The sequence below is a fragment of the Streptomyces sp. AMJ-169 genome, assembly GCF_055597585.1.
The window spans coordinates 453,129-510,799 of record NZ_JBVLTJ010000003.1; the positions used below are offsets into that span (position 1 = coordinate 453,129).

Here is a 57,671-nt window from a genome sequence, read left to right on the forward strand (position 1 = left end):
CGTCATGTTCCCGACCCTAAAGCCCGCCGAGATCAGCGCAGCAGGGCTCCGAACCCGGTGAGCAGTGCGCGCAGGCCGAGGTCGAAGGCCAGGGACGCGCGGCTGTGGTCGGCGGGGGTCTGGTCCAGGGCGGCGCTGAGGTGCGGGGCGGTGTCGCGGGCGACGGTGGAGACCATCACGGGCGGGGCCACCAGGTCGAGGGCGGAGCCGAGGATGAAGCTCTCCAGCGCGGTGATCAGCGGCATGACGTCCGCCGCGGCGAACCCGGCGGCCAGGAGCAGCCTCGCGACCTCCTCGTAGATCGCGTGCAGGAAGGGTTCGGAGACGGGGGCGGCGGCGAGCAGGGGGACCGCGCCGGGGTGGGCGGCGAAGGCGGCGAGGTAGGTGCGGGCCCAGCTCTCCAGGGCCCGCTCCCAGGGCTGCGCCCAGTCATGGCCCTCGCGCAGGGGCAGGGTCAGCTCCTCGCGCATGAGGGAGATGATCTCGTCGCGGCCCGAGACGTGGTGGTAGAGCGCGGACGGGGCGACGCCCAGGGCTCTGGCCAGGGCCGGGATGGAGAGGGCGCCGTTCTCGTCGGCCAGGCGCAGGGCCGCCGCGCCGATGCGCCGGCGGTCCAGCAGGGGTGTGCGCGGCCGTCCCACGGTGGCTCCTCGTCGTCGTACGCCGTAACCCAGAAGTTACCGAAAGGCATTCGGTAAAACCTTCCCAGCCGTCCGGGCGGCGCCTACATTACCGGAAACCGAATGCCTTTCAGTTAGGTGTCCGGCCGAGCGAGAGGTGCTGCCAGCCGCCATGCACGCGGACATCGTCTTCACCGGAGGGACCGTACGGACCGGCGTCGCGGCCGACCCCGTCCACAGCGCCCTCGCCGTCACCGGCGGCCGTATCACCGCGCTGGGCGCACCGGCCGCGGCCGCCCGGGGACCTCGCACCACCGTCGTCGAGCTGGCCGGCGGCGCCCTGCTGCCGGCGTTCGGCGACGGGCACGCGCACCCCGTGATGGGCGGGCTGGGGCTGAACGGCGTCCCGGTCCGGGACCTCGGGGACGTCTGGGAGATCGTCGAGGCCGTACGGCGGTGGGCCGCCGGGCACCCGGACGCCGAGTGGATCACCGGGGACGGGTTCGACCCCTGGCTGGCGCCTGACGGGCGGTTCGACGCGCGGTGGCTGGACGACGTCGTACCCGACCGGCCCGTCGTGCTGCGCACCATGGACCACCACACGGGGTGGGTGAACAGCGAGGCGCTGCGGCGGGCCGGGTACACCGCCGCGACCGCCGATCCGGAGGGCGGGGAGATCCTGCGCCGGCCCGGGTCGGACGAACCGCTCGGCACGCTGCGGGAGTTCGGGGCGCTCGCGCCGGTCCTCGGCCTCGTCCCCCCGGCCTCGCACGACGCCCAGGTGGCGGCCCTGCGCGAAGCCGCCGCGCGGTTCGCGGCGGCCGGGGTGACGTGGGTGCAGGACGCCTGGGTCGAGCCGCACCAGGCCGACGTCTGGATCACCGCCGCGACCACCGCGCCGGGGCTTCCCGTCCGGGCCGACCTCGCCTTCGTGCTGCCGCCCGACGGCTGGCGCGAACGCGTACGCCGGTTCGCCGCCGACCGGGAGCGGGTGGAGCGCGCCGCGCCCGGGACGCTGACCGCGCGCAGCGTCAAGTTCTTCGCGGACGGCGTCATCGAGGCCGGCACCGCCGCCCTGCTGGAGCCCTACACCGACTGTCCGCACTCGCACGGCATCGCCACCTGGTCCCCCGCCGAACTCGCCCGCGCCGTCACCGCCGTCGACGCGCTCGGCTTCCGCCCGCACCTGCACGCCATCGGTGACGCCGGGGTCCGCGCCGCGCTGGACGCCGTCGAGACGGCCGCCCGTACGAACGGCGCCCGCGACCGGCGTCCGGTCATCGCGCACGCCCAGCTGATCGACCCCGCCGACCTCCCCCGCTTCGCCGCGCTCGGGGTCGTCGCCAACCTCCAGCCGCTGTGGGCCCAGCCCGACCGGCTGATGACCGAGCTGACGCTGCCGCGGATCGGGCCGGCGCGGGGCGCGCGCCAGTACCAGGTCGCCGCCCTGCTCGCCGCCGGCACGCGGCTGTCCTTCGGCAGCGACTGGCCGGTCACCTCCCATGAACCGCTGCACGGCATCGCCACCGCCGTCACCCGCCAGACCCCCGACGGGGTGCCCGAGGGCGGCTGGCTCCCCGAGGAACGCATCGACGTCACCGCCGCCCTCGCCGCCTACTCCGCCGGCTGCGCCCATCAGGCGTTCGAGGAGGGGGAATGGGGGGTGCTGCGCCCCGGGATGCGGGCCGACCTGGTGCACCTCGGGGCGGATCCGGTGGGGGTGGCGGCGGGGGAGCTGGCGGGGGTGGCGGTGCTGGGGACGTGGCTGGGGGGTCGGCGTACGCATTAGCGGCGGTACGGCTGGCGCCGCGCGGCCGGCGGGTGCGTGCGCGCGGGACGGCTCGGCCATTTCTCGCGTGGGAGGTACGCCCTGTCGGGGCGGGTCCGTGCGCGCGGGGCGGCTCGGCCGAGTGATCTGCCTCAGGGCGCCCGCCCTAGGGGACTCGGCCTGGGTGGCCCGGCTCGGAGCGCCCGCCCTGGAAGGTTCCTCGTCCGTCCTAGAAGGTTCCCTCGCCCGCCTTAGAAGGTTCCCCCGATCTCCCCACCCGTCTCCCTCCTCACGTCTCACATGGAGCACCCCATGCCTGAGTCCCTCCCCCTCGTCACCGATTCCTCCCCCTCCTCCCCCGACTCCCGTCTGCGGCGCGGCACTTTCGGGGTCGCCGACATCGTCTTCTTCGTCGTCGCCGCGGCGGCGCCCCTCACCGTGATGGCCGGGGTCGCCCCGCTCGCCATCCTCTTCGGCGGGATCGGCGCGCCGGTCGCGTATCTCGCGGTCGGGGTGGTGCTGGTGCTCTTCGCGGTGGGGTTCACGGCGATGACGCCGTACATCCGCAACGCCGGCGCCTTCTACTCGTACATCGCCCGGGGCCTCGGCCGGCCCGCCGGGCTCGGGGCCGCGTTTCTCGCGGTGTTCTCCTACAACGCCCTCCAGATCGGCATGTTCGGGGCGTTCGGGTTCTTCGCCGCCGGGACCGCGAACGATCTGCTCGGCGTCGATCTGCCGTGGCCGCTGTACGCCTTCGCGGGGATAGCCGCCGTCTGGTTCCTCGGCTTCCGCTCGCTGCATCTCGGTGCGAAAGTCCTGGCCGCGCTGCTGATCGCCGAGACCGCCGTCCTCGTACTGCTCGCCGGCGCGGTGCTGGTACAGGGCGGCGCGCACGGGCTCGACCTCGACTCCTTCGCGCCCTCGCACGTCTTCGTCTCCGGGATGAGCGGTCCGCTGGGGCTCGCCGTCGCCGCGTTCATCGGGTTCGAGGCGACCGCGATCTACCGCGAGGAGGCCCGCGACCCCGACCGCACCGTGCCCCGGGCGACCTATCTCGCGGTCGGTTTCCTCGGGCTCTTCTACGCGTTCGTCGCCTGGGTCGTCGTCCAGGCCTTCGGCAGCGACCAGGCCGTCGCGGTCGCGGCGCAGAACCCGGCGGAGATGTTCTTCACCGCCATGACGCGGTACGTCGGTCCCTGGGCGACCGACGTCCAACGCGTCCTGATCGTCACCAGCGTGCTGGCCGCGCTGCTCGCCTTCCACAACGCGATCACGCGGTACGTGTACGCGCTGTCCGCCGAGGGGGTCGCGCCCGCGGCTCTCGGGCGGGTGCATCCGCGGCACGGTTCGCCGTGGGCGGCGGGGGCTGCGCAGAGTGTCCTCGCCTGTGTGGTCGTCGGTGTCTTCGCGCTGGCCGGGGTGGATCCGTACACGCAGTTCTTCCTGTGGGTGAACACGCCCGGGGTGGTGGGGATTCTGGTCCTTCAGGCGCTCGCGGCGTTCGCGGTGGTGGCGTTCTTCTGGGGGCGGGGCGACTCCGGGGGCGGGGAGGGGCGTGCGGGGCGTGGGGTGGGGCGGTTTCGTACGCTGGTCGCTCCGGCTGCCGCCGGTGTGCTGCTGAGCGCCGCCACGCTGCTGGTGTGCCGGCGGCTGGATCTCTTCACCGGGGCGGGGGCGGGGGTCAATTGGACGCTGGTGGGGCTCACTCCGGTGGTGTTCCTGAGCGGGGTGCTGGTCGCGGTGCGGGTGCGGCGGACTCGGCCGGGGGTGTATGCGGGGCTGGCGACGACCGATGTCGACGGGGGGTGAGGCGGCTCGCCTGTCGACGGCGGCTGAAGCGGCTCGCCTGTCGACAGCGGCTGAGGCGGCCCGCCTGTCGACAGCGGCTGAGGCGGCTCGCCTGCCGACGGCGGCTGAGGCGGCCCACCTGTCGACGGCGGCTGAGACGGCCCGCCTCACCTCTTCACCAAAGGCCCCTCGACACCACCCCCTTCAGCCAGCGCCGCCGCCGACCGCCGCACCCGCCCGTACGCCATCGTCACGCGCGGCCCGTACGGCGACCCGGGCCGCGCGGCGGTCAGGACGCGGATCTCCCGGGCGCAGTCGTCGAGTTGGGCCAGCACCCGCCGGGCCCGCAGCTTGCGCCGGCGCATCGGGTTCAGCGGATGGACCAGCGGGGCGACGGAGTGGCGGACCCGGGCGAGCAGGTGGTTCAGTTCGCGGACCCGCGTCTCGGGGTCCGCGCGGAGGTCGCCCCGCAGCCGGGCCGTCGCCTCGGCGGTGCAGACCTGCACGGCGTGTGCCGCCTGGCGGATCCAGCTGTCGGAGACCGTACGGGTGGTGACCGGCAGGACGAGCAGCACCCCCAGCGCGGCCCCGAGCGCGCCGACCCCGGTCTCGGCGAGCCGCAGCGCGAGCAGGCCGGGGCTGAGGATGCCCAGCACACCGTAGAGGGAGCCGACGAGCAGTGTGACCCAGAGAACCGCCCAGGTGTAGGAGACGGCGAAGCTGTAGAAGACCCCGAAGACACAGACGGCGGCGAGAACGGCCGACGGAACCGGGGCGCCGTGCAGGGGGACGGCGACGAGCAGGCACAGCGCCGCGCCGAGCAGCGTGCCGAGAAGCCGGCGGAAGCCGCGTACGAGGGTCTCGCCCCGGGATGCGGTGTTGACGAAGATCCACCAGGTGGCGGCGACCGCCCAGTACCAGCGCTGTCCGGACACCACCCGCCCGGCGTGCAGCGCGAACGCCGCGCCCACGGTGGCCTGGAGCGCCTGCCGGGTGGTCGTACGGGCCAGACCGCTGCCGCCGGGCGGGGCCGGCACGCTGACCCGCGGCAGCCCGCGCTCGTAGCACCACACCCCGAACCGGACCGCCGCCGCCCCCGCGAGGGACAGCAGCACGGCGGCGCACAGGACCGGCAGCCGGCCGGGGACGGCGTGCAGGAACTGGGCGCCGAAGAACATCAGGAACGCCAGCACGCCGAGGCAGTGGCCGCGCGGACCCCACCGGCGGGCGTAGACGCCGGCTCCGACGACGGCGAGAAAGACCAGGTCACGCGGTCCGCTCCGGTCGTGCAGCAGAGCCGCCGCGGTGAGCGCGGGCAGCGCGGCGACGGGGACCAGCGCGGTGGTGACGGCCTGCTCGCGCACGCTCCCCTCGATGATCACGAGCAGCGAGATCAGCGCGGCGAGCCCGCCCAGGATCGTGGCGTCCAGGCCGTAGCCGGCGAGGCCGCACAGTCCCGTGGCCGCACCCATGCCGAGAACGGCCCGAGCGGCGAAACGCAGCCGCAGCCGCCCGGGGTCGGGCGCCATGAACATGCCTCTCAGCATCACTGCCTCTTTCCGAGTCCCCTGATTTCCGCCACCGCACACACCGAACGGCCGCGGTCATCACAGCACCCGGGACGGACACCACCTGGGGCGACACCGGAAGTCAGCCCGTTCGAGGCACCGGGGCTCACCGGTCCGGTCGAGCGATCAGGAAAAAAGGAAAATAATTCGGCGGTATTGCCGTCCATGGTTTCCGGACGCATATTCATCGCCGGGTCGGGAATATGCTCACCGAATTAATTTCTTCAAAGGGCTCCCAGGATGTACGGCCGGAACAGAACTGTCCCGGCCAACGGCCGTGGTGTTCACCCGCGCGAAACAGAAGGTGCTGGCGCGATAGGGGGTGGCTTTCACCGGCGAACACGTGGAGCTGACTGTCGGCAAGTCCTACCGGGACATCGCCGGCGTGCGGGCGCGAGCTGTGCGGGTATCTGGCCGAGCAGCACATCCCGACGGCCGTCGCGAGCAACGCGCCGAGCGGTGTCCTGCACGCCACGCTGGGCGGACTCGGGGGCGTCGGCCTGCTGTCCGCCGTCGTCAGCGGCGATGACGTCCCGCGCCCGAAACCGGCCCCCGACGTCTACCTGGAGGCGTGCCGGCGCCTGGGCGTCGTTCCTCGGGAGGCGGTCACTTTCGAGGACTCCGCGACCGCGCGTGATGTCACCACGGACGCCACCCTGTCGAGTGACCGTCAGGCCGACGAGGCGCCTTGCCTTCAACGAGTCGCTGTATCTCCGGCTCCGCGCGCGGCCCCGGCAGCCCGCCGGCGTCGACCCGCGCAGGGCGAACCGCTCCGGACAGTGCCCGCGCCAAGGCACGCACACCTCCGACGCCCGTCGCCGCGTCGGGGGCGTCGGCGAGACACCGGACGAACGCGGTCCCGACGATCACCCCGTCCGCGTACCTCGCGACCCGAGCCGCCTGGGCGGGCGTCGAGATGCCGATGCCCGCGCACGCCGGGAGGCCGGCGGCGGCGCGGACCCGGTGGACCAGTTGCTCCGCCCGGTCGTGCGCGATGCCGGGCACCCCCGTCGGCCCTTGCGCGGCTGTGACGTAGACGAACCCGTCGCCCTCCGCCCCGATCAGTGCCAGGTGTTCGTCGCTGACGCCATGGGGTGCCAGGAAGACGCTGCTCAAGCCGTGTTCCGCGGTGACGGCGGCCCAGCCGCGGGTGGCGTCGGCGGGCAGGTCCGGGGTGAGGAGCCCGCTCGCGCCGGCCGTGGCGAGCTCCTTGGCGAAGCGCTGCGGACCGTACCGGGCCACGGTCTCCCGGTACGCCATGCACACCGTCGGGACACCCGCGTACGCCAACTGCTCGATCGCGCCGAAGACATCGCCCGGCCGCACCCCGCCGGCCACGGCCGCGCGGCAGGCGCCGGCGATGACGGGGCCGTCCAGAGGGGTCTCGCGCGAGGGGAAGCCGACTTCGACGATGTCCACCCCGCTCTTGGCCATCGCGAGCAGGGCGGCGACCGAGGACGGTACGTCGGGAAAGCCGGCGGGCAGGTAGCCGATCAGTGCGGCACGTCCCTGGGTCCGGGCTTCGGCGAGCGCGGCGGTGAGGGAGGTCATGGCGTGGGGAAAACGTTCGCCGGTGCCGCCGTACCCGGATTCTCCTGGGCATGAGGAAAATCGGGGAAATGATGCGGGGGATCGTCGGTGCCGTATCTTTCCCCGAGAGGTCGCGTCGGACCGGCGCCGGACGGGAGTGTTTGCGTGGAAGGGAAGTCGAACGGGTCGATCATCTCGGTGCGGCCCTTTCGGCGGAGGGGTAATTCCGTTCACCGCAGATGCTGATCGATTTTTTCGCGCGGCCCCGCCGGAACTCGGTTCTGAGGGCACGGCATGGTGTTGAACATGTTGAGCGTTGGCCGGCGCAGGCCGAAAAGCGGACAGCGCCGAGCCGGTTTCCTGGAGGACTGAATGGCGCGGACGCGTGTTCCGAACACCCGGCTGCGAGCCCTGATCGACGAGACCGAGTGGACCCAGGACGGGCTTGCCCGCACGGTCAACGCGGTGGGCGGGGAGAGCGGCCTGTGGCTGCGCTACGACCGTACGTCGGTGGCGCACTGCCTCGCCGGGAGCCGCCCGGCGGAACGGGCCGTCCCGCTGGTGTGCGAAGCGCTGAGCCGGCGGCTGCGCCGGGTGATCACACCGGACCAGGCGGGCTTCGCCCCGCTCGCCCCGGCCCTCCCGCAGCCCCGGACGGGCGAGGCGGACCGGGGTCTGGGCGAACTGCTGCGCGGGCTGTCCTGCGCCATGCCGTACCACCCTTCCGCCACCTGGCCGGGCCTGCGGTCACTGGTCACCGCGGAGTTCGGGTCGCCCTCGCCGTCCGGAGCCCCGGACTCGGTGGCGTTCTTCACCCACACGCTGGTCACGCAGGGAGGGGGCTTCGCCCGGGAGACGCTGCGCGTGTATCTCACCGAAGCGGTGTGGGGGCGGCTGCGGGAGACGAGCGGGAAGGCCCGCCACCAGGTGTGCGCCGAAGCGGCCCAGCTGTCCCTGCTCCTGGGCCGGATGTACGCCGACGACGCGCGGCACGGCGCCGCGCAGCGCTGCTACCTGCTGGCGTGGGAACTGGCGGTGACGGCCGGCTGCCGGGAGTCGGCCGTGATCGCCGTACGCACCCTGAGCGCCCAGGCGTACGCCCTCGGCCACATGCGCGTCGCCGACGCCGCGGCCGGCGCCGCCATCCGGGCCGCGGCGTCCGCTGAGGGCGGCGTACGGGGCTTCGCACAGGCTCAGTTCGCGGTGACGGCGGCGAGCCGGGGGGACCGGACGGGGGCGCTGCGGGCGCTCGCCCTCGCGGAAGTGGCGGTCGGTGCCGGGGCGGGCCGTGGCTGCCTGGCCTTCGAGTCCTACGCGCGCGGCGACTTCGAGTACCAGCGCGCCGAAACCCTCCTCGCGCTGGGAGACACCCAGGAGGGAATCCGGGCGCTGGAGAGCGCCCTCGCGGCTCGTGCTCCCGAGGACCGGCGGGGCAGCGCCATGACCCGGGTGCGGCTGGCCGTCGTCCTGCTGTCGCAAGGGCGGGCGGAGGAGGCGCGGCATCACGAGCGGGTGGTGAGCGGGGATGCCCAAGGGGTGCGGTCGCTGACGCTGGCGCGCCAGTCGGAGATGTTGCGCAATTCCTTGGGCAGGCTGTCGGGGAAAGGAGCGCGGACGCCGCGCCCTACCCCCGTACGCCCCCCTCCTCCCCCCGCAACAACGCCATAAGCCACTTCTCCGTATGAGCCACATGCGCCGAAGCCGCCCCCGCCGCCGCCACCGGATCCCGGTTCGCCAGCGCCGTCGCGATCGCCCGGTGGTCCTCGTCGCTCGCCCGCTTGATCTGCGGGCCGTCGGGGAGCGTGAACACCTGATAGGCGCGGGACCGGGACCGGAACACGTCCAGCAGGGAACCCAGCGTCGGGTTTCCGCCCACGCGGGCGATCTCCGCGTGGAAGCTCTGGTCGAGCGCGGAGACCCGGTCCGGATCCTCGGTGGACTCCATCGCCTCGATGTGCTCGAAGAGCGAGGCGAGCGTCTCGGGGGTCATCCGGGCCGCCGCCTGTGCGGCGGCGTGGGACTCCAGGACGCGGCGGATCTCGTACATCTCCAGCAGCCCGGCGAGCGGCAGGAGGTCGACGGTGAGGGACAGGCTGCCGACGATGTCCTCGGGGCGCAGCTGGGAGACGTAGGTGCCCGAGCCGTGCCGCGGCTCTATGACCCCGAGGGCCGCGAGCATCCGTACGGCCTCGCGGAGCGAACCCCGGGAGACGCCCAGTTCCTCGCACAGCTCGCCCTCGGGCGGGATGCGCTGTCCGGCCCGGCATCATCGCCGCGTTCATCTTCAATTTCGTCAACTGCTGGAACGAGCTGTTCCTGTCGGTGACCCTCATGAACAGCGACGCCCACAAGACCGTACCGACCGCGCTGAACGGGTTCATCTCCAGTTTCAACATCGACTGGGGGTCGATGTCGGCGGCGGCGGTGCTGACGATCGCGCCGACGATGGTGTTGTTCGCCTTTGCCAGTCGGTACATCGTTCAGGGGCTTACTTCGGGGGCGGTGAAGGGGTGATGGGCTCGGGCTGAGAGTGGCTGGGGATCATGGCTACCGCTGATACCGCTCCGACCAAGCCACCGATCACTGTCCGCATGACAGACCGTCAGGTCACCGCCCTGGTGGTGCTGTTGGCGTCGCGGTTCATGATGGCCGCGGACTTCTCCGTACTGAACGTCGCGCTGCCCGAGGTCGGCACGTCCCTCGGGTTCGCGACGGGAAGCCTCCAGTGGATCACCACGACGTTCGCGCTGTGCGCCGCCGGGTGCACTCTGGTTCTTCGGCCGCGTCGGTGACCATGTGGGACGCCGGCGCATCTTCACCGCCGGGATGGCCGTCCTGGCGGTCTCCTCGCTGATCGGCGGCGTCGCCGACTCCCCCACGATGCTGCTGGTCGCGCGTACGCTCCAGGGGCTGGCCACCGCCGCCGTCACGCCCGCCGCGCTCGCACTGCTGACCACCGCCTTCACCGAACCCTCGCCGCGCACCCGGGCGCTGGGGCTGAACAGCGTGATGATGAGTTCCGGCTTCAGCGTCGGCGCGGTCCTCGGCGGTGTCCTCACCGATGTGTTCTCCTGGCGCTGGGCCTTCTTCATCAACATTCCCGTCGCCGTCGCGGCGATCGTCGTGGTACCGGCCGTCGTCGACGAGAGCCGGGCCGGGCGGCGCAGCCGTATCGATCTGCCCGGTGCGGTGCTGATCACCCTGGGTCTCTTCGCCGCTATCTACGGGGTCACGCGTGTCGGTGAGGAGGGCCTCGACCTGGTCTCGGGCGGCTCGCTCGGCGCCGCGGCCCTGCTGCTCGGCTCCTTCTGGGCCGTGGAGAGCCGTACGGCCGACGCGCTGGTGCCGGTCAGGATCCTCAAGAAGCCCGACATCGCCTTCGGCAACCTGGCCGCGCTGATCTTCTTCACCGGTCTGTACGTCCAGAACGTGCTCGGTCTGTCGTCGACGGTCGCCGGTCTGGTGCTGCTCGGTATCGGGGTGGGCCAGATCATCGCCGGTACGGTCGGTCCGCGCATCCTGCGGAAGGTCTCGCCGCGCACGATGCTCGGTGTCTCCCTGTTCCTCCAGGGTGCGTTCATGCTGCCGGCGCTGTGGGCGACCTCGGACTCGTACTGGCTGATCCCGCTGATCGCCACCCAGTTCGTGAACGCCTTCTTCTCCATGCTGGCCGCTCTGTGCTTCATGGTCATCGCGACTTCGTCCGTCGATTCCGATCTCCAGGGCATGGCCACCGGTATGGCCACGCAGAGCCAGCAGGTCGGTATCGCGGTGGGGATTCCGCTGGTGAGCGCGGTGTTCGCCGCTGTCGTCGGGCGGGGCGCGGTCACGGTCACCGGTGTCCATGTCGCGGTCGGGGTGGCCGGGTTCAGCCAGGTGGCCGTCGGGCTCCTGCTGTGGGCGGTGAGCCGGCGGGCGGCTTCCGGCGCCGCGTGACGGCGCGAACTTCATAATGAGGAGGGTGGAACAGATCGTGAACACGGATCTCGGCAGCTATCTGCGGCAGATGCGCGAGCGCGCCCGGCCGGAGCAGCGGGGGCTGCGCACCAGTAACTCCCGGCGGGTTCCCGGACTGCGCAGGGAGGAGGTGGCCGCTCTCGCGGGAGTGAGCCAGACCTACTGCACCCGGCTCGAACAGTCGCAGACCGCGCACGCCTCCCCGCAGGTCCTGCTCTCCATCTCCCGGGCGCTGGATCTGAGCCCCGATGAACAGGACTACCTGCTCAAGATCGGGACGCCGGTGCAGAATCCGCAGCAACAGGCGCCGCACGACGACCAGTTGAGCCCCAGCACCAAGATGCTGATGGCGTCGCTCGGCAATGTGGCGGTGGCCGTGCTGAACTATCGGTGCGACATCCTCGCCTGGAACTCGCTCTATCACCGGCTGTTCGCGCCGCATCTCGACTTCGGCATCACCGACGACGCTCAACTGCGCTCCAACGTCATCAAGTTGAACTTTCTCGACGACGACGTCCGGGCGTTGTACGCGGACTGGGCCACGGAGTCGGAGTCGAACATGACCTATCTGCGGTTCATCTCGGGAAACCATCGGCACGATCCTCGGCTGGCCGAGCTGATCGGTGAACTGACCATCCGGAGCGAGGAGTTCGCGGCACTCTGGTGCCGGCAACGGGTGGCGAACTGTGGTGAAGGCGGAATCTGCGGGCGCCGTGCTCCCGTGAGCGGCGCCGACCTTTTCACGGCCACGCCGACCCCAGTACCGCGGCGGAAGGCGCTCAGGCCGTGGCAGGCTCGACGACGCCGCTGCCGGACGGCCTCAGCAAACGAGCGCGCACCTCCGCCGTCAGCAGTGAGACCATCAGTCCGACTCGCGGAACAGGATTCCGCTCGGCCGAGTTGGTGCGTCACGGCACTGTACGACCTCCGGCTCCCCACGCCTACTTGCCGCCAGCACGCTGAAAACTTCCGCTGCGTATGTCCCGCCGAACGCTCCGGATTCCTCGGCGCCTTGGGTGATGTTCTGTGTACTCCGGCACCAACGGCCAAGGGCCGCGGCGGCGACCCGCTCGGACCGGAGTGGCACAGGCGATGACCGAGGCGACAGCAGGGCGGGAGGCCAGCCAGGAGAAAGCGACCTGGACCTCATTGAGGCCCCGCTTCTCGGCGAGCCTCATGGCAGACGCCGAAACGGTGGCCTGCACTGCGTTCTCCTCGCCATCTGCCACACCATCGACCTGCCGAAGGCGCGCTCCGAACGACCCCGAGTTCGCCCGCGCCGTCAGGGAGAATCCGCTCCCTCCCGCACCACCATGCGCAAGGCGATCGACAGTGCGGCGGGAAGGGGAGAACTCCGGCCCGAAGCACGTGACTTGACATACCTCGCGGCTCTCCCGCCCTCGATCGCCCTGCCGACGCTCCACTGGGCCTGACCGCCGCCCGGCGTTGCGGTTGCCTGGCGGGACTCAGGACGGGATGCCGGGCCGTGTCCGTTCAGCCATCTCCGCGATGCTGCGGGCCGCGCTCGCCAGTCGGTGCAGTGCGGCCGGAGGCCAGTTCTCCATATACGTCACTTGCGGCCCCAGGAGCAGACCTTCCAGCAGACTCGCCGATTCCTCCGCGGCTTGCGGGCTTGAGGCTGGTGCAGAGGAACGAGAACGGCGGGGACTGCGGCCGGGGCACGGTGACGCCCGCGTACCGCTTGCCGTTGACTCCGAGGATCGCCGGAGTGTTCATCTCCGGACACTTGCCGAGGTCTCCGGAGACGGTGCCCACGCCGGAGCCTGTCGCCACCGCGATGGCCCGTACGCTCAGACCGGCCTCCCTCAGCGACGCGACGACCTCCCGCCGCTTCTCGCGGGGCAGTCGCATACCGGACCGGGTGAACTCGGCCGCGCAGTACGCGTCCCACGACTCATGGCCGAGCGCCTGCCAGGCACGTGCCATGTAGGCTCGGCGGACCAGTTCCCAGACGTCGTCCAGTGTGCGGCGGATCCGGTCCGTCAGGGCACGCGCTTCCGTGACCGACAACAGAATCTCTTCCTCGGCAGCGAGATCACCCATGCAAGGGATTGTTCCTGGCGATGTCCTCGGGGCCGGGGGCGACAGGCCATCGGCCCACAAAACACATGAAGCCCATCCGACAACCGCCCTGAACCGTCCCGTCGCACTTCGTGACCTGCTGCGGCGCGGCCACCCCACGCCGTACCCCCCTGGGACACGGGTCCCTGCCTCGCTTCAGGACGGGCCACCACTCTGGTTACCGTGTATCCGTTCACGCCCAGCGAGACGGTCCCGATCGGAGAGGTGGAACTGCACCTTTATGTGTGATACGCAAACCTGGCCGCGAGCCGCGAGCCGCGAGCCGCGAGCCGCGAGCCGCGAGCCGCGAGCCGCGAGCCGCGAGCCGCGCGCCGCGAGCCGCGAGCCGCGAGCCGCGAGCCGCGAGCCGCGAGCCGCGAGCCGCGAGCCGCGAGCCGCGTTGAGTAGTGAAGCGGCCTGGGGTGGCTGCGGTGTTCGGTAGTTCACCCCTGCGCGCTCCCATAGGGCAGGACGCGGCACGCTGGAGCACGTTCCCCGGCGAGCGGACCCTGGTGGTCGCCGCGCGGACGGTCACGTCGACGGTCCGTGTCCTGGAGTCCCTGCCGCCGGTCGTGGGCGGCGACGCCCGGGTGTCGGTGGTGTTCGCGTACGACCCCAGCTCGGCGTTCAACGGCGGGGTCCTGGAACTCCTCCACGAGGCGGGCTGCCGGGTCATGCCCTGGGACCAGCTGCGGGAGATCTCCCCGGACCTGATCCTGACGGCGAGCGAGAACATCGACGTCCCCGAAGGGGACTGCCCGGTGCTGGTCCTGCCGCACGGCGTGGGATTCCAGAAGTACGTGCCGGACTCCCGCAGTTCACGCGAACGGCTCTCCGGCGCCGTACCCGACAGTCTCCTGGAGGCCGGACGCGCCTGGCTGGCGGTGTCGCACCCGGCGCAGGAGGAACAGCTGCTGGCCGCCCAGCCGAAGACGGCCGGCCGGACCGTCCTCATCGGTGACCCCTGCCTGGACGAACTGACGGCCGGCCGGCAGCATCGCGAGGCACACCGGACGGCCCTGGGCATCGCCTCGCACCAGCGCCTGGTCGTCGTCAGCTCGACCTGGGGCCCCACCTCCCTGCTCGGCCGCCACCCGCAGCTGCCCGCCCGGCTTCTGGCGGGGCTGCCCTGGGACGAGTACCGCGTCGCCGCCGTCGTCCACCCCAACGTCTGGGCCGCGCACGGCGCCTGGCAGCTGCGCGCGGTGCTCGGCGACGCCCTGGAGCGGGGCCTGATGCTGATGCCCGCGGTCCACGCCTGGCGCTCCGCCCTGGCCGCCGCCGATGCCGTGATCGGCGACCACGGCTCGGTGACCCTGTACGGCGCCGCGACGGGCGTACCGGTCCTGCTGGGGACCTTCGGCCAGGACTCGGTGTCCGGGACGGCGGCGGAGACGCTCGCGGCCCGCGCTCCCCGTTTCGAGGCGGACGGCGACCTCCCCGGCCAGCTCGACGAGGTGATGCGCACCCACGTACCGGGCCGGTACGACACCGTGGCGGCCGGTGCCTTCACCGCGCGCGGCGAGGCTCTGGCCCGGCTGCGGGAGGTGGTGTACCAGTTGCTGCGGCTCAGCGAACCGGCCTCGCCCTCCCCCGTCGCGCGGGCCGTCGAGGTGGCCGAGCGGCCGGGTTCCGAGCCCACTTCCTGGCAGGTGGTCACCGGGCAGGCCACCGCCGACCGGGACCCGGTGATCGAAGTACGCCGCTTCCCCACGATCACGGACGCCCCGGAGGAGTCACCGGCGCGCTTCACCCACCTGGCGTGCACGGACGACGAACGGGACAGCCGGCTGCTGGAAAGCGCCTCGGTGGTGGTCCGTTCCCTCCCGGCCTCCACCGCTGTCGAGGCGCTGCGCTGGATCAGGCGGACGCTCGACCGGTTGCCGGGATCGTTGCTGTCGGCGACGGCCGTGCGCGGGGGCGGTGTTCTCGTCGGGCTGCGGGACGGGCGGGTGGTGGAGGCCTCTATGACGGGGACCGCGGCGGACGCGGGACTTCCTGCGGCTGTCGTCTATACGTGTCTGCGCGGCGCGCTGCCCCTCGACGGCGCGGTGGTACGGATGAGGATCGGTGACCGGCGGGAGGAGGACGTCCGTCTACGTCTCCGTCCGGCCCTGCGGTCCGGGTGAACCGCAGGGCCGAAAGCCGCTTCAGGCTTCGTCGTCCAGGGCGTCCAGCCGCTCCCGCAAGGCTTCCGCCTCGGGGCTGCCGTTGGCCGTGTGGATGGCGAGGGCCCGGGTGAGCCACTGCCGTACCTGTGCGGAGTCACCGGTTTCCTGGGCGATGCCGACGAGTCGGGTGAGGGCCTGGGCCTCGTAATGGTGTGCGCCGAGCCGGTTCAGGGTGTCGGCGGCGGCGCTCAGTTCGGTGACGGCCGTCTCGGTGTCGCCGAGATGCGCGTGGGCGGTGCCCAGGGCGGCGGTGACCCGGGCGGCCATCCTCTCGTCGGGTTCGTCGCCGTCGAGCAGGTCGGTGCGGGCCTGGCTCAGGGTGGCCAGCGCCTGCGCGTGCTCGCCCTGGGTGTCCTGGGCGCAGCCGAGGAAGAAGCGCGCGATGGCCGCGCCCCGGCGCTGTCCGGCCCGGATGTTGAGCTGGAGGGAGCGCTGGTAGACCTCGGCCGCCCGCGCGGGGGCGGTCCGGTCCAGGTAGCGGCCGAGGAACTCCTGCACCGAGGCCTGGAGAACGAGAGCGCCGGTCACCTCGGCGCGGGCGACGGCCGCTTCGAGTTCGGCGCCCGCCCGGTCGTACTCCTTCAGGTCCATCAGCGGGCGCGACAGCATGCTGCGCATACGGGCCTCCGCGGCAGCCGCTTTCGCCACGTCCTCGGCGGTGACGGCCGACCGTCCCGCCGCCAGCGCCGCCGCCACGCCCAGTTCCGACGACTCCTTCCACGGCCCCAGGTGACGGCGGTGCAGGAACAGGATCGTGAACGCCTCGGCCAACGGCCATACCAGGTGGTGCAGTTCATGCCGCGCGGCCTCGTGGAGGACGGCGAGGATCATGACGCGTTCGGCGTCCAGCCACTCCAGCGGGTCGGGGCCGCCGGGCGCGGCGAACGGGTCGGCGGCGCGTTCCAGCAGTTCGGTGAGGTCGGCGATCCGCAGCCGGTCGCGTTGGACGGCCCGGTCGGCGAACGCGGTCAGGGCCAGGTAGTGCTCGGCCGTCCGGCGGATCACGGCGGTGTGCTCACCGGCGGCCTCCTCCTGCTCCGCCCGCTCGCGGGCGTGCAGCCGGACCAGGTCGGGCATCCGGAAGCGGTGGTCCGGCGTCTTCTCCACCAGGTGGGCGGTGGCGAGGACCCGCACCAGCAGCCGCTGGGCCTCGGCCGTGGCGATACCGGCGGCGGCAGCGGCCACAGCGGCATCGACCGGGCCGGCCGGCAGCCGGCCCAGCACCCGGTAGAGCCGGGCCGCGTCGGGTGCCAGCATCCGGTAGGACGGTCCGAGTACGGCGGACATGGACAGCTCTCCTTCTTCGAGGGACAGACCGGCGAGCCGGCCGTTCTCGTCCGCCAGCTCCGCCACCAGGTCCGCCGGCGTCATACCGTCCTCGGCGTGCAGGCGGGCGGCGGCGATCCGCAGCGCGACAGGCATCCCGGAGCAGAGGTGGACGAGGCGTCCGGCGGTGTCGGGGTCGGCTTCCACGGCGTGCGGGCCGCACAGGTCGGACAGCAGGGCCAGCCCGCCGTGCCGGTCCAGCGGCTTGACGTCGATCGGCCGGGCGCCGTCCAGAGCGAGTTCGCCCAGCCGGCGGTGGCTGGTGACCAGCAGAACGCTGCCGGGTCCCTTCGGGATGAACGGGCGTACCTGGGCCGGCTGGCTGACGCCGTCCAGTACGACGAGCAGGCGCCGGCCCGCTGTCCGGGAGCGGAGTAAGTTCATGCGCTCCGCCAGGGAGGCGGGCATGAACTCGTCGGCCACCTCCAGGCCCCGCAGCACCATGGCCAGCGCCTCGGAGACATCACCGCCCGCGGCCGGTGCCGTGCCGTGCAGGAGTCCGAAGTCGACGTAGAGCTGTCCGTCGGGAAAACGCGCCTGCTCCTTGTGGGCCCACCGGCGCACCAGCGCGGACTTGCCGATGCCGGGCATCCCCCGCACCACTCCGACCGCCACCACTCGCTCCGACGTGTCCAACGACTCGTCGATACGGGCGAGTTCCACCGAGCGGTTGATGAACCGGGAGGTCACCGCGGGGACTTGGTCGGGCCGCAGCCGTTCGTCGGCCCGGGCGGGGGCCGGGACCTGGAAGGTGATGTCGCCGTTGATGACCGAACCCTGGAAGGCCGGGCCGTAGTTGATCCCGCCGGAGACGAAGTTCAGCAGAACGGGGGCGTTGCCCGGGTCCAGCTCGGCCAGCAGCCGCAGGAGTTCCTCACCGCGGGCGGGGTCGGTGGTGAGGATGTCCAGGATGCGGTCCCGCCAGGTCCCCCTCAGGAGCGTCTCCGTCTCCTCGTCACCCGCCGAGCGCGCCACGGCCAGTTGCCGCAGGTCCTCTCCGGCGTCGTCGGCGCCGCGGCGGCGCAGCAGCCGGGGAAGCCGCGTCCTGCCCCACTCCCATGCCTCCGACACCGCCAGATTCACCAGAGACGTCGCCGCCGCTGCCGCGACCGCCACCAACTCGGTTTCCACCGCGCCCCTTTCACTCCACCGCTCGCCAACAGCCTGACCAGGCATCCACCGTAAAGAGATCTTCCGCTCTTGGACAGCCCGGCACGCAGGGGCACACCGACCCGTCCGCGGACACGGGCAACGCGCGGCCACCCCAACCGCACCCCACTTACCTTTGATATCCGTTTCTCACCATTGAGCCGATATCCCATAAAGCCTTAGTCAAAGTCACACCCGCGGCGAAGGTACGACCAATCCCGGCCACACACCGCAACTGGGCGAAACATCCCCCTTTTTCCACCCCACCAAAGGCCCAGCCCCCGAACCACCACAGGCCCCCACCGGTCACCTTTACCCCCACTTGACACCACGCACAGCCACCCCAAAGTCCCCATGTAGCCAGACCGAGCCTTTTCGGCCGGTCCGGCTCCCGGACACGTGCGATAGGCATGGTGACCGCGACCGTCCTCGTGGCCGAAACCGCCCTCACCCTCGCCGGCACCGGCACAGCGGTGGCTCTCCCGGACGACTCCACGACCGCCGGCGTATCGACGACCCCTCACTACGGCGCGGCGGAGGCAGCGGACCCCACCTCCGCCCTCCTGACGGCCCGTCTACAGAACCGCAGGATCGAGGTCCTCTCGGAGCGCACGACGGACTCCACGACCTACGCGCTGCCGGACGGCAGCCTGCAAACCGAGGCGTACGCGGGTCCGGTCCGCGTGAAGCAGGACGGCACCTGGCACGCCATCGACACCGATCTCTCCGACACCGGCGAGAGCCTGGAACCCCAGGCAGCGGCGGCGGACATCGCGGTGTCGAACGGCGGTGACACCGCTCTCGCCTCGGTCACCAAGGGCAAGGAGTCCTTCGGCCTCGGCTGGACGGACAAGCTGCCCACCCCGACGGTGAAGGACGCGACCGCCTCCTACGACCTCGGCGGCGGCCAGACCCTCTCGGCGACCGCGCTCGCGCAGGGCTTCTCGGAGAACATCACGCTGGACAGCCGCCCGGCGGACAAGGCCGTCAGCTACCGCATCCCGCTGCACCTCAAGGGACTTGTCCTCGCGCAGGCCGACTCCGGCCACCTCCTCCTCAAGGATTCCGGCGGCACCCTCGTCGCCGAGGCGCCCGCGCCGATGATGTGGGACGCGAGCAAGGACCCCGCCTCCGGCGAGTCCGCGCACCAGCAGCAGGTGACGACGAAGGTCGAGACCGCCGGCGACGGCTCCCAGACCCTCGTCCTCACCCCGGACGCCGGCTTCCTCGACACGGCCGTCTACCCGGTGACCGTCGACCCGACCTCCACCCTCGCGGTCACCACCGACACCTGGGTGCAGACCCCGGACTACCCCGACTCCCAGGTCTCCTCGCAGGAGCTGAAGTCGGGTACGTACGACAGCGGCGGCGACACCGCCCGCGCCTACCTGAAGTTCGACGTCTCGAAGTTCGCCGGCACCCACATCACCGCCGCGACGATGAAGCTGTACAACTACTACTCCGCGACCTGCGCCACCACCGGCGCCGCGACCCAGGCCCGCCGGATCACCTCCACCTGGTCCTCCTCCTCGGTCACCTGGTCCGCCCAGCCGACGACGACCACGACCGGCATGGCCACCAACACCGGGCACTGGGGCTACTCCTCGTCCTGCCCGGCCGCCTGGTCGAACTGGAACATGCAGTCGATCGTGCAGGCCTGGGCCGACGGTTCCGCCAACTACGGCATCCAGCTGCGCGCGGCCACCGAGACCGACTCCACGACCTGGCGCCGTTTCCGCTCCGCGAACTACACGACCTCCGGGTACGCCCCGCAGCTGGTCGTCACCTACAACTCCTACCCGACGACGCCGGCTTCGGCCGCCGTGTCCCCGTCGGCCGTCAACACCTACAACGGCAAGCGGTACGTGACGTCGTACACCCCGACCCTGTCCGCGAAGGTCTCCGACCCCGACGGCTCGACCGTCCCTGCTGGAGGCGGCCCGGCTGGGGCCCCTCCCAGTTCGCCGCCGCGCTGCGGGACGTCGCGGCCGAACGGGGCGTGACCCTGGTCGTGCACCTCACCACGGTGCGCCGCTGGCTGGACGGCGCCCAGCCCCGGCCGCCCGTACCGGCCCTGATCCTGGAATGTCTCTCCCGTCGCCTGGGCAGGCGCATCACGACGCATGAGGCCGGCCTCACCCAAGCACCGGCCCCGCTCGTGGACCCTGCCTGGGAGGCCGATCCCCTGCGCAAACTCCTCCAGCTCGCCCGCGCCGAACTCGACCCGCACCGGCGGGCGTTGCTCGGTACGGGCGTCCTCACCGCGACCGCGCTCGCGCTGCCGCTCCAGGCCGCCGCCCCTGCGCCGCCCGCCGAGCCGGCGCGCCCCGGCCGCCGCGCCACGGAGAGCGACCTCGCCGAACTGCGGGCCATGACCTCGGTGTTCGCCGCTCTGGCCGACCAGCACGGCGGACTGCATGTGCGCAGCGCCCTCGCCGCCTACCTCGACCACGAGGTCGCGCCCCTCCTGCACCGCCCGGCCACCGCCCAGGTGCACCGCGACCTGCTGACCGCCACCGCCCAACTCGCCCTGCTGCTCGGCTCGATGTGCGCCGACAGCGCCCATCACGTCCTCGCCCAGCACTACCACCAGATCGCCGCCCGCCTCGCCGCCGACGCCGACGATCCCGCCACCCTCGCCATCGCGCTGCGCACCACCGCCGCCCATGCCCATGACCTCGGCCGGCACACCCCCGCGGCGCTGCACCTCGCCGAACAGGCCGACCAGTACGCGCTGAAGGCGCCGGCCGCCGTGCGCGCGTACACCCACATCCATCTCGCCGTGCAGCGCGCCCACGACGACCGGCACGCGGCCGTCGCCGCGCTCGTCCGCGCGGAACACCTCCATGCGGAGGGCGGTTCCGAGCCCGGCCCCTTCAGCAGCTATCCGGCGGGCGCCCTGCACTTCCAGCGGGCCCAGGCCCTCGCCACGCTGGGGGACCACGCCGGCGCCCTCAACGCGCTGACCGCTTCGTTACGTCTGCGCAGCCCCGCCGAACGGCTGCCCGCCGCACTCACCCGCGCGCGGCTCGCCGAGACCCACTTGCGCCTCGGCCACCTCGACGCCGCTGTCGCTCACTGGCAGACGCTGGTCGATGTCTACCCGGCGCTGCACTCCGCTCGGGCTGATCAGCGGCTGACGGCGGCGGTTCAGCATTTGCGGCCTTATCAGCGGCGGGGCGGGGTGGCGGATCTGCTTGGGCGGATCAGGGAGTTGGTGGGGGTGGGGCGGTGATTGGGGGTGTTGGGTGGGGGTGTCTGTGGGGTGGGGTGGTGGTGGGTTGTTCGTGGGGTGGGGTGGCGGTGGGTGGGGGGTGTTGGGCGGGGGGCGTCTGCGGCGTGGGGCGGTGGTGGGGCGTTCGTGGCGCGGGGCGGTGGTGGGTGGGTCGGTGGTGGGTCGTTCGTGGCGTGGGCCGGCGGCGGGTGGGGGGCGTCGGGCAGTGGGTCGTCTGCGGCGTGGGGCGACGGCTGGTCGTCCGTGGTGCAAGTCGGCGGCGGGTGGGTCGGTGGTGGGTGGGCCAGGGGGTGGTCGAACGGATCCTGCATGGCGGGATCGTCTCCGTCCGCGCGTGCGTGCCGGGGGCCGACACATCGGCCTCCGGCGCGCGCCACTCGACCAGCCCATGCGGGGTATGCCGTGGGCGTTTCGCGTTCCTTGCGCGGTGTCTGTCGGCGGGCGGCGGAGGATCTGGCGGGCTAGCGGGGCTGAGCCCGAAACCCAGCCCACGCGGCGTATGCCGTGGGCGTTTCGCGTCTTGCGCGGTGTCTGGCGACGGGGGCAGGCGGCAGGTAGTCGAGGATCTGCCGGGCGGCCCGGCTGGCGGGCTGAGCCGGGCGGCAGGCGGCAGGCGGCAGGCGGCAGGCGGCAGGCGGCCGAGGATCGCCGGGTTGCCCGGCTGGCGGGCTGAGCCCAGAGCCGGGCGGCGGACGGCGGACGGCGGACGGCGGACGGCGGACGGCGGACGGCGGAGGGTCTGCTGAGCTGGCGGGCTGAGCCGGGCAGCAGGCAGCAGGCAGCAGGCAGCAGGCAGCAGGCAGCAGGCAGCAGGCAGTCGAGGATCTGCCGGCTGGCGGGCTGAGCCCAGAGCCGGGCGGCGGGCGGCGGGCGGCGGGCGGCGGGCGGCGGGCGGCGGGCGGCGGGCGGCCGAGGATCGCCGGGCTGGCGGGCTGAGCCGGGCCGGCTTGCGGCTTGCGGCTTGCGGCTTGCGGCTTGCGGCTTGCGGCTTGCGGCTTGCGGCTTGCGGCTTGCGGCTTGCGGCTTGCGGCCGAGGATCTGCCGGGCGGGCAGGCCGAGTCCAAAGCCGGGCGGAGGCTGAGCCCGAAGGCCAGCCCCCGCCCGCCGAGGCAGAGCGTCAGCCGGCGGAGTTGAGCCCCGAGGTCAGCCCCCAGGGCTCCGGACCTCAGCCCCGCCCAGCCGTTTTACTCCCCTCGCAGCCCCGCGACCGTCCCTCTGATCGTCGGGTTGCGGTACAGCTCCCGCAGCCGTAGCGCCGGCAGCCCCTTCGCCCGCAGTGCCGCTCCCACCCGTACCGCGAAGAGGGAGTTGCCGCCAAGTTCGAAGAAGTCGTCGTCCACTCCGACGGGGACGCCGAGTATCTCGCTCCAGATGTGCTGGAGTTGGGTGGTGAGGTCGTCGTCCTCGGCGGCGGGCGGGGTTTCCGCCGGGCGGGGTGTTGTCGGTGCGGGGAGGCGGGTGGTGTCGAGTTTGCCGTTGACGGTCAGCGGGAGGGACTCCAGTGCGGTGACCGCGGCCGGAAGCATGTAGTCGGGCAGGATGCCGGCGGCCCGTTCCCGCACGGCGGTGGTGTCCCCGGCCGGTTCCAGGGTGACGTAGGCGTCGATGCGGGCGGTGGCCGCGTCGGCGGGGTCGTCTCGGCGGACGACGACCGCTGCCGCGCGGACCGCCGGATCCTCCAGGAGGACGTTGCGGATCTCGTCGAGTTCGATGCGGAAGCCTCGGATTTTGACCTGGCTGTCGATGCGGCCGAGGTGGTCGAGGCGGCCGTCGGGGCGCAGGCGGCCGAGGTCGCCGCTGCGGTAGAGGCGGCCGGGGGTGTGGGGGTCGGGGCGGAATTTCTGGGCGGTGAGGTCGGGGCGGCCGAGGTATTCGCGGGCGACTCCGGCGCCGCCGACGCAGATCTCGCCCGCGGCGCCGGGCGGGAGGAGGCGGCCCTGTTCGTCCATGACGTAGAGGTGCCAGCCGGGGAGAGCCGGGCCGACGGAGCGGGAGCCGGCGAGGGCCTGACCTCGGGTGAGGGTCTGCTCGGTGACGTGGACGGTCGTCTCCGTGATCCCGAACATGTTGACCATCCGGCAGGCGGGATGCCGGTCCAGCCAGGGCAGCAGCATCCGCGCGTCGAGGGGTTCGCCGCCGAAGAACACCGCCCGCACCCCCAGTCCGCGGTGGTCGGTGTCCAGGAGCTGGGCGAAGGCGGAGGGGGTCTGGCTGAGGACGGTCACCTTCTCGTTCGCGAGCAGGTCGCGGAAGGTCTCGGGTTCGCGGGAGACGAAGTAGGGGACGACGACGAGGCGTCCGCCGGTCAGGAGGCAGCCCCAGATCTCCCAGACGGAGAAGTCGAAGGCGGCGGAGTGGAACCAGGTCCACACGTCACTCCCGTCGAAGCCGTATTCGTCGCGGGTGGCGTCGATCAGGGCGAGGACGTTGCGGTGCGGGATCACGACGCCCTTGGGGCGGCCGGTGGAGCCGGAGGTGTAGATGACGTACGCGGGGTCGTCACCCGAAGGAGCTGGCAGAGTCAACTCGGCTGACTGCGCGCGGAGTTCGTCCGGGCTGACCGGTGTGCAGCGGGCGCCCTCCGGGAAGCGTGCCGTCCGGGTCACGACCACCGAGAGTCCCGCGTCCTGCCCGGTGTTCGAGATCCGCTCCGCCGGGTAGGCGGGGTCGATGGGGACGTAAGTGGCTCCGGCCTTCAGCACGGCCAGGAGTACGACGACCAGTTCCGTGGTCCGCTCCAGACAGACCCCCACCCGTTCCCCGGGCACGACCCCCCGCCGGACCAGACCACCGGCCAACTCCGAGGATCTGTCATCGAGTTGACGGTATGTCAGTCTCTCGCCGCTGTCGGTCAGCGCCTCCTGCTCCGGCGCCCGTTCGACGATCCGCGCGAAGGCGTCGACGATGCTGACGGCGCCGGAGCCGGACACGGTCCGTGCCGGCCGGCCGAGCGCGATCACCCGGTCCCGTTCCGCCGCGTCGAACAATTCGGCTTCGTCGAAGGCGAGTTGGGGCTGTCCGAGTATCTGCTCGTGCACGTGGGTGAGGTGCCGGACGAACTGGGCGGCGATCTCGGGGGCGACATGCCCGGCCAGGTGGTCGGCGCGCAGCTGCCGGCTCCCGTCCTGCGCGGGGAAGACGGAGAGGGTGAGCGGGAAGGGCGGGGCCAGGCAGGGGACGTACTCGGCGGCCCCGGGGTGCTCCTCGGCGGCGGTGAAGAGCAGGCCCGCCAGGACCGGACCCGTTGCCGGGGAGGGCTTCAACGCGCCCAGGGTGCCGGTGAGTTCGACCGTGTACGTGCCGTGGTCGGTGCCGATCAGGGGGGCGGTCGTGGGGTCGTAGCGGTGGAGGGTGACGGCCAGCGCGGCCAGCCAGCTCTGCTCGTCACCGGGACGGGCCAGGGTCTCGGTCACCGGGACGGGAGCGGCGGCCGGGTCGGCCAAACCCCAGGCGGGCGGCGGCTGGAACACGGGAGACACGGCCAACTCCCCCGGCACCCCCGGCTTCCCCGACCCCGGTACCCCAGCCGCCAGCTTCCCCGACCCCGGCTTTCCCGATCCAGGCTCCCCAGCCGCTGGCTTCCCCGACCCCGGCACCCCGGCCGCCAGCTCCCCAGCCCCCTCACCCACAGCACCCACAGCCAGCCCGGTCAGCGCCCCAAGATCCCACCCCCCACGCGGCCCGACCGCGATCAGATCAGCCTGGCCGTCGGCATAACGCAGAAGAACCCGCCGAACCCCCTCCCCCGGCCGGGCAAGCTCAGCGGCCCGCCGGCGGCCCGCCAGCGGATGCGTCGAAGGAACAGGCACCTCATCCACCCACACCCCCGACGGAAGCCCCCCGGACTCCACCCAGGGGACACGGACGGCATGGCAACGTGCGGCGAGCGACACGGTCAACTCCTAGAGAATCGTCAGGCGTTCAGCGGACGCTGAAGCCGCCGTCCACGGTCAGCGTCGACCCCGTCATCTGCCGGGACTCCTCCGACGCCAGGAACACCACCGCCTGCGCGATGTCCTCCGGCTCGATCAACGCGTTCATCGGCTGCGCCTCCACGAACGTCCTCTCGTGCTCATGCACCGGCACCTCCAACGCCCGCGCGATCTCCGCCAGCATCCGCCCCTCCACCGCCACGTCATCCCGCACCGAACCCGGACACACCGCGTTCACCCGCACCTTCGACGGCCCGTAATCCAGCGCGGCCGCCTTCGTCAGCCCCACCACCGCATGCTTCGCCGCCACATACCCCGCGAAATGCCGGTACCCCACCAGACCCGCCGTGGACGCCACATTCACGATGCTCCCCGACCGGCGCGCACACATCGCCTTCCCCACCTCACGGATCACCCGCCACGCCCCCGACAGATCCACATCGATCATCAGCTCCCACTCCTCCTCCCCGATCTCATGCACCGGCTTCCCCGAAGGCGCCGCGATCCCCGCGTTGTTGACCGCCACATCGATCCGCCCGAACCGCTCCACCGCCCGGACCACCGCCCCCCGCACAGCCGCCAGATCCCGGATGTCCGCCTCCACCACCAGCACCGCCGCCCCCGCCTCCCGGCACAGCACGGCCGTATGCTCCAACTGCCCCCGCGTACCCAGCGGATACGGCACCCCCGGCAGATCAGAACAGATGTCCAGCAACACCAGATCCGCCCCCTCCCGCGCACACGCCACCGCGATCGCCCGCCCCAACCCCCGCGCAGCACCCGTCACCAGCACCGACTTACCGTCAAGCCGCATCAGAAACCCCCCTGGAAGAAAAGGACTTCACCACTCGCTCCCCATCAACTCGCCGCTTCACCGCTCGCTCCCCGCCAACTCGGCGCTTCACCGCTCGCTCCCGCTCAACTCGCCCCTTCACAGCACAGTCGCCGAGATCAGCCGCACCAGCGCCGGTGCCGCGTCGGTCAGGTACATATGGCCGCCGGGCACCTCGACGTGCTCGAAGTCCCGTCCGGCGACCTTGCTCCAGCCCTCGGCGTCGTCGTAGCTGACGAGGTCGTCGTCCTCGCCGCGCACCACGGTCAGCGGGGCGTCCAGCGGGAGGTCGGTGCTCGGGGTGTACGCCTCGTGCATCTCGACGTCGGCGCGCAGGGCGGGGAGGATCATCTCGCGCATCTCGGGGTCGTCGAGGGCGGGGTGGTGGTAGCCCGCGAACTCGCCGACGCGAGACAGGAATTGATCGTCCGTCAGGCCGGTGGCGTGCTGTTCGCGGCCGCTGGCGGGTTCGGGGGAGCCGCTCACGAAGAGGTGGACGAGTTCGAACTCGGGGCGGGCCACGAGGCGGTGGGCGAGTTCGTAGGCGAGGACCGCGCCGAGGCTGTGCCCGAAGACGGCCACTTTGCCGCCGGTGCCGTCGAGTTGGGCGAGGAGTCCGTCGACGGCCTGCTGGGCGTCGGTGTAGGGGTCCTCGTCGATGAGGCGTTCGCGGCCCGGGAGCTGGAGCGGGACGATCTCCAGTCCGTCGCCGGCGAGGGCGGTCCAGGGGCGGTAGAAGGAGGCGCCGGCGCCCGCGTAGGGGAGGCAGATCAGGCGGGTGGGGGTGTCGTCGGTCATCGTGGGGGCTCCTTAAAGCGAGGGATCAGCGAGTACTCCGGCCGACTCGGCCGCCTCCCGCGCCGTGCGCAAGGCTTCGGCGGCGCGGTCGGGGCCGGGCAGGCCGGGGCCTACGGGCAGGACGTTGAGGGTGGTGACGCCCGCTTCGGCGTACGCGGCGATGCGGTCGGCGATGCGCTCGCGCGGGCCGAGCAGCGCGATGGCGTCGAGGAATTCGAGCGGGACGGCGGCCATGGCGCCCGCGAAGTCGCCGCCGAGGAAGCGGTCTTGGACGGCGCGGGCCTGTGCGCCGTAGCCCATGCGTTCGGCGAGCTGGGTGTAGTGGTTGTCGTCGCGTCCGCCCATGCCGCCGAGGTAGAGGGCGGCGTAGCCGCGGACGCGGCGGGCGCAGGTCTGCCAGTCGCGGCCGGTGACGAGGGGGACGGTCGGGGCGACGTCGAAGTCGTCGAGGGTGCGCCCCGATTTCGCCAACCCGGCGCGCAGGTGGGCGAGTTGCTTCTCGGCGTGGTCGGGGGTGAGGAACACCGGGAGCCAGCCGTCGGCGATCTCGCCGGCGAGTTCGAGGTTCTTGGGGCCGAGGGCGGCGAGGTAGACGGGGAGGTGTTCGCGCGGCGGGCGGATGGTGAGGGCGAGCGCTTTGCCGGGGCCGTCGGGGAGCGGGAGCGTGAAGTGTCTCCCCTGGTGTTCGAGGGGTTCGCGGCGCAGGGCCTGGCGGACGAGGCCGACGTACTCGCGGGTGCGGCCGAGGGGCGCGGTGAACCGTACGCCGTGCCAGCCTTCGGAGACCTGGGGTCCGGAGACGCCGAGGCCCAGGCGCAGGCGGCCGGCCGAGAGGGTGTCGAGGGTGGCGGCCGTCATGGCGGTCATGGCGGGGGTGCGGGCCGGGATCTGGAGGACGGCGCTGCCGACGTCGATGCGGGAGGTGCGGGCGGCGAGGTACGACAGGACGGTGACGGCGTCGGAGCCGTACGCCTCGGAGACCCAGACGCAGGCGTAGCCGAGTTCTTCGGCGAGGGTGGCCAGGGGGAGGTTGCTCGCGTCGTTGTTGCCGGCCCAGTAGGCGAGGTTGAGGCCGAGCCGCAGTTTGTTCATGGGGGTTCCTGTTTCTCAGCGGCTCGTGCGGGTGCGGTAGCGCCAGGTGGACAGGGCGGTGAAGACGGCGATCATCAGCAGGGAGGCGGCGACGGTGTAGAGGACGGGGTGGCTCGCGGGCCAGGCGTGCTGGAGGTGGAAGCCGGGCGGGGGCTGGTTGCCGAAGAGGTGGCGCAGGGCGTTGGCGACGGAGGTGATCGGGTTCCAGGCGGCGATGGTGGCGAGCGGTCCGGGGAGGGTGGCGCCGGAGACGAAGCCGGAGGAGATGAAGGTGGCCGGGAACAGCCAGATCAGGCCGAGTCCGGCGGCGACCTGCACGTTGGGGGCGATGAGGCTGACGAAGACGCCGACCCAGGACATGGCGAAGGAGAACAGCAGGACAAGGCCGTATCCGGCGGCGGCGCCGAGGACCCCGGTGTGCGGGCGCCAGCCCATCAGCAGTCCGCACAGGCTGGTGACGCCGATGCTGACGGCGGAGGTGGCGAGGTCGGAGACGGTCCGGCCGAGGAGCAGCGCGACGCGGGAGACCGGCAGGGCGCGGAACCGGTCGACCATGCCCTGTTCGAGGTCCCGGGCGAGGCCGACGGTGGTGTACGTGGTGGTGAACGCGCCGGTCTGGGCGATGAGTCCGGCGACCATGTACTCCCGGTAGGCGCCGCCGCCGAGGCTGTTGCCGAAGACGTAGCCGATGAGCAGGGCGTAGACGACGGGTTCGACGAGGGAGGAGACCAGCAGGCCGGGGCTGCGGCGCAGGTGGATGAGGTTGCGGGTGGCGAGGGCCGCGCTCTCTATGACGGCGCCGACGAGCGGGGGGCGGCGGACGGCGAACGGCTGCGGGCGGTCGGGGCGCCGCACGGTGTACGTGCTCAACTGGCCATCTCCTGGGGTGTCTTGCGGCGCCCTTTCGAGGTCAGCGCGAGGAACACGTCGTCGAGGGTGGAGCGGCTGAGTCCGATCTCCAGGACCTCGACGCCTTCGGTCTCCAGCGCGGTCAGGGCGCGGGCGAGGGCGGCCTGGCCGTCGGTGACGACGGCTTCGACGCGGCGGGCGCGGCGGTCGGCCTCGGCGGGGGTGCCGGTGGCGCGGGTCACGGCCGCTGCGGCGGCGTCGAGTTGGGTGTCGTCGGCGACGTGGAGGACGATGCGGCGTCCGGCGGCGGCCTTGAGTCCGTCGCTGGTGCCCTCGGCGATGACCTCGCCCCGGTCGATGACGGTGATGCGGTCGGCGAGCCGGTCGGCCTCTTCGAGGTACTGGGTGGTGAGCAGCACGGTGGTGCCGCCGGCGGCGAGTTCGGCGACCGCGTCCCAGGTGTCGAGGCGGCTCTCGGGGTCGAGTCCGGTGGTGGGTTCGTCGAGGACGACGAGGGGCGGGGCGCCGACGAGGGCGGCGGCGAGGTCGAGTCTGCGGCGCATCCCGCCGGAGTAGGTGCCGGCCGGGCGGGCGGCGGCGCTTTCCAGTCGGAAACGGGCCAGCAATTCATCGGCTGTTCGACGGGCCGTACGCCGGCTCGCGCCGCGCAGCCGGGCGACGAGAAACAGGTTTTCCTGACCGGTCAGCATTCCGTCGACCGTTGAATACTGGCCGGCCATCCCGATCGTGGAGCGGACCTTTTCGGGTTCCGCCACCAGATTGAACCCGTTTACCTGCGCGCCACCTGAATCTGGTCGGAGAAGTGTCGTGAGAATCCTCACCAGCGTGGTCTTACCTGCCCCATTTGGCCCCAATAGTCCTCTTACCTCACCCGCCTCGATCTCCAGATCCACCCCGTTCAGCGCCCGATTGCCGCGGAAGTTCTTGTATATGCCCTGCATAAGGACGGCCGACGCCGTAGGGGCAGGCATGACTCACCAACTCGCTGCTCACAGGGGGTTTTCTCTCGACGAAGATCGTTTATACGCCGCCTGGAACCCGTCCGCATCCCAATGATGTTTCAAGATCTTTTGACTTTACGTTGACCTCGCGATGGGCGCTTCTTGATAGTTAAGCTCTTTACCCGGCGTACGGTCGACGACGTGCGAGAACTGATGACGTCACTCCGGGAACGAGTAGCTCGCGACCCGAGCGAAACAGCCGCAATCTTTGTATCCGGTTCCACCGAACTCCGTTCTTCGAATATCAGCTACGCCGATCTGGACCTGCATTCCCGGCGTATCGCGTCGTGGCTCCAGGAGCGCTACACGCCCGGTGAGCGAGTACTCCTCGTCTACTCGCCGGGACTTGAGTTCGTGACCGCCTTTTTCGCCTGTGCGTACGCCGGGCTCATCGCGGTCCCCGCGCCGGTACCGGCCCGCTCCGGCCACCAGCACCGCCGGCTCGCCGCGATCGCCCGCGACGCCGGCGTACGCGTCCTGCTCACCCAGGAGGACGACCGGCAGACCATGGAGAAGTGGGCCGCCGAGGCCGGGGTCCCGGGGCTGCTGCTGCACTGCACCGACCGCACCGACAGCGCTGCGGGCGACCCCGCCGCCTGGACCGCGCCCGCGCTCACGCCGGACTCGATCGCGCTGCTCCAGTACACCTCCGGCTCGACCGGGGACCCCAAGGGCGTGATGGTCAGCCACGGCAACCTCACCCTCAACGGCGAGCGCATCGCCACCGCCCTACGCCTGGACTCCGCGTCCCGGTACGGCGGTTGGATCCCGCTCTACCACGACATGGGCCTCATCGGAGTGATGCTCCCCGGCATCCTCCTGGGCCGCGGCTACGCCCAGCTGGACTCCCTGACCTTCCTGCGCAACCCCTTCCAGTGGCTGCGCATGATGGACGACCTCGACATCCAGATGACGGCGTCGCCGGACTTCGGCTACGACATCTGCGTCCGCCGCGCCACCGACGAGCAGCTGGCCACGCTCGACCTCTCCCGGCTGCGCGCCGCCGTCAACGGCTCCGAACCGGTCCGCGCGGCCACCCTGGAACGCTTCCAGCAGCGCTTCGGCCCGGCCGGGTTCAAGCCTGAGGCGATGGTCCCCATGTACGGGCTCGCCGAGGCCACCCTGATGGCCTCCGGCACCGGCGGACGCGCCCCGCTGAACCTCTCCGTCGGCGTCGACGCCCTGGAGCGCGGCTTCCTCACCCCGGCCGCCGGCGACGAGGAGGCGCGGCTGCTCACCGGCTGCGGCACCGACAGCGGCGCCGAGGCGATCGTCGTCGACCCCGCGACCCACGAGGTGCTGCCCGACGGGCGGATCGGCGAGATCTGGCTCGGCGGCCCCTGTGTCGCGCACGGCTACTGGGGCAACGAGGCCGCCACCGAGGAGGCGTTCGGCGCCCTTACCGCCGACGGGCGCGGCCCGTTCCTGCGCAGCGGCGACCTCGGCGGCTGGTACGAGGGCGACCTGTTCGTCACCGGGCGCCGCAAGGACGTCCTGATCGTCCGGGGCCGCAACCTCTACCCGCACGACATCGAGGACGAACTGCGCGAGCGGCACGAGGAGTTGGACGGGCTGCTGGGCGCGGTGTTCACGGTCGGCGGCGACGACGTCGACACCGAGCCCGTCGTCATCGTCGTCCACGAGACCCGTGAACAGCCCGGCTCCGCGGGGGTGGTGGCGCTCGCGGCGGCCGTGAAGCAGTCCACGGCACGGGAGTTCGGGGTGGCCGTCGGCGCCGTCGCGCTGATCAGGCCGCGTTCGGTGCGCCGCACCACCAGCGGCAAGATCCAGCGCCGCGCGATGCGCGAGCTCTACCTCACCGAGCAGCTCGACCCGGTCCTGCTCAGCGAGGACCCGCAGCTCACCGAGGCCCTGACCCGGCACCGGGCCGCCCGCGCCGAGCAGCGGGAGGAGGAGAGCCGATGACCACCGCGACCGCGCCCGCCGCGTTCGACGCCCTGCTCACCGCCCACGAGGCCAACGCCTTCGCGCCTGCCCGACTCGCCGCGCACGACGAGCGCGAGGAGTTCCCGGGGCCCGCGGTCCACGCCCTCGACGCGGCCGGGCTGACCGATCACTACGTCCTGCCCGGCGCCGAACTCCCCACCACCGTAGGGATGTTGCGCGCGGTCGCCCGCCGCGACCTGACCGTGGCCATCGCGCACGGCAAGACCTTCCTCGGCTCGGTCCCGGTCTGGCTCGCCGGCACCCCCGAGCAGACGGCCGCCCTCGCGGAGCGGGTACACGCCGGGGACCCGGTGTGCTGGGGGCTCACCGAGCGGGGGCATGGGGCGGATCTGCTGGCGGGGGAGCTGAGCGCCGTGCCTGAGGGCAACGGGCTTGCGGGCGGCGGCAGTTCGGACGGGATCGCCGACGCGGACGGCGGCAGCGGCGGCCTTGACGGGATCGCGGACGGCGGCTGGCGGCTCAACGGGGAGAAGTGGCTCATCAACAACGCCACCCGCTCCGGCCTGGCCTGTGTCCTCGCCCGCACCGACCCGGCCGGCGGCGCCCGCGGCTTCAGCCTCTTCCTCGTCGACAAGAAGCAGTTGCAGCCCGGGAGTTGGCGGGATCTGCCGAAGGTCCGCACCCACGGCATCCGGGGCGCCGACATCAGCGGCTTCGCCCTCGACGGCGCCCGCGTCGGCGCCGGCGCGCTGATCGGCGAGGTGGGCGGCGGACTGCCCGTCGTCCTCAAGTCGCTCCAGCTCACCCGCACCGCGTGCGCGTCGCTCTCGCTGGGCGCCGCCGATCACGCGCTGCGCCTGGCAAGGGAGTTCGCGACCGGCCGCGAGCTGTACGGGCGCCGGCTGTCGGCCGTCCCGCACGTGCGGCGGGCGCTCGGCAGGGCAGCGGCGGCGGCGCTGGTCGCGGAGGCCGTCACCGTCCTCGCCACCCGCTCGGCGCACGCCCTGCCCGGCGAGCTGAGCGTCGTCTCCGCGCTGACCAAGGCGTACGTGCCCGCGCTCACCCAGCGCACGCTGGCCGGGATCGGTGAACTCCTCGGCGTACGGGGCTTTCTCACCTCCCCGCCCGGCGGCGGCTTCGCCAAGCTGGAGCGCGACCATCGCATCGTCGGCATCTTCGACGGCAGCACGGCCGTCAACCGGGCCGCGCTCCTCAATCAACTCCCGCGTCTGGGACGCCAGTTGAAGAAGCGCAAGGTGGACACGGAGGGGCTGCGGACCGCCGCCGACCTGAGCGCCGGCCTGCCGCCCTTCGACCGGGAGCGCCTCGCGCTGCTGTCCGTCGGCGGGTGCAGCGCGGTCCAGGCCCTGCCCGCGGCGGCCGAGGAGGCGGGCCCCGCGCTCACCGGCCGGCTGCGCGAACGCCTTGAGCAACTGGCCGTCGACGCCGCCGAGTTCGTCCCGGTGGCCGGCGGACTCCCCAGCTCCGCCTTCACGTTGGCGGAACGCTACGAACGGGCCTACGCGAACGCCGCCTGCCTCCTGCTCTGGCAGCACAACCCGGCCCTGCGCGAAGGCACCCTGGGCACCGACGCCCTGTGGCTGCGCGCCTGCCTGGCCCTGCTGGCCGAAGCCGAGCCCGACACCGGGCCCGACGCCGAACTCGACGCCGGGACCGCCGACTTCGAGGTCTACGACGCCCTCGCCACCGTCCTCCTCGACCGCACCGCACCCGAGTTCAGCCTCCTGGGGGGCCTCGCGTGACTCACGCACCGCACGACACCGCCGAACGGGACATCACCCGGCAGCACCCCGCCGGACCGGACGCGCCCCCTCAGGAGACCCCTGACGACCACGGCCTCTCCCCCGCCCGGGCCGACACCCTGGACCGGCTCCTCGGCGCCCTGGACAACGATGCCAACCCCACCGGCGCCGCCGCGATCCTCGCCGCCGACGAACGCGCGGAGATGCTGGCGGCCGGTGAGGACACGCTCCACGCGTACGGCCTGAACGCGGAGTTCGTGCCGCAGGCGCTCGGCGGCCGGCTCGCCCGCGCCGACCACCTGGTCGAGGTCATGCGCTCGGTGTACCGCCGCGACCCCGCGCTGGGCCTCGGCCACGGCGCCAGCTCGCTCATCGCGGGCGTCACCATCTGGACGGCAGGCGACAAGGGGCAGACCGCGCACGCGGCAAAGACGCTGCTGGCGGGACGGCGGATCGCGATCGCGTTCCACGAGCTGGCGCACGGCAACGACATGGCGGGGACGGAGTTCGCGGCCGAACCCGTCCGATTCCCCTGCCCCGACACCGACTTCCTCCTCACCGGCCGCAAAGAGGTCGTCACCAACATCTCCCGCGCCGACGCCCTCGTCGTCCTCGCCCGTAACGACCCCCGCCCCGGCCCCCGCAGCCACTCCCTGCTCCTCGTGGACCGCACCGACTCCGACCGGGCGAAGGTCACCGACCTCCCCCGGTTCGGCACCGTCGGTATGCGCGGCGTCCAGCTCGGCGGGCTCGTCTTCGATCGGCTGCCGGTGGCCGCGAGGGCGGTGCTCGGTCCCACCGGGTCGGGGCTGGAGAGCGCGCTCAAGGCGCTCCAGACCACGCGTACCGTCCTGCCCGCCATGATGACCGGCATCCTGGACACCGGACTGCGCATCGCCGTACGGCACTTGACGCGGCGTCAGCTGTACGAGGCGACGGCGATGGACATCCCGCACGTCCGCTCGACGCTGGCCGGTGTCTTCGCCGACCTGCTGCGCGCGGAGGCGCTGTCGGCGGTCGGGGCCCGCGCGCTGCACCTCGTCCCGCAGGCGGCGAGCGTGTACGCGTCGGCGGTGAAGTTCGAGGTGTCGAAGCTGCTGCTGGACGCGATGGACCGGCTGGCCGAGCTGCTGGGCGCGCACTTCTATCTCCGCGAGGGGCCGACGGGGCTGTTCCAGAAGCTGCTGCGCGACCTCGCGCCGGTCGGCTTCGGCCATATCGCGCGCGCCGCCTGCCAGATGAGCCTGCTGCCCCAACTCCCTTTGCTGGGCCGCAGATCGTGGGCCAAGCCGGGCGGTACGGCCGAGGCTCCGGCCGAACTGTTCGCGCTGGACGCCGGCTTGCCGCCGCTGCCGTTCGACCGGCTCGCCCTGCACGCCGTCGGCCGCGACCCCATCGGCGCCTCGCTGCACGCGCTGGCCGACGCGGACCTGGACGTGTCCGACCTGCGTGACGCGGCCCGCGCCGACTCCCTCCGGCTGGCCCGACTGGGCGCCCGCTGCGCCGAGTTGTCCCCGGTCGAGCTGGGCGTGGACGCCCGCCCCGGCCACTACGACCTCGTCGCCCGCTACACCCGCCTCCTCGGCCGCACCGCCTGTCTCCAGGTCTGGCGCCACGCCGTCCCCGGCACGTTCCTCGCCGACCCCGCCTGGGCCAGGGCCGCCCTGCACCGCACGTCCGGCGCCCACCCCGGCCCGCTGCCGGACCCGGTGGAGGAAGCGCTCCTCGCCGAACTGACGGCACGTCACATCGACGGCCGCTCCTACGGTCTGACCGGCAGGCCGCTCGCGCTGTGACCGCACGGCACCTTCGGGAGCCATGAGCCGGACCGCCTCAAAAACACCCGCCTTTCTTCCTCTCGCGCATCGCCACGCGCACCCCTTTTCTCCCACTTTCGTCCGTCCCCCGCATGAAAAGAGACCTCCCATGACCGCTGGCTCCCCCGACGTGCACGCCTGGCTCACCGACCGCGTGGCGACCTACCTGCGGCGTTCACCGGAGGGTCTCGACACGTCGGTGCCGCTGGCCGAGTACGGCCTGGACTCGCTGACGGCGCTGGCCATCACGGCGGACATCGAGGACGAGTTCGAGATCACCGTCGACGACGCGCTGACCTGGGACCACCCCACGATCGACGCGCTGGCGAAGGTCCTCACCGAGCTCGTCGCACAGGAGGCCTGAGCAGTCATGGACACCCTCGCGACGCACCGGGGCCTGCCGCTGACGGCGACCCAGCACGGGGTGTGGGTCGCCCAGCGCCTCGCCCCCGACAGCCCGCTGTACACCTGCGGCGTCTACTTCGACGTCCCGGGCCCTGTCGACCGCGCCCTGCTGGAGCGGGCGGTCCGGCGGTCCGTGACCGAGACGGAGGCCCTGCGGGTCCGCTTCCACGACGACGGCGAGACCCCCGCCCAGGAAGTGCACGACATCCAGGCCGAGTTGGGGTACCTGGACGTCAGCGGCGCCACCGACCCGCTCGCCGCCGCCCGCGCCTGGGCCGACGCCGAGCAGGCCCGCCCGATCCCGCTCGACGGGGCGCGCCTGTTCACCCACACCCTGGTCAGGCTCGCCCCCGACCGGCACTGGGTGCACTTCCGCTACCACCACATCCTCCTCGACGGCTACGGCCAAGTCCTGCACTGCGCCCGCCTGTTGGAGCTGTACACGGCGCTCGCCACGGGGACGGAGCCGGCCGCGACGGCGTTCGGCGCGCTGGGCGAGGTGCTGAACGAGGAGTCCGCCTACCGGAGTTCGCCGCGCGCCGCGCGCGACCGGGCCTACTGGAAGGGGGAGTTCGCGGATCTGCCGGACTCCACCGAACTGGGCGCCCGCTCCACCGGCTCCGGTTCCGGCCCGGCCGGACTCGCCCCCAGCCTCCCGAGCACCCCCGGCCGGCTCGACGCCGCCCTCTTCGAGCGGGTCCGCGAACTCGCCGGCCCCCGCTGGTCGGTGCCGGTCATCGCGGCCGTCGCCGCCTACACGCACCGCGTGACGGGCGCCCGCGATGTCGTCGTCCGCGTCTTCATGGCCGCCCGGCGCGGTCCGCACGCGCTGGCGACGCCCGCGATGCTGGTCAACGACGTGCCGCTGCGGGTGGCGGTCGACGGTTCGACGACGTTCGCGCAGCTGCTGGAGCGGGTCGGGGCGCGGCTGAGCGAGGCGACGCGGCATCAGCGGCATCCGCAGGAGGAGCTGCGCCGGGAGCTGTCGGCCGCCGCGCACCCGGGGACCATGTCCGGGCCTTCGGTGAACGTGCTGTCGTTCGCCGCCGCCCGCCTGCCCTGCGGCGAAGTCCTGGCCGAGGCCCACCAGTTGGCGTCGGGCCCGGTCCGCGACCTCGCGCTGCACGCGTACGGCGACCCGGAGGCCGGCGCCGGCATCGAGCTGATGCTGAACGCCCACCCGGGCCGCTTCACCCCGGAGACGGTCGTCGCCCACCGCGACCGCTACGTCCGCCTCCTGGAAGCCGTCACCGCCGACCCGGACCTGCCGCTGGGCGCCGTGCGCCTCACCGAACTCGATGAAGAGGTCGGCCAAAAAAGCGCCCCTGCCACCCAACCCCCTTCTCTCGTCAGCCTGTTGGAGTCGGCCGCCGCCGAACGCCCCGACTCCGAGGCCGTCTTCTTCGAGGGCGAGCGCCTCACGTACGGCGAGCTGAACGCCCGCGCCAACCGCATGGCCCACGCCCTGCGCGGCGAAGGCATCGGCCCCGAATCCCGTGTGGCCGTCCGACTTCCGCGCTCCATCGACCTGATCGTGGCCCTGTGGGCGGTCCTGAAGGCGGGCGCCGCCTACGTCCCGGTCGAGACCGGCTACCCCGCCGAGCGCATCGCGTACGTCCTGGCCGACTCGCGGGCCTCTTACGTCATCGACGAGGAGACCGTACGCGGTCTCGGCGCGGGCGAGTCCGACGCGGACCCCGGTGTGCGGACCGACGGCGACAGCGCGGCGTACGTGATCTACACCTCCGGCACGACCGGCCGGCCCAAGGGCACGGTCGTCACGCACGCCGGTGTCGGGAACATGCTGGCCTGGATGCAGGAGGAGTACCGACTCACCCCTACGGACAGGGTCGTTCACAAGACGCCGGTCGGGTTCGACGTGTCGGTGTGGGAGGTCTTCTGGACCCTCACCCGGGGCGCTGCGCTCGTGGTCGCGCGCCCCGACGGGCACCGGGACCCCGGCTATCTGGCCGAGCTGGTGCGGGACCAGAAGGTCACCGTCATCCACTTCGTGCCCTCGATGCTGGGCCCGTTCCTCGACGAGTACATCCCGACTGACGAGCTGCGTATGGTGAGTTGCGGCGGCGAGGCCCTGTCCGCCGGGCTCGCCGAGCGCTTCCACCAGGTGTGCGGCGCCCAACTGCACAACTCCTACGGGCCCACCGAGTTCTCGGTGACCGCCACTTCGCACGCCTGCGCGCCCGGCGTCCCCGTCACCATCGGCACGCCGACCGCCGACTCCCGCGCCTACGTGCTGGATCCGGCGCTGCACCCGGTCGCCGCCGGTACGACCGGCGAACTCTATCTGTCGGGCGTGCAGTTGGCGCGCGGCTACCTGGACCGGCCGGCCCTGACCGCCGAGCGGTTCGTCGCCGACCCGTACGGCCCGTCCGGCGCCCGCATGTACCGCACCGGCGACCTCGTGCGCCAACTCCCCTCCGGCGAGCTGGAGTTCGCGGGCCGCGCCGACGACCAGGTGAAGATCAACGGCCAGCGTGTCGAGCCCGCCGAGATCGAGGCCGTCCTCGCGGCCGTGCCCGGCGTCGAGCAGGCCGTGGTCGTCGTCCACGACAGTCCCCGCCGCCTCGTCGGCTATGTGACCGGCAGCCCGCAGGCCGAACCCCGTGCCCGGCTGGCCGAGTCGCTGCCCGCGCACATGGTGCCGGCGGCCGTGCTGGTCCTCCCGGCGATCCCGGTCACCCCGAACGGCAAGGTCGACCGCGCCGCTCTGCCCGCCCCCGAGGCCCCGGCCGCCGGCCGCGCGCCCGGCACGGCCGCCGAGCGGACCCTGCACGCGATCGCCGCCGGGCTGCTGAGCAAGCCTGAACTCGGCGTGGACGAGAACCTGTTCGTGCTCGGCGCCGACAGCATCCACGCCATCCAGATCGTCAGCCGGGCCCGCCGCGAGGGCTACACGCTCACCCCGCAGGACGTCTTCGACCACCCGACGATCGCGGAACTCGCCGAGGCCGTCGGCACGACGGCCGACCGGGCGCCGGTCGACGACGACCCGGTCGGCGAGCTGGCGGACACCCCGATGTCCCGGCGCCTCGCCCAACGCGGCGGCCCCACGGCCGGGTTCGCCCAGTCGGTGCTGCTGCACACCACGCCGGGACTCTCCTTCGAGAGCCTGCGCGACGCGCTCCAGGCGGTCCTGGACCGGCACGACGTGCTGCGGCTGCGCGGGCGTGAAGTCCGGCCCGTGGGCGCCCTGTCGGCAAGTGACGTGCTGACTCAGGCCGGCGGTCACGACGTCGAGGAGCACAAGGAGGCGGCCCGGCGGGCGCTGGACCCGGACTCCGGGGTGAACCTGCGCGCGGTCTGGCTGGCCGACGCCGGTCAACTCCTGCTCGTCGTCCACCACTTGGTGATCGACGGGGTCTCCTGGCGCATCCTGCTGCCCGACCTCGCCGAGGCGCTGGCCGCCGGTGCGGAGGGGCGGGAGGCGGTGCTGTCGCCGAAGGGGACCTCGGTGCGGCGCTGGGCCGCGCACCTGGCCGAGACGGACGCCGACGCCGAGTTCACGCTGTGGCGCGACATCCGCTCGACGCCCGAACTCCCGCTGGGCGAGCGCCCGTTGGACCCGGCCCGGGACACCCACGGCACCACCCGCACGCTGACCGTGACCGTCCCCGCCGACCTCACCGAAACCGTGCTCTCCACCCTCCCCGCCGCCTGGCGGGCCACCCCCGACGACATCCTGCTGGCCGCGCTCTCCGTGGCCGTCCAGCGCCACCGCGGCGAGGGCCCGGTCCTGGTCGACCGCGAGGGCCACGGCCGCGACCGGCTGCCCGACGGGTACGACGTCACGACCACCGTGGGCTGGTTCACCCGTGTCCACCCGGTCCGCCTCGGCGCCGGGACCGCCACCGGACCCGAGCTGATCAAGCGGACCAAGGAGGAGCTGAGGGCCGTACCGGACGGCGGGCGCGGGCACGACCTGCTCCACGCCGAACTGGCCGAACTCCCTTCCCCGCAGCTGACGTTCAACTACCTGGGCCGGCTCGACGCGCAGGACCTGGGCGGCTGGCGGCTGGCCGAGGTCGGTCTGCTCGCCGACGCCGAACTGGCCTGCGCGCACGCCCTCCAGGTCGACGCGCACGTCCGCGACGGCGAGCTGACCGCCGTGTGGACGTACGCCGGAGGTGTCCTGACCGAGGACGACGTGCGGGCGCTCGCCGGGGCGTGGACCGAGGCGCTGGGCGAACTCGCCTCGCACACCAAGGGAGTGCTGACCCCGTCGGACGTCCCGCTGGTGCGGATCACGCAGACCGAGCTGGACCGGCTGCGCGGCGCCGAGGACGTGCTGCCGCTGTCGCCGCTCCAGGAGGGGCTGCTGTTCCTCGCGCTGTACGAGGCGCAGGACCCGTACGTCGGGCAGCTCGTCCTGGAGATCGAGGGCGGCTTCGACCCGGAGCGGATGCGGGAGGCGGCGGCCTCGCTGCTGGGCCGGCATCCCAACCTGCGGGCCGCGTTCCGCTCCCGGTCCGAGGGCGCGCCCGTGCAGGTCGTGCCGGCCGAGGTCCGCGTGCCGTTCGAGGTGCGCGACGACACCGACCTGGACGCCTTCCTCGCCCGTGACCGGGCGCGCGGCTTCAGCGTCGTCCGGCCGCCGCTGGTGCGGTTCACGGCGCTCGGGGACCGGCTCGTCGTCACGCACCACCACCTGCTGCTCGACGGGTGGTCGCTGCCGGGTCTGGTGCGGGAGCTGTTCACGCTGTACGGCGGGGAGCCGTTGCCCGCCGCGCCCGCCTACCGGGACTTCCTGGCCTGGCTGGGCGGGCGGGACCGGGCGGCCGGGCTGCGGGCCTGGAACGCCGAGCTGGCCGGGCTCACCCCGACGCTGCTGGCGCCCGCCGGCGCGGCCGAGGACGGGCACGGGAGTGTCGAGACGGCCCTGTCCCCTGAGGCGACGGCGGCGCTCGGCGCGGCGGCCCGTGAGCACGGGCTGACCCTCAACTCCGTGGTGCAGGGCCTGTGGGCGCTGCTGCTCGCCGGGCTGACCGGCCGCGACGACGTCGTGTTCGGCGCCGCCCGCTCCGGCCGTCCGGCCGAGCTGCCCGGCGCGGAGACGATGACCGGGCTGTTCGTCAACACGCTCCCGGTGCGGGTGCGGATCGAGCGGGACGAGCCGCTGGCCGCGCTGCTGGCCCGGGTGCAGCGGGCCCAGCTCGCCCTGGACGCCCACCAGCACGCCTCGCTCGCCGAGATCACCCGGGCGACCGGCTTCGACGCGCTGTTCGACACGGTCGTCGCGTTCGAGAACTACCCGATGGACGACGGGCTTTCGGCGGGCGGGCTGCGGCTGGTCCACGCCGACCTCGTCGAACGCAGCCACTATCCGCTGTCCCTGTCGGTGTTCCCGGGCGGGCAACTGCGGCTGCGCCTGGCGCACTTGAGCGGGGCGGAGGTCGCCGGGCGGGTCATGGAGCTGTTCGCCGGACTGCTCGCCTCGGCCGAACTCGCCGCGCCCGTAAGCGAGTTGGCGGCGGTATCCGACCAGGACCGGCTGCTGGTCACCGGTACGACCGGGGAAGCGACACAGGCCACCACCGACACGAACACGCCGCTTCCCAACATCACCCGCACCCCCCGCTCCCCCGAAGAAGAAGCCCTCTGTGTGATCGTCGCCGACGTCCTCGGCGTCGAACAGGTGGGCGTGGACGACGAGTTCTTCTCCCTGGGCGGCACCTCGATCCTGATGATCCGTCTCGTGCACCGCGTGCGCGACGCGTTCGGTGTCGATCTGTCGCTGCGGGACGTGTTCGCGGCGCCGACGGTCGCCGGGGTCGCCGAGCGGCTGGCCGGGCTCTCCCCGGAGGCGAAGGGGATCACGGCGGAGGAGCGGCCCGAGCGGCTGCCGCTGTCGTTCGCGCAGGAGCGCATGTGGTTCCTCCAGCGGCTCCAGGGCGGTTCGGGCACCTACAACATCCCCCTCGCGATCCGTCTTTCGGGCCCGCTGGACGCGGACGCCCTCGGCGGGGCGCTGGCGGATCTGGTGCGCCGGCACGAGGCGCTGCGCACGGTGTACCCGGAGGACGAGCAGGGCCCGCACCAGGTGGTGCTGCCCGTGGACACGCCGTTCGCGATGGAGGTCGTGCCCGACGACCCCACGCCGGACCTCGCGGCGTCGGCGGCCCGCCCGTTCGATCTGACGCGGGACGTGCCGCTGCGCATGACCCTGTACACCGTGGGCCCGGACGAGCATCTGCTGCTGCTGGTCGTGCACCACATCGCGGCCGACGGCGCCTCGCTGCGGCCGATGGCGCAGGACATCACGGCCGGCTACCGCGCGCGGATCGCCGGGCGGCTGCCGGACTTCGCCGAACTGCCGGTGCAGTACCCGGACTTCGCGCTGTGGCAGCGCCAGACGCTGGCCGAGGACCTGCCCCGGCAGATCGAGCACTGGCGGCAGACGCTGGACGGGCTGCCGCCGGAGGTCACCTTCCCCGGCGACCGGCCGCGCCCCGCCGTGTCCACGCACCGGGGCGGGCACGTCGAGTTCCCGGTGCCGCCGGAGCTGTACCGGCGGATGCTGGACCTCGCGGGCCGGACCCGCACGACCCCGTTCATGATCCTCCAGGCGGCGGCGTCGCTGCTGCTGACGCGGCTCGGCGCGGGCGAGGACATCCCGCTCGGCGGTGTCATCGCGGACCGCCCGGACTCGGTCCTGGACGATGTCGTCGGCGTGTTCATCAACACGCTCGTCTACCGCTTCGACACCTCCGGCGACCCCCGCTTCGAGGAGCTGCTGGTCCGCGTCCGTGAGACGGGTCTTGCCGCCTACGCCCATCAAGGGGTGCCGTTCGAGCGGCTGGTGGAGGAGCTGAACCCGGAGCGCTCCCGCTCCCGGCACGCCTTCTTCCAGGTGATGCTGGCGTGGCTGGACCTCACCGAGGCGCGGTTCGACCTGCCGGACATCACGTCCGACCCGGGCCCGGTGACCAGCGGCACCGCCAAGTTCGACGTGCACTTCGACTGCCACGTCCACGAGGACGGCGGTCTGCTGTGCCGCCTGGAGTACGCGGCCGACCTGTACGACCGGCGCACGGCGGAGAGCTTCGCCGCCCGCTTCGTCCGCGTCCTGGAGTCGGTGACGGCCGATCCGGCGGTGCGGCTGTCCGAGGTGGACGTGCTGGGCGCCGAGGACCGCGCGAAGGTCCTGACGGGCTGGAACGCGACAGAGGTCGACTTCACCAACTCGCCTTCCCTGGCTGAGCAGTTGGAGTCCCAGGACCCGGCGGCGACGGCGGTCGTCTTCGAGGGCGAGGAGATCTCCTACGGCGAGTTCAACGCCCGCGTGAACCGGCTGGCGCACGCCCTGATCGGGCGGGGTGTCGGCCCGGAGTCGCGGGTCGCGGTGATGCTGCCGCGCTCGGTGGAGCTGATGGTCGCGCTGTGGGCGGTGGTGAAGGCGGGCGCGGCGTACGTGCCGATCGACACCGGCTACCCGGCCGACCGCATCGCGTACATCCTGTCCGACTCGGGCGCCCGGCTGCTGGTCTGCGACCGCGACGTCGAGGGCTTCGAGCGGATCGCGCCCGACGCTGAGGGCCCGGCGCGCAACCCGGGTGTGACGGCGTACGGGGACAGCGCGGCGTACGTCATCTACACCTCGGGCTCGACCGGCCGGCCCAAGGGCACGGTCAACACGTACGCGGGGATGGCGAACCGGCTGCTGTGGATGCAGCGCGACCATGAACTCGCCGCCGGTGAGCGGGTGTTGCAGTCGACGCCGGTGAGTTTCGACGTGTCGGTGTGGGAGGTGTTCTGGACCCTCGCCGAGGGCGGCACGCTGGTCGTGGCGCGTCCCGACGGGCACCGCGACCCGCGCTATCTGGAGGAGCTGATCCGCGCGCGGTCGGTGGCGGTCGTCCACCTGAGCGCGTCGATGCTGGCCGCCTACCTGGCCGAGACCCGGCTGCCGTCCTGCGTCCGCCTGGTCGTCTCCGGCGACGAGGCGCTGCCGGTGGAGCTGGTGCGCCGCTTCCACCAGGACACGTCGGACGCGGTCCTGCTGAACGCGTACGGCCCGACGGAGGCCGCCGTCGACGTCACCACCTGGGCCGCGGGCCCGAGCACGGAGACGGTGCTGATCGGCCCGCCGGTCGCGAACACCCGCGCCTACGTCCTGGACGACCACCTCGCGCCGGTCGCCCCGGGCGCGCCGGGTGAACTGTACGTCGAGGGCGTGCAGTTGGCGCGCGGCTACCTGGACCGCCCGGCCCTGAGCGCCGAGCGGTTCGTGGCGAGCCCCTTCGGTGCGCCGGGCGCGCGGATGTACCGCACGGGTGACGTGGCGCGCTGGACGGCGGACGGTGAGCTGGAGTATCTGGGCCGCGCCGACAACCAGGTCAAGCTGCGCGGTTTCCGCGTGGAGCTGGGCGAGGTCGAGGACGCGCTGGCCGACCACCCGGACGTGGCGCTGGCGGCGGCCGCCGTCCATGGCCAGCGGCTGGTCGGGTACGTCGTCCCCGTGCGCGCGGGCGTCGAGGTGGACGCGGACTCGGTGCGCGACCGGCTGTCCGGACGGCTGCCGGAGTACATGGTGCCGGCGCAGCTGGTGCGTCTGGAGGCGCTGCCGCTGACACCGAGCGGGAAGCTGGACCGCAAGGCGCTGCCGGTGCCGGAGGTCGTGGCGGCGGCCGGGCGCGCTCCGCGCACCCCGCAGGAGGAGATCCTGTGCGGTCTGTTCGCGGAGGTGCTGGGGGTGCCCGGGGTCTCGGTGGACGACGACTTCTTCGCGCTGGGCGGGCATTCGCTGCTGGTGGCACGGCTGGCGAGCCGGATCCGGGCGGCGCTGGACGTGGACGTCGAGCTGGCGGTGCTGTTCGAGGCGACGACCGTGGCGCGGCTCGCGTCCCGGCTGGCGGGCGCGGGTCCGCGCCGGGCCGGGGTGAGCGCGCGGGAGCGCGGCGGGCGGGTGCCGCTGTCGTACGCGCAGGAGCGGCTGTGGTTCCTGCACCGGTTCGAGGGGCCGTCGGCGACGTACAACCTGCCGGTGTCGCTGCGGCTGACCGGTGAGGTCGACCGGGCGGCGCTGGGCGCGGCGCTGGCGGATGTGGCGGGGCGGCACGAGGCGCTGCGGACGGTGTTCGCGGAGGACGCGGAGGGCGCGTACCAGGTGGTCCTGGACGCCGTGCCGCCGCTGCTGACCGTGGTCACGGACCGGGTCGGGGAGGCGGTGGCCGCCGAGGTGCGGGTGCCGTTCGACCTGACCCGGGACGTGCCGCTGCGCGCGACCCTGTTCGACGCGGGGGACGGCTCGTGCGTGCTGCTGCTGGTGCTGCACCACATCGCCGGTGACGGGGCGTCGATGGCGCCGCTCGCCGGGGACCTGGCGACCGCGTACGCGGCCCGCACGCAGGGCGAGGAGCCCAAGTGGGCGCCGCTGCCGGTGAGTTACGGGGACTACGCGCTGTGGCAGCGCCGGGAGCTGGACCAGGTCGAGCTGGAGCGGCAGGCGGCGCACTGGAAGGAGGTGCTCGCGGGGCTGCCCGAGCAGCTGGAGCTGCCCTTCGACCGGCCGCGTCCCGCTGTGCCGACGCACCGGGGCGAGACCGTGGAGTTCGCGGTGGCCCCTTCGGTGCACGGGACGCTCGTCAAGCTGGCGCGGGAGCATCACACGACCGTGTTCATGGTCGTGCACGCGGCGCTGGCGACCCTGCTGCACCGGCTCGGCGCCGGTGACGACATCGTGATCGGCTCGCCGGTCGCGAACCGGGGCGACGACGCGCTGGCCCCGCTGGTCGGGTTCTTCGCCAACAACCTGGTGCTGCGCACCGACTTGGGCGGCGACCCGGACTTCGCGGAGGTGCTGCGCCGGGCGCGGGCGGCCGACCTGGACGCGTACGCCCACCAGGACGTGCCGTTCGAGCGGGTCGTGGAGAGCGTCAACCCGACGCGCTCGACCGCCCGGCACCCGCTGTTCCAGACCAACCTGAACTGGAACAACGCCGATCAGCGGGTCGTCGTGGAGCTGCCCGGGGTCACGGCGGAGATCCGTCCGGTGGCCTCTCCGGCGGCCAAGTTCGACCTGTCGTTCTTCCTCACCGAGCGGCCCGAGGGCGGGGTGAGCGGTGTGCTGGAGTTCGCGACCGACCTGTTCGACCGCTCGTCGGCGGCCCGGATCGCGGACCGCTTCACGGCGCTGCTCGCGGCGGTCAGCGCCGAACCCGGCCTGCCCGTCGGCGAGTTCGACGTGGTCGGCGCGGACGAGCGGCGGCTGCTGGCGGAGTGGAACGCGACGGCGCACCCGGTGCCCGGCGGCACGGTCACCGACCTCGTCGAGGCCCAAGTCGCCCGCACTCCCGACGCGTTGGCCGTCGCGTACGGCGGGGTCGAGCTGACGTACGCCGAACTCGACGCGCGCGCTTCCCGGTTGGCGGCGCGGCTCATGGAGCTGGGGGCCGGTCCCGAGCGGCATGTGGCGGTGCTGCTGCCGGTGTCGCAGGACGTGCCGGTGACGCTGCTGGCGATCTGGAAGACGGGCGCGGCCTATCTGCCGATGGACCCGGGGCACCCGGCCGACCGGCTCGGGTTCATGCTCGCCGACATCGCCCCGGTGGCGGTCGTGACCAGCGGTGAACTCGCCGATCTGGTACGGCCGTTGACGGACGCGGTACTGGTCTCCCCGGACGCCGTGGGTGCTCTTGAGAAGCCGGCAGCTGTCGAACGGCGGCCCGAGCAGGCGGCGTTCGTCATCTTCACCTCCGGTTCGACCGGGCGGCCCAAGGCGGTCGTGGTCGAACACCGGTCGCTGGTCGCCTACTTGGCGTGGGCGACGCACGAGTACGCGAGCATCAGGGAGCGGGTGCTGGTGCACTCGCCGGTCGCCTTCGACCTGACGGCGACCGGTCTGTTCGGCCCGCTGATCTCGGGCGGCTGCCTGGAGCTGGTGCGGTGGGGCGCGAGCGGTCCCGACCCGGAGGCGGCCGTGGCCCGGCCCGCGTTCGTGAAGGCGACCCCGAGCCATCTGCATCTCCTGGGCGTGGTCCCGGAGGAGTACTCCCCCAGCGGCCAACTCGTCCTGGGCGGCGAGTCGTTGCTGGGCGACGTCCTGGACTCCTGGCGCACCAAGCACCCCGGGGTGACCGTCCTCAACGAGTACGGCCCGACCGAGACGACCGTCGGGTGCAGCCTGTTCCGCATCGAGCCCGGCGACCCGGTGCCGCCGGGGGTGATCACCATCGGCACCCCGGCCTGGAACACCCGCATGTACGTCCTGGACGCCCTGCTGCGCCCGGCGCCGCTGGGCACCGCCGGTGAGCTGTACGTCGCCGGCGACCTCGTGACCCGGGGTTACCACGGCCGCCCGGAGCTGACCGCGGGCCGCTTCGTCGCCGACCCGTTCGGTCCCGCGGGGTCGCGGATGTACCGCACCGGTGACCTCGGGCGGTGGACGGCGGCCGGCCGGCTGGAGTTCGTCAGCCGGGTCGACGACCAGGTCAAGATCCGCGGTTTCCGGATCGAACTCGGCGAGGTGGAGGCCGTGTTGACGGCCCAGCCCGGTATCGGCGCCGCCGCCGTGGTGGTCCGCGAGGACGTCCCCGGCGACAAGCGGCTGGTCGCCTACGTCGTCGGCCACTCGGGCTCGACGGAGAGCCTGCGGGAGGCGGCGGCCAAGGCGCTGCCCGACTACATGGTCCCGGCCGCGTTCGTCGTCATGGACGCCCTCCCGCTGACCGGCAACGGCAAGATCGCCCGCAAGGCGCTGCCCGCCCCGGCCGCCGACACCTCGGGACGTCCGCCGGCCGAGGGTCTGGAACGCCGGGTCGCGGACCTCTTCGCGGCTGTCCTCGGCGTGCCCGCCCCGGGCGCGGACGACGACTTCTTCCGCCTCGGCGGCCACTCCCTGCTCGTCGCCCGCCTGGTCAACCGCGTCCGCGCCGACCTCGGCGCCGAACTCTCCGTCCGGGAGGCCTTCGAGCACACGACGGTCGCGGCGCTCGCGCAGCTCCTGTCCGAGCGCACCACGATCACCGCGCGCCCCGCGCTGGTCCGGCGTGAACGCCCCGCCCACGTGCCGCTGTCGGCGGCGCAGCGGCGGATGTGGTTCCTCGACCGGCTCGACGGCCAGGCGCAGACGTACACCATCCCCGTCGTCCTGCGCATGACCGGCGCTCTCGACCGGGACGCGCTGCGGGAGGCGTTCGGGGACGTGGTGCGGCGGCACGAGGTGCTGCGGACGGTGATCGCCGAGGGGCCCGAGGGCCCGCACCAGGTGGTCCTCGACACCGAACCCCGGTTCGCGGTACGGGCGTACGCGCCCGGCGAGTTCGCCGCCGGGCTCGCCGAGGCCGCCGCGATGCCGTTCTCGCTCGACCACCATCTGCCCATCCGCGCGGTCCTGTTCACCGACGGGGAGCGCGAACACGCCCTGCTGCTCCTGCTGCACCACATCGCGGGCGACGGCGCCTCCATGCGCCCGCTCGCCGGCGACCTGTCCACCGCGTACGCCGCCCGGCTCGCCGGCCACGCGCCGAACTGGGCGCCGCTGCCGGTGCAGTACGCCGACTACGCGCTGTGGGAGCGTGAACTGCCCGCCGACCGGGTCGAGTTCTGGACGAAGGAGCTGGCCGGGATCCCCGACCAGATCGAGCTGCCCACCGACCGGCCCCGGCCCGCCGTCGCCTCCCAGCGCGGCGACACGGTGTCCTTCACGGTCCCGGCCGCCCTGCGCGCCCACGCCGAGACCCTGGGCCGCGACCGGGGCGCCAGCGCCTTCATGGTGGCGCACGCCACCCTCGTCACCCTGCTGAACCGGCTCGGCGCGGGCGACGACATCGTCGTCGGCACCCCCGTCGAGGGCCGCCCCGACACCGCGCTGGAGCATCTGGTCGGTCTCTTCGCGGGCACCCTGGTCCTGCGCGCCGATGCCTCCGGCGACCCCACCTTCGAGGAACTCCTCGACCGGGTCCGCACGGCGGACGTGGCCGCGTACGACCACACGGACGTGCCGTTCGAGCAGCTGGTCGAGGTCCTCAACCCGGCCCGCTCCCGGGACCGGCACCCGCTGTTCCAGGTCATGCTGACGGTCAATCAGGAAGCACTGGCCCCCGAACTGCCGGGACTTGAGGTCACCCTGGGTGAAGTGCCGGGCGAGCGGGCCAAGTTCGACCTGTCGCTGACGCTGTCCGAGAGCGCGGACGGCGGCTGGCACGGCTGGGTCGAGTACGCCACCGACCTCTTCGACCGGGCCACCGCCGAGAGCGTGGCCGCGCGCTGGCTGCGGCTCCTTCAGGAGGTGACGGCCGATCCGGCGCGCACGCTGCACGCGCTGCCGCTGCTGACCGGCGCCGAGCGCGCGGACGTGCTGGCCCGTGGGGTCGGGGTCCAACGGCCGTCGTCCGGTGGGTCGTTGCCGGAGATGTTCGCCGCGCAGGTGGCGCGTACGCCGGACGCCGTGGCTGTCGTGGGCGGCGGCTCGGCGCTGACGTACGCCGAGCTGGACCGGCGGGCGGGGCAACTCGCGCGGCATCTGGTCTCGCTCGGAGCCGGTCCGGAGGGTGTGGTGGCCGTGGTGCTGCCGCGCCGGCCGGAGGTGGTCGTGGCGCTGCTCGCGGTGCTGCGGACGGGGGCCGCCTATCTGCCGATCGACCCGGCGAACCCGCAGGCGCGGATCGACGCGCTCGTGGCGGACGCGGGGGCGGGGATCGTGCTGGACGAGGGGGTACTGGCGGGCCTGTCAAATTCAAACGGCCTCACAGGCGACTCCCCCGCCGACGCCTCCGCCGGCCTGCCCGGCATCCAGGTGCACCCCCGCCAGGCCGCCTACCTCATCTACACCTCCGGCTCGACCGGCCGCCCCAAGGGTGTCGTCGTCGAACACGCCTCCCTCGCCGCCTACTTGACCGAGGCCGCGGCGATGTACCCGGCCGCGGCGGGCGAATCCCTCGTCCACACCTCGCTCGCCTTCGACATGCCGGTGACGACCCTGTTCACCCCGCTGGTCACGGGCGGCCGGGTGCGGTTCGCGGACCTCGACGCCGACACGCCCACCCCGGATCTGCTCAAGGTCACCCCGAGCCACCTGAAGCTGCTGGAGTCGCTGCCCGACCGGGTGAGCGACGCCCGCGACCTGGTGATCGGCGGCGAGTCCCTCGACGGCACGGCCCTCCAGGCGTGGCGCGAGCGGCACCCCGGGGCCGTGGTGATCAACGAGTACGGTCCGACGGAGGCGACGGTCGGCTGCGTCGTGCACCGCCTGGAGCCGTCCGACCCCCTCGCCGCGGGGCCCGTACCGATCGGCCGGCCCATCGGGGGCGCGCGCGTGTACGTCCTCGACGGCCGGCTCCAGCCCGTCCCCGACGGCGTGTGGGGCGAGCTGTACCTCGCCGGCGCCGGGGTCGCGCGCGGCTACGCGGGCCGTCCGGGGCAGAGCGCGGAACGGTTCGTCGCCGATCCGTACGGCCCGGCGGGCGCCCGGATGTACCGGGTGGGCGACCGGGCGCGCTGGAACCGGGACGGGGTCCTGGAGTACGCGGGCCGCGTCGACGACCAGGTCAAGGTCCGGGGTTACCGGATCGAGCCGGGCGAGATCGAGGCGGCGCTGACGGCGCTGGAGGGGGTGGCGCGGGCGGCGGTGATCGCCCGCGAGGACCGGGTGGGGGATGTGCGGCTGGTGGCGTACGTCGTCCCCGAGACCTCGGCGCCCGAAGCGACGGCGACCGGCACCGTCGTATCCGTACCGCTCGACCTGGAAGCCCTCCGCTCCCGGCTCGCCGCCACCCTCCCCTCCCACCTCGTCCCCTCCGCGTTCGTGGAGGTCGGCGCGATCCCGCTGAACGCCAACGGCAAGCTCGACCGCCGTGCTCTCCCGGCCCCGCCGGACGCGGCGGCCGGGGCCGGGCGGGCTCCGCGTACGCCTCAAGAGGCCGCGCTGTGCGCCCTGTTCGCGGAGGTGCTCGGGGTCGCGGAGCTCTCGGCCGACGACGACTTCTTCCGGCTGGGCGGTCACTCGCTGCTCGGGACGAAGCTGATCGCGCGGATCCGGGAGGAGCTCGGCGCCCGCGCGTCGGTGCGGCTCCTCTTCGAGGCGTCGACGCCGGCCGCGCTCGCCGAACGCCTCGCCGCCCCGGTGACCGAGGGCGACGAGGACGCGCTGGCGCCGCTGCTGCCGCTGCGCGGCGCGAAGGCGTCCGGCACCCCGTTGTTCTGCCTGCACCATGTGGACGGCATCGGCTGGTGCTACGCGGTGCTCGGCCCGCACCTCGACGAGGACACCCCGCTGTACGCGGTGCAGGCCGCCGGACTCGACGGCGCCGGGCAACTCCCGGGCAGCCTCGCGGAGATGGCCCAGGACTATGTCCGACTGATCCGCGAGGCCTGGCCGTCGGGACCGTACCGGCTGCTGGGCTGCTCGTCGGGCGGGCTGCTCGCCCATGAGGTCGCCGTACTGCTCCAGGAAGCCGGGCAGACCGTCGAGTCGCTGATCCTGCTGGACACACACCTGCCGCACATCGACCACGACGGCGTGGAGCCGACCGAGCAGGAGCTGCGCGACCATGTGCCGATCCCGGAGGACGGGCCGGTGCTGCTCACCCAGGAGCTGCGCGCGGACCTGGTGCGGGTCGGCGCGCACATCCGGCGGGTGACGCTGCGGCACGTGCCGCGTGTCTACGACGGCGACGCCGTGCTCTTCCACGCCCTGCGCCCCAGCGCCCCCGGCGAGCCCCTGCTCGACCCGGCCGACTGGGCGCCCCATGTGACCGGGACGGTCGACGTCCATGACCTCGACGTCGCCCATCTCGACATGCTGCTCGGCCCGTCGGCGGAGACCGTCGGCCGCGCGGTGGCCGCGCTCCTGCGCAACCCGAACGACCCGAAAAGGAACTGATCAGCCATGACGAACCCCTTCGAGAACCCCGACGGCGTCTTCCGGGTGCTGGTCAACGAGGAGAACCAGCACTCCCTGTGGCCGGACTTCGCGCAGATCCCGGCCGGCTGGAACACCGCTTTCGGCCCCGGGAGCCGCGCCGCCTGCCTGGAGTACGTCGAGCGCGAGTGGACCGACCTGCGCCCGAGCAGCCTCGTCCGCGCCATGGGCGCCTGAGCCGGCGACGAGCAGGAGGAGAGAAGCGAGATGACGACGGTAGCCGTAGAGGCCGGCGACGCGCTGCGCGCCGCCGACCGGGCCGCGCTCGAACTGGTGGCGCGTGAGCTGCTGGACCGGGCGGGCGAGCGGGTCGACGACCCCGAGTGGATCGCGCGGGCCCGGCACGCCTGGGAGGACGCGCCGGCCGAACTGCGCCGGAGGACAAGGGAGTTCCGCCGGGACTCGGGTCCGGGCGGGGCGCTGGTCGTGCGCGGGCTGCCCCTGCCTGAGCTGTCCGCGACGCCGATGGTGAAGGGTTCGGTGCAGCGGGTTCCGGCGCTGCCGGCGGCGCTGCTGCTGATGTTCGCGGCCGGGCTCGGCGATCCGGCCGCGTTCGCCGCCGAGAAGTCGGGGGCGCTGGTCCAGGACGTGGTGCCGGTGCCGGGACAGGAGGAGGTGCAGGGCAACGTCGGCTCGGTGGAGCTGACGTTCCACACCGAGAACGCCTTCCACCCGCACCGGCCCGACTACGTGATGCTGCTGTGCCTGCGCCCCGACCACGAGGGCATCGCGGAGCTGCGCACCAGCTGCGCCCGCCGGGTCGTCCCCCGACTGACGCCCGCCACAAGGGAGTTGCTGGGCCGGCCGGAGTTCCTGACGCAGGCGCCGCCGTCGTTCGGGAGGTCCGGTGAGGGCACGGTGCACGCCGTCCTCACCGGTGACCCCGAGGACCCGGACCTGTGCTTCGACGAGGCGGCGACGCGGGGGACGAGCGACGCGGCGCGGGCGGCGCTGGCGGAGCTGTCGGAGGTGGTGCACGCGACGTTCGACGGGGTGCTGCTGCGCTCCGGGGACCTGGCGATCGTCGACAACCGCGTGACCATGCACGGCCGTTCGGCGTTCACCCCGCGTTACGACGGCCAGGACCGCTGGCTCCAGCGCACGTTCGCCTTCCGCGATCTGCGCCGCTCGCGCGACCACCGGCCGGGCGACGGCACGGTGCTGGTCAAGTGAGCGCGACCGAGAGGGGATACCGGACCATGACCTCGCGCGCGGTGTTCGAGCGGCACGAGTCCAACGTACGCAGCTACTGCCGGAGCTTCCCGGTGGTCTTCGAGCGGGCCCAGGGGCATCTCCTGTGGGACGAGGAGGGGCGCCGCTACATCGACCTGCTGTGCGGCGCGGGCGCGCTCAACTACGGCCACAATCCACCGGAGATGGTGGAGCGGGTGGTGTCGTACCTGACGTCCGGCGGGCCGGTCCACTCGCTGGACCTGCATACGACGGCCAAGGCGGAGTTCCTGGACCGGTTCGCCCGACTGGTCCTGGAACCTAGGGGGTTGGGCGACTACGTCGTGCAATTCCCGGGCCCGGCGGGCACGTTGGCGGTGGAGGCGGCGCTGAAGCTGGCCCGCAAGGTGACCGGGCGCACCCAAGTGATCGCCTTCACGGGCGGTTTCCACGGCGTCTCCCTGGGCGCGCTCGCCACCACGTCCGCGCCCCTGCTGCGCGGCGCGGCGGGGGTCGAGCTGCGGGACGTGACGATCGTGCCGTACGGCGACGCGGACGCGCTGGCCCAGGCGCTGGCGGCGCAGCCTGCGGCGGCGGTGCTGCTGGAGACGGTCCAGGGCGAGGGCGGACTGCACGCCGCGCCGCCCGCCTGGCTGACCCGGGTGCGTGAACTCGCCGACTCCGCGGGCGCGTTGGTGATCGTCGACGACATCCAGGCGGGCTGCGGGCGCACGGGCACCTTCTTCAGCTTCGAGGACACCCCGGCTCTGCGCCCCGACCTGGTCTGTCTGTCCAAGTCGCTCAGCGGGATGGGTCTTCCGCTGGCGGCGCTGCTGATCCGGCGGGAGCTGGACCAGTGGGCGCCGGGTGAGCACAACGGCACCTTCCGGGGCCACAACCTGGCGTTCGTCGCGGGTTCGGCGGCCCTGGACCACTGGACGGACCCCACGTTCACGGCCCAGGTCACGGAGCTGACGGCGGCGATCCGCACGACGGTCACGACCGTCTCGGCGGCCCTCCCGCCGGGCACCGCCCAGCCCGCCGGCAAGGGCGCGATGAGCGGTCTGCGCTTCGCGGACGCCGGGGTGGCGGAGGCGACCCAGAAGGCCCTGTTCGCCGAGGGCATCATCGCCGAGACCTCAGGCAACGGCCAAGTCCTCAAGTTCTTCCCCCCGTTGACGACTCCCCTGCCGGTGTGGAAGGAGGTCTCGGACGTCCTGGCGGACGCGGCGGGGGCGGCTGCGGGCTGAGCGTCCTGGACATCGGTTCCGGGCGGGCTCTGTGAGAAAAGAGGCCGTCCGGGAACCGCGGTGCCGGTGCCGGGCGATAGTGTCGTTCGCCCGGCAAGAAGCCGGTGAGTCCAGGGGGAGCACGACACCGCCATGCACGACACCGCCATGCACGACAACCACACCGGGTACCGCGTCTCCGTCATCGACGACGATCCGCTGCGCGCCCGCAAGGAAGCACGCGAACTCCTCGCCGCGCTCGCCGAGGCGGACCCCACGGCCAGGCTGGACCTGCCCGCACCCGGCAGGCCGGCGGGGTCCTGCGACAAGGGCGGGCCGTCCGCCGAGACCGTCGGACTGCTGCTGGGCGCCGGTTCGTTCGCCGTCGCGCTGGTGCAGACATGGCTGGCGCGGATCCCGCAGCGCACCATCGTGGTCAAGCGGCCCGACGGAGCCACCCTGCACCTCACCGGCAAGGAGGCCCGCGAGGACGACACGCTGATCGAGCGGTTCCTCGCGCAGGAGCCGGACGGCACGCAGAACGGCGACGACGGCACGACGGCGGGCTGAGCGGCGATGACCGACAACGACCGGCACGCCCTGCTCGTCGGCGTCTCCACGTACGACAGCGAGACGTACGCCGACCTCCCCGCCGTACGGGCCGATCTGCACTACATGCGGGCGGTCCTGGAGAACACCGAGATCGGCATGTACAACGAGTGCGCGCTGGCCCCCGAGCCGACGCGCGCCGAGATGCTGCACGCCGTCGAGACGTTCCTGGAGGCCCGGCAGCCCAGTGAGACCGCGCTGCTCTACTTCAGCGGGCACGGCGAGTTCTGCGAGCAGGACGGCCAGCTGTATTTCCTGACCCGGGACACCGACCCGGCCGACCTGCCGGGGACGGCCGTGCCGGCGGAGTTCCTGGAGCGGATGCTCCAGTCCTGCCGGGCCGCCTCCAAGGTGGTCCTGCTGGACTGCTGCTCCAGCGGTTCCGTCGTCCAGGGCTGGACCGCCAAAGGGCCGTCGGAGGAACCGGACCGGCCCGTGCCGAGCACCCTGCTGCGGCCGACCGGCGTGTACTTCATCACCGCGTCCGACGCGCTCCAGGCGGCCTCCGCGATGGCGCCGCCCGGGTCGGGTCTCGGCACCTCCCGGTTCACCGGTGAGATCGTCGAGGGGCTGCGCAACGGCCGGATCAAGGACGGCGGCTGGATCACCCCGGACGACCTCTTCGACTATCTGACCGCCCAGATGACCCGCGCCGGCGTGCCGGAGGAGCAGCGGCCCACCAAGTCCACGTTCCGGGCCACCCGGAGTCTTCCCTTCGCCCGGTCGGTGGCGCGGCCGGTGCGGCTCGCCCCGCTCCCCCACGACGCCACCGAGGCCGCCCGGCGCTCCCCCGCGCTGGCGAAGGCCCGGGAGCTGGCCGAGGCGGACGAACGGGACGGAGTCGACCGGCAGCGGCTGCTGCGGTACTACGCGGACTGCCTCACCGCGCAGGCGGCGGCCGGGATGCGGCCCGACCGGGACGGCGGCCGGGGCGAGAAGTACTTCCTGCTGGCCCAAGGGGAGGAGACCGTCCAGTCGGGCCGCGGCGCGCACATCGTCGCGCCCGGTGCGCTGCCCCGCCCGCAGGAGGGGCGGACCGGCGCGGGCGCCGAGGCGGGGACGCGGCAGGAGTACTGGTACGGGTATCCGGCGATCACCCTGCCCTCGCGGGACGGGGGCCGGGGGCGGCGCGCGGCGGTGGAGCTGGCGCCGCTGCTCATCCAGCAGATGGAGCTGGCGCCGGACGAGGACGGCCGGGACGTGCTGCGGCCCAGCGGTGTGCCGTCCCTGCACAGCGGTGTCGTCTCGGAGCTCCTGGACGCGGGGGACGCGGCCGACCTGGTCGCCCGCTGGCAGCCGGCCTGGCAGGAGGGCAACGACGCGCAGATGCTGCGCGCCGTGCGGGAGCTGCTGGAGGAGCTGGGGCTGCCGGAGCTGGAACCGCTGGACCCCTCCGCGCTCAGCGAGCGCACGGTCATGCGGGCGCTGCGGCCCGGCGCGCACAACGCGGCCGTGCTGCTGGTCCCTTCGGGCGCGGAGGCCATGGCCACCCAGGCGCTGGTGGACAACCTGCTCCAGATCTCGACGCGGACCGGGCAGATCGCGGACACCGCCCTGGACGCGCTGCTGAACGGCGGCGCCCGGCGGACCGCGGCCGCAGCGGCGGGCCCGGTGACCCTGGTCGCTCCGGGGCCGTGCAACGAGAGTCAGGAGCAGGTGATCTCCTCCGCGCTGACGCAGCCGCTGACGGTGGCGACCGGGCCGCCCGGCACGGGCAAGAGCGAGGTCGTCACGGCGGTCGTCACCACCTGCGTCGCGGCGGGGCAGTCGGTGCTGGTCGCCTCCACGAACAACGAGGCCGTGGACGTCGTCGCCCAGCGCTGCGACGCCATCGCGCCCGGTCTGCTGATGCGGACGGGCAACAACGACGCGCTGGAGCGGGAGGCGGCCAAACTGGAGCGGCTGCTCGCCGAGCCGGCCGGGGCGCCGCGCCGCGGATCGGCCACCGTGAGCGGTGAGCTGCGCAACGCGCGGAAGACGGCCGACCGGCTGCGGGCGCGGGCGGCGCACCGCGTCGGTGAGGAGGAGCGGCTGCTGGAACTGCTGCGCGAGCGCGCGGAGCGGGCCGGGGCCCTGGAACTCGGCCTGTCCCTGCTCGAAGCGGCCTGGGCCGCCGGCGCCGACGGCTCCGCCACGCTGGACCGGTGGGCGCGGCGGGCGCGCAGGACGGCCGTGGCCCGCTGGTGGCAGCTGGGGGCATGGCGGCGGGGGCGCGCGCTCACGGCGCTGGTCTCGGCGGGGGCGGAACTCTCCGAGGGGTCCGGACCGGCGTGGCCGGCGTGGGCGGCGGGGCGGCCTGTGCCGGCCGCGCTGCTGGAGTCCCTGGCCTCGGTCGTGTCCGTGGAGCGGGAGGTGCGCGAACTCGTGCGCCGGCACGGGGAATGGGACGAGGCGGACCTCGAGGAGTCCCGGCTGACGACGGCCCAGGCGCTGTCCGGCCTGTCGGCGGAACTGTCGCGCGCGCTGTCCGCCGAGGCCCTCGGCCGGGCCGGCGGGCTCATGAACCAGCGGCTCCAGGCGCTGCGCCGCCGCTCCGGCTACCGGCGCAGCCAGAAGAACCTGATGACGCACATCAAGGGCTGGGCCGTCAGCACCCACTCGGTGCGGCGGCTGGAGCTCACCCCGAAGCTGTTCGACCTCGTGGTCATCGACGAGGCGAGCCAGTGCTCCATCCCCTCGGTGCTGCCGCTGCTGTTCCGGGCCCGCCGGGCGCTGATCATCGGTGACCCCATGCAGCTCGGGCACATCCCCGGCGTGTCACCCCAGCAGGAGCGGCAGGCACGGGTACGGGCGGGGCTGAGCGCCGCGCAGCTGGAGCACCACCGCCTCACCTATCACGTGCACTCCTCGTACCACGCGGCCGAACAGCACGGCGACAGCGCGCTGCTCCTCGACGAGCACTACCGCTGCCATCCCCGGATCGCGGACGTCGTCAACGGCCACTGCTACGGCGGCCGGCTGCGGGTGCTGACCGACGTGCGGCGGCAGGTGCCGGCGCACGACCCGGTGGGGGCGGCCGATCCGGCGCCGGTGCTCGGCTGGGTCGACGTGCCGGCGGGGGAGTCGGCGCGCGGCGGCGACGGGCGGTCCTGGCGGAACACGGTGGAGGCCGAGGCGGTGCGGCGGGTGGTCGACGGGCTGCTGGCGGGGCTCGGTCCTGAGGCGTCGGTGGGG

33 protein-coding genes and 1 pseudogene (2 of these 34 cut by a window edge) are annotated in these 57,671 nt (G+C 73.0%); 21 read left to right on the top strand and 13 right to left on the bottom strand.

What is annotated here, in order from left to right; genetic code table 11:
* Both ACYUD3_RS10280 and ACYUD3_RS10285 read right to left on the bottom strand, forming a co-directional pair.
* Positions 1-6: the 5' end (the start) of an MSMEG_1061 family FMN-dependent PPOX-type flavoprotein gene (locus ACYUD3_RS10280; protein ID WP_470967037.1), read on the bottom strand. It extends 651 nt beyond the left edge of the window; 6 of the gene's 657 nt are visible here — the first part of the coding sequence; its start codon is at positions 4-6; its stop codon lies beyond the left edge, outside the window.
* A gap of 26 nt (positions 7-32) precedes the next feature.
* Positions 33-641, bottom strand: coding sequence for a TetR/AcrR family transcriptional regulator (locus ACYUD3_RS10285; protein ID WP_470967040.1), 609 nt, complete (start codon positions 639-641; stop codon positions 33-35).
* A gap of 151 nt (positions 642-792) precedes the next feature.
* Between ACYUD3_RS10285 and ACYUD3_RS10290 the strand changes: the two genes are divergently transcribed.
* Positions 793-2,409 (top strand): amidohydrolase, encoded by a 1,617-nt coding sequence (locus ACYUD3_RS10290; protein ID WP_470967042.1) that lies wholly within the window; start codon positions 793-795, stop codon positions 2,407-2,409.
* Between the two features lie 291 nt (positions 2,410-2,700).
* A complete protein-coding gene (locus ACYUD3_RS10295) occupies positions 2,701-4,197 on the top strand; it encodes an APC family permease (protein WP_470967043.1) in 1,497 nt (498 codons plus the stop codon).
* Positions 4,198-4,343: 146 nt separating this feature from the next.
* Here the strand turns inward: ACYUD3_RS10295 and ACYUD3_RS10300 are convergent, their stop codons facing one another.
* Positions 4,344-5,723, bottom strand: a complete 1,380-nt coding sequence (locus ACYUD3_RS10300; RefSeq protein WP_470967046.1) for an FUSC family protein — start codon at positions 5,721-5,723, stop codon at positions 4,344-4,346.
* A gap of 419 nt (positions 5,724-6,142) precedes the next feature.
* Between ACYUD3_RS10300 and ACYUD3_RS10305 the strand changes: the two are divergent.
* Positions 6,143-6,358: pseudogene (locus tag ACYUD3_RS10305) on the top strand (HAD family hydrolase); the annotation flags it as partial.
* 25 nt (positions 6,359-6,383) lie between these two features.
* On the opposite strand, the gene trpA reads toward ACYUD3_RS10305, so the two are convergent.
* Positions 6,384-7,295, bottom strand: a complete 912-nt coding sequence (gene trpA, locus ACYUD3_RS10310) for a tryptophan synthase subunit alpha (protein WP_470967048.1) — start codon at positions 7,293-7,295, stop codon at positions 6,384-6,386.
* Between the two features lie 351 nt (positions 7,296-7,646).
* Between trpA and ACYUD3_RS10315 the strand changes: the two genes are divergently transcribed.
* Positions 7,647-8,942, top strand: a complete 1,296-nt coding sequence (locus tag ACYUD3_RS10315; RefSeq protein WP_470967051.1) for a hypothetical protein — start codon at positions 7,647-7,649, stop codon at positions 8,940-8,942.
* Here the strand turns inward: ACYUD3_RS10315 and ACYUD3_RS10320 are convergent.
* The gene (locus ACYUD3_RS10320) at positions 8,899-9,522 is read right to left on the bottom strand and encodes a FadR/GntR family transcriptional regulator (protein WP_470967415.1); all 624 of its coding nucleotides are present in this window, start codon (positions 9,520-9,522) and stop codon (positions 8,899-8,901) included. The two genes, ACYUD3_RS10315 and ACYUD3_RS10320, sit on opposite strands and share 44 nt — an antisense overlap.
* An 83-nt stretch (positions 9,523-9,605) precedes the next feature.
* Here ACYUD3_RS10320 and ACYUD3_RS10325 point away from each other — a divergent pair, with 83 nt between their 5' ends.
* The 4 genes from ACYUD3_RS10325 (at position 9,606) to ACYUD3_RS10340 (ending at position 12,327) form a co-directional block, all read left to right on the top strand.
* Positions 9,606-9,788: a hypothetical protein gene (locus ACYUD3_RS10325; RefSeq protein ID WP_470967053.1), complete on the top strand. Its 183-nt coding sequence runs from the start codon at positions 9,606-9,608 to the stop codon at positions 9,786-9,788.
* Between the two features lie 77 nt (positions 9,789-9,865).
* The gene (locus ACYUD3_RS10330; RefSeq protein WP_470967056.1) at positions 9,866-10,066 is read left to right on the top strand and encodes a hypothetical protein; all 201 of its coding nucleotides are present in this window, start codon (positions 9,866-9,868) and stop codon (positions 10,064-10,066) included.
* A gap of 4 nt (positions 10,067-10,070) precedes the next feature.
* Positions 10,071-11,210: an MFS transporter gene (locus tag ACYUD3_RS10335; protein ID WP_470967058.1), complete on the top strand. Its 1,140-nt coding sequence runs from the start codon at positions 10,071-10,073 to the stop codon at positions 11,208-11,210.
* A 25-nt stretch (positions 11,211-11,235) separates the two neighbouring features.
* On the top strand, positions 11,236-12,327 hold the full coding sequence (locus ACYUD3_RS10340) for a helix-turn-helix transcriptional regulator (protein ID WP_470967061.1): 1,092 nt from the start codon (positions 11,236-11,238) through the stop codon (positions 12,325-12,327).
* A gap of 398 nt (positions 12,328-12,725) precedes the next feature.
* Here ACYUD3_RS10340 and ACYUD3_RS10345 read toward each other — a convergent pair whose 3' ends face one another.
* Positions 12,726-13,295, bottom strand: coding sequence for a hypothetical protein (locus ACYUD3_RS10345; RefSeq protein ID WP_470967063.1), 570 nt, complete (start codon positions 13,293-13,295; stop codon positions 12,726-12,728).
* 440 nt (positions 13,296-13,735) lie between these two features.
* Here ACYUD3_RS10345 and ACYUD3_RS10350 point away from each other — a divergent pair, with 440 nt between their 5' ends.
* Positions 13,736-15,442, top strand: coding sequence for a hypothetical protein (locus ACYUD3_RS10350; RefSeq protein WP_470967066.1), 1,707 nt, complete (start codon positions 13,736-13,738; stop codon positions 15,440-15,442).
* Between the two features lie 21 nt (positions 15,443-15,463).
* Here the strand turns inward: ACYUD3_RS10350 and ACYUD3_RS10355 are convergent, their stop codons facing one another.
* Positions 15,464-17,941: an NB-ARC domain-containing protein gene (locus ACYUD3_RS10355; RefSeq protein WP_470967068.1), complete on the bottom strand. Its 2,478-nt coding sequence runs from the start codon at positions 17,939-17,941 to the stop codon at positions 15,464-15,466.
* A gap of 428 nt (positions 17,942-18,369) precedes the next feature.
* Between ACYUD3_RS10355 and ACYUD3_RS10360 the strand changes: the two genes are divergently transcribed.
* A complete protein-coding gene (locus ACYUD3_RS10360) occupies positions 18,370-19,962 on the top strand; it encodes a DNRLRE domain-containing protein (RefSeq protein WP_470967071.1) in 1,593 nt (530 codons plus the stop codon).
* Entirely contained in the window at positions 19,959-21,194 is a 1,236-nt protein-coding gene (locus ACYUD3_RS10365) for a tetratricopeptide repeat protein (RefSeq protein WP_470967073.1), read from the top strand. Before ACYUD3_RS10360 ends, ACYUD3_RS10365 begins: the two co-directional genes overlap by 4 nt.
* Before the next feature lie 1,184 nt (positions 21,195-22,378).
* On the opposite strand, the gene ACYUD3_RS10370 is transcribed toward ACYUD3_RS10365, so the two are convergent.
* The 6 genes from ACYUD3_RS10370 to ACYUD3_RS10395 all read right to left on the bottom strand — a co-directional run bounded on the left by ACYUD3_RS10370 (position 22,379) and on the right by ACYUD3_RS10395 (position 29,689).
* Positions 22,379-25,045, bottom strand: a complete 2,667-nt coding sequence (locus ACYUD3_RS10370) for a non-ribosomal peptide synthetase (protein ID WP_470967418.1) — start codon at positions 25,043-25,045, stop codon at positions 22,379-22,381.
* Positions 25,046-25,115: 70 nt separating this feature from the next.
* Positions 25,116-25,940, bottom strand: coding sequence for an SDR family oxidoreductase (locus ACYUD3_RS10375; RefSeq protein ID WP_470967076.1), 825 nt, complete (start codon positions 25,938-25,940; stop codon positions 25,116-25,118).
* A gap of 117 nt (positions 25,941-26,057) precedes the next feature.
* Positions 26,058-26,756, bottom strand: coding sequence for a thioesterase II family protein (locus ACYUD3_RS10380; RefSeq protein WP_470967078.1), 699 nt, complete (start codon positions 26,754-26,756; stop codon positions 26,058-26,060).
* 12 nt (positions 26,757-26,768) lie between these two features.
* Positions 26,769-27,839: an LLM class F420-dependent oxidoreductase gene (locus tag ACYUD3_RS10385; RefSeq protein ID WP_470967421.1), complete on the bottom strand. Its 1,071-nt coding sequence runs from the start codon at positions 27,837-27,839 to the stop codon at positions 26,769-26,771.
* 24 nt (positions 27,840-27,863) lie between these two features.
* Positions 27,864-28,718, bottom strand: coding sequence for an ABC transporter permease (locus ACYUD3_RS10390; RefSeq protein WP_470967081.1), 855 nt, complete (start codon positions 28,716-28,718; stop codon positions 27,864-27,866).
* A complete protein-coding gene (locus ACYUD3_RS10395) occupies positions 28,715-29,689 on the bottom strand; it encodes an ABC transporter ATP-binding protein (RefSeq protein WP_470967083.1) in 975 nt (324 codons plus the stop codon). Before ACYUD3_RS10395 ends, ACYUD3_RS10390 begins: the two co-directional genes overlap by 4 nt.
* A gap of 183 nt (positions 29,690-29,872) precedes the next feature.
* Between ACYUD3_RS10395 and ACYUD3_RS10400 the strand changes: the two genes are divergently transcribed.
* The 10 genes from ACYUD3_RS10400 to ACYUD3_RS10445 form a co-directional block, all read left to right on the top strand.
* Positions 29,873-31,645, top strand: a complete 1,773-nt coding sequence (locus tag ACYUD3_RS10400) for a fatty acyl-AMP ligase (RefSeq protein ID WP_470967424.1) — start codon at positions 29,873-29,875, stop codon at positions 31,643-31,645.
* Entirely contained in the window at positions 31,642-33,390 is a 1,749-nt protein-coding gene (locus ACYUD3_RS10405; RefSeq protein ID WP_470967085.1) for an acyl-CoA dehydrogenase, read from the top strand. The genes ACYUD3_RS10400 and ACYUD3_RS10405 overlap by 4 nt, the downstream gene beginning before the upstream one ends.
* Positions 33,387-35,186 (top strand): acyl-CoA dehydrogenase, encoded by a 1,800-nt coding sequence (locus ACYUD3_RS10410; RefSeq protein WP_470967088.1) that lies wholly within the window; start codon positions 33,387-33,389, stop codon positions 35,184-35,186. The genes ACYUD3_RS10405 and ACYUD3_RS10410 overlap by 4 nt, the downstream gene beginning before the upstream one ends.
* Before the next feature lie 130 nt (positions 35,187-35,316).
* The gene (locus tag ACYUD3_RS10415) at positions 35,317-35,571 is read left to right on the top strand and encodes an acyl carrier protein (RefSeq protein ID WP_470967090.1); all 255 of its coding nucleotides are present in this window, start codon (positions 35,317-35,319) and stop codon (positions 35,569-35,571) included.
* Positions 35,572-35,577: 6 nt separating this feature from the next.
* Positions 35,578-51,450 (top strand): non-ribosomal peptide synthetase, encoded by a 15,873-nt coding sequence (locus ACYUD3_RS10420; RefSeq protein WP_470967093.1) that lies wholly within the window; start codon positions 35,578-35,580, stop codon positions 51,448-51,450.
* Positions 51,451-51,456: 6 nt separating this feature from the next.
* Positions 51,457-51,666 carry an MbtH family protein gene (locus tag ACYUD3_RS10425; RefSeq protein ID WP_470967096.1) on the top strand — a complete coding sequence of 70 codons (210 nt, stop codon included), beginning with the start codon at positions 51,457-51,459 and terminating at the stop codon, positions 51,664-51,666.
* Between the two features lie 30 nt (positions 51,667-51,696).
* A complete protein-coding gene (locus ACYUD3_RS10430) occupies positions 51,697-52,662 on the top strand; it encodes a TauD/TfdA family dioxygenase (protein ID WP_470967098.1) in 966 nt (321 codons plus the stop codon).
* A gap of 26 nt (positions 52,663-52,688) precedes the next feature.
* Positions 52,689-53,909 carry a diaminobutyrate--2-oxoglutarate transaminase gene (locus tag ACYUD3_RS10435; protein WP_470967101.1) on the top strand — a complete coding sequence of 407 codons (1,221 nt, stop codon included), beginning with the start codon at positions 52,689-52,691 and terminating at the stop codon, positions 53,907-53,909.
* A gap of 132 nt (positions 53,910-54,041) precedes the next feature.
* The gene (locus ACYUD3_RS10440; RefSeq protein WP_470967103.1) at positions 54,042-54,458 is read left to right on the top strand and encodes an effector-associated constant component EACC1; all 417 of its coding nucleotides are present in this window, start codon (positions 54,042-54,044) and stop codon (positions 54,456-54,458) included.
* 6 nt (positions 54,459-54,464) lie between these two features.
* On the top strand, positions 54,465-57,671 hold the 5' portion of the coding sequence (locus tag ACYUD3_RS10445) for a caspase, EACC1-associated type (RefSeq protein WP_470967106.1). Its footprint extends 687 nt past the window's final position; only the first 3,207 of its 3,894 coding nucleotides appear in the window; it begins with the start codon at positions 54,465-54,467; the stop codon falls past the right edge of the window.

Coding starts and splice junctions, on each gene's coding strand:
- ACYUD3_RS10290 (WP_470967042.1), top strand. CDS start 793: ATGCACGCGGACATCGTCTTCACCGGAGGGACCGTACGGACCGGCGTC.
- ACYUD3_RS10295 (WP_470967043.1), top strand. CDS start 2,701: ATGCCTGAGTCCCTCCCCCTCGTCACCGATTCCTCCCCCTCCTCCCCC.
- ACYUD3_RS10300 (WP_470967046.1), bottom strand. CDS start 5,723: ATGCTGAGAGGCATGTTCATGGCGCCCGACCCCGGGCGGCTGCGGCTG.
- trpA (WP_470967048.1), bottom strand. CDS start 7,295: ATGACCTCCCTCACCGCCGCGCTCGCCGAAGCCCGGACCCAGGGACGT.
- ACYUD3_RS10315 (WP_470967051.1), top strand. CDS start 7,647: ATGGCGCGGACGCGTGTTCCGAACACCCGGCTGCGAGCCCTGATCGAC.
- ACYUD3_RS10325 (WP_470967053.1), top strand. CDS start 9,606: ATGAACAGCGACGCCCACAAGACCGTACCGACCGCGCTGAACGGGTTC.
- ACYUD3_RS10330 (WP_470967056.1), top strand. CDS start 9,866: ATGACAGACCGTCAGGTCACCGCCCTGGTGGTGCTGTTGGCGTCGCGG.
- ACYUD3_RS10345 (WP_470967063.1), bottom strand. CDS start 13,295: ATGGGTGATCTCGCTGCCGAGGAAGAGATTCTGTTGTCGGTCACGGAA.
- ACYUD3_RS10360 (WP_470967071.1), top strand. CDS start 18,370: ATGGTGACCGCGACCGTCCTCGTGGCCGAAACCGCCCTCACCCTCGCC.
- ACYUD3_RS10375 (WP_470967076.1), bottom strand. CDS start 25,940: ATGCGGCTTGACGGTAAGTCGGTGCTGGTGACGGGTGCTGCGCGGGGG.
- ACYUD3_RS10380 (WP_470967078.1), bottom strand. CDS start 26,756: ATGACCGACGACACCCCCACCCGCCTGATCTGCCTCCCCTACGCGGGC.
- ACYUD3_RS10395 (WP_470967083.1), bottom strand. CDS start 29,689: ATGCCTGCCCCTACGGCGTCGGCCGTCCTTATGCAGGGCATATACAAG.
- ACYUD3_RS10400 (WP_470967424.1), top strand. CDS start 29,873: ATGACGTCACTCCGGGAACGAGTAGCTCGCGACCCGAGCGAAACAGCC.
- ACYUD3_RS10405 (WP_470967085.1), top strand. CDS start 31,642: ATGACCACCGCGACCGCGCCCGCCGCGTTCGACGCCCTGCTCACCGCC.
- ACYUD3_RS10415 (WP_470967090.1), top strand. CDS start 35,317: ATGACCGCTGGCTCCCCCGACGTGCACGCCTGGCTCACCGACCGCGTG.
- ACYUD3_RS10420 (WP_470967093.1), top strand. CDS start 35,578: ATGGACACCCTCGCGACGCACCGGGGCCTGCCGCTGACGGCGACCCAG.
- ACYUD3_RS10425 (WP_470967096.1), top strand. CDS start 51,457: ATGACGAACCCCTTCGAGAACCCCGACGGCGTCTTCCGGGTGCTGGTC.
- ACYUD3_RS10430 (WP_470967098.1), top strand. CDS start 51,697: ATGACGACGGTAGCCGTAGAGGCCGGCGACGCGCTGCGCGCCGCCGAC.
- ACYUD3_RS10435 (WP_470967101.1), top strand. CDS start 52,689: ATGACCTCGCGCGCGGTGTTCGAGCGGCACGAGTCCAACGTACGCAGC.
- ACYUD3_RS10440 (WP_470967103.1), top strand. CDS start 54,042: ATGCACGACACCGCCATGCACGACAACCACACCGGGTACCGCGTCTCC.